Source organism: Paenibacillus vulneris (genome assembly GCF_039543185.1).
GTDB classification, from domain to species: domain Bacteria; phylum Bacillota; class Bacilli; order Paenibacillales; family NBRC-103111; genus Paenibacillus_S; species Paenibacillus_S vulneris.
Window position 1 is genome coordinate 1 of the sequence record NZ_BAABJG010000017.1, and the last position, 49,334, is coordinate 49,334.

At 51.8% G+C, this 49,334-nt stretch carries 44 protein-coding genes, 13 tRNA genes and 1 rRNA gene; 15 read left to right on the forward strand and 43 right to left on the reverse strand.

Annotation, left to right across the window (positions count from 1 at the left end):
• Window positions 1–193: 193 nt before the first annotated feature.
• The 5 genes from ABEA66_RS17405 to ABEA66_RS17425 all read left to right on the forward strand — a co-directional run bounded on the left by ABEA66_RS17405 (window position 194) and on the right by ABEA66_RS17425 (window position 3,446).
• On the forward strand, window positions 194–871 hold the full coding sequence (locus ABEA66_RS17405) for a coiled-coil domain-containing protein (RefSeq protein ID WP_345589342.1): 678 nt from the start codon (window positions 194–196) through the stop codon (window positions 869–871).
• Window positions 872–1,129: 258 nt separating this feature from the next.
• Window positions 1,130–1,762, forward strand: a complete 633-nt coding sequence (gene yqeK / locus ABEA66_RS17410) for a bis(5'-nucleosyl)-tetraphosphatase (symmetrical) YqeK (protein WP_345589344.1) — start codon at window positions 1,130–1,132, stop codon at window positions 1,760–1,762.
• An 18-nt stretch (window positions 1,763–1,780) separates the two neighbouring features.
• Window positions 1,781–2,305, forward strand: coding sequence for a DNA topology modulation protein (locus ABEA66_RS17415; protein ID WP_345589346.1), 525 nt, complete (start codon window positions 1,781–1,783; stop codon window positions 2,303–2,305).
• A 49-nt stretch (window positions 2,306–2,354) separates the two neighbouring features.
• Window positions 2,355–3,029 carry an HAD family hydrolase gene (locus ABEA66_RS17420; RefSeq protein WP_345589348.1) on the forward strand — a complete coding sequence of 225 codons (675 nt, stop codon included), beginning with the start codon at window positions 2,355–2,357 and terminating at the stop codon, window positions 3,027–3,029.
• 33 nt (window positions 3,030–3,062) lie between these two features.
• The gene (locus tag ABEA66_RS17425) at window positions 3,063–3,446 is read left to right on the forward strand and encodes a hypothetical protein (protein WP_345589350.1); all 384 of its coding nucleotides are present in this window, start codon (window positions 3,063–3,065) and stop codon (window positions 3,444–3,446) included.
• A gap of 73 nt (window positions 3,447–3,519) precedes the next feature.
• Here the strand turns inward: ABEA66_RS17425 and ABEA66_RS17430 are convergent, their stop codons facing one another.
• The 3 genes from ABEA66_RS17430 to ABEA66_RS17440 form a co-directional block, all read right to left on the reverse strand.
• Window positions 3,520–4,989: a glycosyltransferase gene (locus ABEA66_RS17430; RefSeq protein ID WP_345589352.1), complete on the reverse strand. Its 1,470-nt coding sequence runs from the start codon at window positions 4,987–4,989 to the stop codon at window positions 3,520–3,522.
• Window positions 4,982–6,439, reverse strand: a complete 1,458-nt coding sequence (locus tag ABEA66_RS17435) for a glycosyltransferase (protein ID WP_345589355.1) — start codon at window positions 6,437–6,439, stop codon at window positions 4,982–4,984. The genes ABEA66_RS17430 and ABEA66_RS17435 overlap by 8 nt, the downstream gene beginning before the upstream one ends.
• A gap of 91 nt (window positions 6,440–6,530) precedes the next feature.
• Window positions 6,531–9,701 carry a hypothetical protein gene (locus ABEA66_RS17440; protein WP_345589357.1) on the reverse strand — a complete coding sequence of 1,057 codons (3,171 nt, stop codon included), beginning with the start codon at window positions 9,699–9,701 and terminating at the stop codon, window positions 6,531–6,533.
• 324 nt (window positions 9,702–10,025) lie between these two features.
• Here ABEA66_RS17440 and ABEA66_RS17445 point away from each other — a divergent pair, with 324 nt between their 5' ends.
• The 4 genes from ABEA66_RS17445 (at window position 10,026) to ABEA66_RS17460 (ending at window position 13,629) form a co-directional block, all read left to right on the forward strand.
• Window positions 10,026–10,988 (forward strand): carbohydrate ABC transporter permease, encoded by a 963-nt coding sequence (locus ABEA66_RS17445; protein WP_345589359.1) that lies wholly within the window; start codon window positions 10,026–10,028, stop codon window positions 10,986–10,988.
• Complete coding sequence (locus ABEA66_RS17450; RefSeq protein ID WP_079914577.1) at window positions 10,985–11,806, forward strand: carbohydrate ABC transporter permease; 822 nt, start codon at window positions 10,985–10,987, stop codon at window positions 11,804–11,806. The genes ABEA66_RS17445 and ABEA66_RS17450 overlap by 4 nt, the downstream gene beginning before the upstream one ends.
• Before the next feature lie 186 nt (window positions 11,807–11,992).
• Window positions 11,993–13,366: an ABC transporter substrate-binding protein gene (locus tag ABEA66_RS17455; protein ID WP_345589362.1), complete on the forward strand. Its 1,374-nt coding sequence runs from the start codon at window positions 11,993–11,995 to the stop codon at window positions 13,364–13,366.
• Between the two features lie 77 nt (window positions 13,367–13,443).
• Complete coding sequence (locus ABEA66_RS17460; protein WP_079914579.1) at window positions 13,444–13,629, forward strand: hypothetical protein; 186 nt, start codon at window positions 13,444–13,446, stop codon at window positions 13,627–13,629.
• A gap of 75 nt (window positions 13,630–13,704) precedes the next feature.
• Here the strand turns inward: ABEA66_RS17460 and ABEA66_RS17465 are convergent, their stop codons facing one another.
• The 6 genes from ABEA66_RS17465 to ABEA66_RS17490 all read right to left on the reverse strand — a co-directional run bounded on the left by ABEA66_RS17465 (window position 13,705) and on the right by ABEA66_RS17490 (window position 21,305).
• Window positions 13,705–14,541, reverse strand: a complete 837-nt coding sequence (locus tag ABEA66_RS17465; protein ID WP_345589420.1) for an MBL fold metallo-hydrolase — start codon at window positions 14,539–14,541, stop codon at window positions 13,705–13,707.
• Window positions 14,542–14,727: 186 nt separating this feature from the next.
• The gene (locus ABEA66_RS17470; protein ID WP_345589365.1) at window positions 14,728–15,963 is read right to left on the reverse strand and encodes a Ger(x)C family spore germination protein; all 1,236 of its coding nucleotides are present in this window, start codon (window positions 15,961–15,963) and stop codon (window positions 14,728–14,730) included.
• Complete coding sequence (locus tag ABEA66_RS17475) at window positions 15,956–17,062, reverse strand: GerAB/ArcD/ProY family transporter (protein ID WP_345589367.1); 1,107 nt, start codon at window positions 17,060–17,062, stop codon at window positions 15,956–15,958. Before ABEA66_RS17475 ends, ABEA66_RS17470 begins: the two co-directional genes overlap by 8 nt.
• 17 nt (window positions 17,063–17,079) lie before the next feature.
• Window positions 17,080–18,570, reverse strand: a complete 1,491-nt coding sequence (locus tag ABEA66_RS17480) for a spore germination protein (protein ID WP_079914583.1) — start codon at window positions 18,568–18,570, stop codon at window positions 17,080–17,082.
• A gap of 187 nt (window positions 18,571–18,757) precedes the next feature.
• Window positions 18,758–20,542, reverse strand: coding sequence for a methyl-accepting chemotaxis protein (locus ABEA66_RS17485; protein ID WP_079914584.1), 1,785 nt, complete (start codon window positions 20,540–20,542; stop codon window positions 18,758–18,760).
• Between the two features lie 313 nt (window positions 20,543–20,855).
• Complete coding sequence (locus ABEA66_RS17490; protein ID WP_345589371.1) at window positions 20,856–21,305, reverse strand: GreA/GreB family elongation factor; 450 nt, start codon at window positions 21,303–21,305, stop codon at window positions 20,856–20,858.
• Window positions 21,306–21,560: 255 nt separating this feature from the next.
• Here ABEA66_RS17490 and hprK point away from each other — a divergent pair, with 255 nt between their 5' ends.
• Window positions 21,561–22,472, forward strand: coding sequence for an HPr(Ser) kinase/phosphatase (hprK, locus tag ABEA66_RS17495; RefSeq protein ID WP_079914616.1), 912 nt, complete (start codon window positions 21,561–21,563; stop codon window positions 22,470–22,472).
• 21 nt (window positions 22,473–22,493) lie between these two features.
• On the opposite strand, the gene ABEA66_RS17500 is transcribed toward hprK, so the two are convergent.
• The 8 genes from ABEA66_RS17500 to ABEA66_RS17535 all read right to left on the reverse strand — a co-directional run bounded on the left by ABEA66_RS17500 (window position 22,494) and on the right by ABEA66_RS17535 (window position 32,160).
• Window positions 22,494–23,378 carry an alpha/beta fold hydrolase gene (locus ABEA66_RS17500; protein WP_345589373.1) on the reverse strand — a complete coding sequence of 295 codons (885 nt, stop codon included), beginning with the start codon at window positions 23,376–23,378 and terminating at the stop codon, window positions 22,494–22,496.
• 119 nt (window positions 23,379–23,497) lie between these two features.
• Window positions 23,498–23,986, reverse strand: a complete 489-nt coding sequence (locus ABEA66_RS17505; protein ID WP_079914587.1) for an LURP-one-related family protein — start codon at window positions 23,984–23,986, stop codon at window positions 23,498–23,500.
• Window positions 23,987–24,189: 203 nt separating this feature from the next.
• Window positions 24,190–25,185, reverse strand: a complete 996-nt coding sequence (locus ABEA66_RS17510; RefSeq protein ID WP_345589422.1) for an acrylyl-CoA reductase family protein — start codon at window positions 25,183–25,185, stop codon at window positions 24,190–24,192.
• 97 nt (window positions 25,186–25,282) lie between these two features.
• Window positions 25,283–25,762, reverse strand: coding sequence for a NanQ anomerase/TabA/YiaL family protein (locus ABEA66_RS17515; protein WP_345589377.1), 480 nt, complete (start codon window positions 25,760–25,762; stop codon window positions 25,283–25,285).
• A 142-nt stretch (window positions 25,763–25,904) separates the two neighbouring features.
• Window positions 25,905–26,885, reverse strand: a complete 981-nt coding sequence (locus ABEA66_RS17520) for a hypothetical protein (RefSeq protein ID WP_345589379.1) — start codon at window positions 26,883–26,885, stop codon at window positions 25,905–25,907.
• Window positions 26,864–27,457 (reverse strand): sigma-70 family RNA polymerase sigma factor, encoded by a 594-nt coding sequence (locus tag ABEA66_RS17525; protein WP_345589381.1) that lies wholly within the window; start codon window positions 27,455–27,457, stop codon window positions 26,864–26,866. Before ABEA66_RS17525 ends, ABEA66_RS17520 begins: the two co-directional genes overlap by 22 nt.
• A 419-nt stretch (window positions 27,458–27,876) precedes the next feature.
• Window positions 27,877–30,024, reverse strand: coding sequence for a stalk domain-containing protein (locus tag ABEA66_RS17530; RefSeq protein WP_345589383.1), 2,148 nt, complete (start codon window positions 30,022–30,024; stop codon window positions 27,877–27,879).
• Window positions 30,025–30,201: 177 nt separating this feature from the next.
• A complete protein-coding gene (locus tag ABEA66_RS17535) occupies window positions 30,202–32,160 on the reverse strand; it encodes a glycoside hydrolase family 127 protein (protein WP_345589385.1) in 1,959 nt (652 codons plus the stop codon).
• Between the two features lie 135 nt (window positions 32,161–32,295).
• Between ABEA66_RS17535 and ABEA66_RS17540 the strand changes: the two genes are divergently transcribed.
• Both ABEA66_RS17540 and ABEA66_RS17545 read left to right on the forward strand, forming a co-directional pair.
• Complete coding sequence (locus tag ABEA66_RS17540; protein WP_345589388.1) at window positions 32,296–33,216, forward strand: helix-turn-helix transcriptional regulator; 921 nt, start codon at window positions 32,296–32,298, stop codon at window positions 33,214–33,216.
• Window positions 33,217–33,383: 167 nt separating this feature from the next.
• On the forward strand, window positions 33,384–33,806 hold the full coding sequence (locus tag ABEA66_RS17545; protein ID WP_345589390.1) for a universal stress protein: 423 nt from the start codon (window positions 33,384–33,386) through the stop codon (window positions 33,804–33,806).
• A 56-nt stretch (window positions 33,807–33,862) separates the two neighbouring features.
• Here the strand turns inward: ABEA66_RS17545 and ABEA66_RS17550 are convergent, their stop codons facing one another.
• Genes ABEA66_RS17550 through ABEA66_RS17570 form a run of 5 tightly spaced genes read right to left on the reverse strand, consistent with a single transcriptional unit; the run spans window position 33,863 to window position 38,865 of the window.
• Window positions 33,863–34,468, reverse strand: a complete 606-nt coding sequence (locus ABEA66_RS17550) for an ABC transporter ATP-binding protein (RefSeq protein WP_345589392.1) — start codon at window positions 34,466–34,468, stop codon at window positions 33,863–33,865.
• Complete coding sequence (locus ABEA66_RS17555) at window positions 34,458–35,381, reverse strand: ABC transporter ATP-binding protein (RefSeq protein WP_345589394.1); 924 nt, start codon at window positions 35,379–35,381, stop codon at window positions 34,458–34,460. Before ABEA66_RS17555 ends, ABEA66_RS17550 begins: the two co-directional genes overlap by 11 nt.
• A gap of 45 nt (window positions 35,382–35,426) precedes the next feature.
• Window positions 35,427–36,257, reverse strand: a complete 831-nt coding sequence (locus ABEA66_RS17560) for an ABC transporter permease (protein ID WP_345589396.1) — start codon at window positions 36,255–36,257, stop codon at window positions 35,427–35,429.
• Window positions 36,254–37,246 (reverse strand): ABC transporter permease, encoded by a 993-nt coding sequence (locus ABEA66_RS17565; RefSeq protein ID WP_345589398.1) that lies wholly within the window; start codon window positions 37,244–37,246, stop codon window positions 36,254–36,256. Before ABEA66_RS17565 ends, ABEA66_RS17560 begins: the two co-directional genes overlap by 4 nt.
• 20 nt (window positions 37,247–37,266) lie before the next feature.
• Window positions 37,267–38,865 (reverse strand): ABC transporter substrate-binding protein, encoded by a 1,599-nt coding sequence (locus ABEA66_RS17570; protein WP_345589400.1) that lies wholly within the window; start codon window positions 38,863–38,865, stop codon window positions 37,267–37,269.
• A gap of 301 nt (window positions 38,866–39,166) precedes the next feature.
• On the opposite strand from ABEA66_RS17570, the gene ABEA66_RS17575 reads away from it, so the two are divergent.
• On the forward strand, window positions 39,167–39,586 hold the full coding sequence (locus tag ABEA66_RS17575) for a universal stress protein (RefSeq protein WP_345589402.1): 420 nt from the start codon (window positions 39,167–39,169) through the stop codon (window positions 39,584–39,586).
• Between the two features lie 88 nt (window positions 39,587–39,674).
• Here the strand turns inward: ABEA66_RS17575 and ABEA66_RS17580 are convergent, their stop codons facing one another.
• Window positions 39,675–40,601 (reverse strand): LysR family transcriptional regulator, encoded by a 927-nt coding sequence (locus tag ABEA66_RS17580; protein ID WP_345589404.1) that lies wholly within the window; start codon window positions 40,599–40,601, stop codon window positions 39,675–39,677.
• A gap of 160 nt (window positions 40,602–40,761) precedes the next feature.
• On the opposite strand from ABEA66_RS17580, the gene dapA reads away from it, so the two are divergent.
• Window positions 40,762–41,634: a 4-hydroxy-tetrahydrodipicolinate synthase gene (gene dapA / locus ABEA66_RS17585; RefSeq protein ID WP_345589424.1), complete on the forward strand. Its 873-nt coding sequence runs from the start codon at window positions 40,762–40,764 to the stop codon at window positions 41,632–41,634.
• Between the two features lies 1 nt (window position 41,635).
• Here the strand turns inward: dapA and ABEA66_RS17590 are convergent, their stop codons facing one another.
• The 5 genes from ABEA66_RS17590 to ABEA66_RS17610 all read right to left on the reverse strand — a co-directional run bounded on the left by ABEA66_RS17590 (window position 41,636) and on the right by ABEA66_RS17610 (window position 45,504).
• Window positions 41,636–42,463 (reverse strand): ABC transporter ATP-binding protein, encoded by an 828-nt coding sequence (locus tag ABEA66_RS17590; protein ID WP_345589406.1) that lies wholly within the window; start codon window positions 42,461–42,463, stop codon window positions 41,636–41,638.
• A gap of 135 nt (window positions 42,464–42,598) precedes the next feature.
• Window positions 42,599–42,862 carry a hypothetical protein gene (locus ABEA66_RS17595; RefSeq protein ID WP_345589408.1) on the reverse strand — a complete coding sequence of 88 codons (264 nt, stop codon included), beginning with the start codon at window positions 42,860–42,862 and terminating at the stop codon, window positions 42,599–42,601.
• Window positions 42,863–43,059: 197 nt separating this feature from the next.
• Window positions 43,060–43,455 (reverse strand): VOC family protein, encoded by a 396-nt coding sequence (locus tag ABEA66_RS17600; protein ID WP_345589410.1) that lies wholly within the window; start codon window positions 43,453–43,455, stop codon window positions 43,060–43,062.
• A 117-nt stretch (window positions 43,456–43,572) separates the two neighbouring features.
• A complete protein-coding gene (locus tag ABEA66_RS17605; protein ID WP_345589412.1) occupies window positions 43,573–44,538 on the reverse strand; it encodes a helix-turn-helix transcriptional regulator in 966 nt (321 codons plus the stop codon).
• A 51-nt stretch (window positions 44,539–44,589) separates the two neighbouring features.
• On the reverse strand, window positions 44,590–45,504 hold the full coding sequence (locus tag ABEA66_RS17610) for a LysR family transcriptional regulator (protein ID WP_345589414.1): 915 nt from the start codon (window positions 45,502–45,504) through the stop codon (window positions 44,590–44,592).
• 164 nt (window positions 45,505–45,668) lie between these two features.
• On the opposite strand from ABEA66_RS17610, the gene ABEA66_RS17615 reads away from it, so the two are divergent.
• The gene (locus ABEA66_RS17615) at window positions 45,669–47,027 is read left to right on the forward strand and encodes an MFS transporter (RefSeq protein WP_345589416.1); all 1,359 of its coding nucleotides are present in this window, start codon (window positions 45,669–45,671) and stop codon (window positions 47,025–47,027) included.
• Window positions 47,028–47,146: 119 nt separating this feature from the next.
• Here ABEA66_RS17615 and ABEA66_RS17620 read toward each other — a convergent pair whose 3' ends face one another.
• From ABEA66_RS17620 to rrf, 15 genes are all read right to left on the reverse strand, one after another.
• Entirely contained in the window at window positions 47,147–47,569 is a 423-nt protein-coding gene (locus ABEA66_RS17620) for an SRPBCC family protein (RefSeq protein WP_345589418.1), read from the reverse strand.
• A gap of 110 nt (window positions 47,570–47,679) precedes the next feature.
• A tRNA-Gly gene (locus ABEA66_RS17625) sits at window positions 47,680–47,750 on the reverse strand.
• Window positions 47,751–47,759: 9 nt separating this feature from the next.
• Window positions 47,760–47,836 (reverse strand) — tRNA-Pro (locus ABEA66_RS17630).
• Between the two features lie 7 nt (window positions 47,837–47,843).
• Window positions 47,844–47,926 (reverse strand) — tRNA-Leu (locus ABEA66_RS17635).
• Between the two features lie 8 nt (window positions 47,927–47,934).
• Window positions 47,935–48,008: transfer RNA gene (locus tag ABEA66_RS17640), tRNA-Arg, on the reverse strand.
• Between the two features lie 14 nt (window positions 48,009–48,022).
• Window positions 48,023–48,097: transfer RNA gene (locus ABEA66_RS17645), tRNA-Gly, on the reverse strand.
• 7 nt (window positions 48,098–48,104) lie between these two features.
• Window positions 48,105–48,189: transfer RNA gene (locus ABEA66_RS17650), tRNA-Leu, on the reverse strand.
• Between the two features lie 7 nt (window positions 48,190–48,196).
• A tRNA-Lys gene (locus ABEA66_RS17655) sits at window positions 48,197–48,269 on the reverse strand.
• A gap of 6 nt (window positions 48,270–48,275) precedes the next feature.
• A tRNA-Phe gene (locus tag ABEA66_RS17660) sits at window positions 48,276–48,348 on the reverse strand.
• A gap of 26 nt (window positions 48,349–48,374) precedes the next feature.
• Window positions 48,375–48,451, reverse strand: a tRNA-Asp gene (locus ABEA66_RS17665).
• Window positions 48,452–48,544: 93 nt separating this feature from the next.
• Window positions 48,545–48,620, reverse strand: a tRNA-Val gene (locus tag ABEA66_RS17670).
• A 58-nt stretch (window positions 48,621–48,678) separates the two neighbouring features.
• Window positions 48,679–48,750: transfer RNA gene (locus ABEA66_RS17675), tRNA-Glu, on the reverse strand.
• A 9-nt stretch (window positions 48,751–48,759) separates the two neighbouring features.
• A tRNA-Asn gene (locus tag ABEA66_RS17680) sits at window positions 48,760–48,835 on the reverse strand.
• A gap of 4 nt (window positions 48,836–48,839) precedes the next feature.
• A tRNA-Ile gene (locus ABEA66_RS17685) sits at window positions 48,840–48,916 on the reverse strand.
• A 36-nt stretch (window positions 48,917–48,952) separates the two neighbouring features.
• Window positions 48,953–49,069 (reverse strand): 5S ribosomal RNA (rrf, locus tag ABEA66_RS17690).
• Window positions 49,070–49,334 lie beyond the last annotated feature (265 nt).

Here is a 49,334-nt window from a genome sequence, read left to right on the forward strand (position 1 = left end):
ATACACCCCTTAGAATTCATCGGATTAACCAGGGGGGTTTTCCAATGTCTATTCTAAGGGGTGCACACTAGGCGGCAAGGGGGATTTTTTTTATAGTATAGAGGACGAGGCATCACAATTGTTTTCCATTTTACCCATACCATCTCCCGGCACGGCCACTACACTATAAACAGACTATAAGGAGGTGTCGTTCATGGCAATAAGATCAACCCGCAGACTGCTTCGCGATTCGCTGCAGCAGCAAAGAAGTCAGACGCGAACCGGCCGGCGCCTGCTGAGGCAGCAGGAAGCAACCACCAAAGCCATTACTGGCACGAGAACGGAGCTGGTCAGCGGACTCACTCAGCTCCGAGAGCAAGTGCAGCTGAATCAGCAGCAGCTTCCACAGGCCTTCGAGGAAATCGCCCAAACGAGGTCGGTATTGGCCAACGGAATCGAGCAGATACGTGCTCAAATCCAGGTGAACCGGCAGGAAGCTCCTCCCGCCCTATCCCGTTTGGAGCAAATGCAATCCGGGCTGGTGCAAGAAACTTCCCGGATCGGCGCTCGCGTCCAGGAGAACCATGTCCAAACCGCACAAAGGCTCGAGCGGCTGGCCCAAGATCAAGGAGCTTTGGGAACGACGGCAGAGCGAATCCAGGTTCAGTTGGAGTCTAATCAGCAGCAAACGCAGCAAATTCTGACCGATTTGAATCAATCGCAGAAAGCTCTGGTTCTTGCCGCCGAATCCATCAAGCAGCAGATGCAGGTCAATCAACAGCAGTTGGAGCAGCACTTCGGTCAGATTTCGCAGCTCATGCAGCAGCAGCTCACGGTTCTTGTCCAAATCGTACAAAACACAGCTTCCCAAAACCAGGAAGGGGACGTCTGATCTCCTCCCCCCGCATCGTGCTTCTCTGCAGAACACAGCCGAGGCACGGTGCGGGCGGACAGCGGTCCCCGCTCCTGCATCTTCGCTTCCTTTAAGCTGAAGGCCCCGAAAACAACCCAGGTCTCTGATGAACAAATCAGGTAAAAAGCTAAAGGTTTCATTCACGTTCATCCTGCCTCGCTATTTTCTATTCGGATATGGGCATCTCACCCATAATATGGTACGATGGGGATAGTTCTCCATAAGGAGGGAACTGTCATGTCCGTTCATCCTCTGCTCGGTGCCATTCAACAATCCATGACATTCTCGGGCCGTCTCGAAGCCGACGTGAGCCGCCTGCTGCATATGCACCACTGTCCCAAAACCGCTGAGCACAGCGTGCGGGTGGGCCGTGAAGCCGAACGACTAGCCGCAGCATTCGGCGCCCTTCCCGAAGCAGCCAGGAAAGCGGGACTACTGCACGATATTAGCGCAATCTTTCCTAACAGTGAAAGAATCCGTACAGCCGAAGCGCTCGGAATCGATATTTTGCCCGAGGAAGCGGCCTTCCCCATGATCATCCACCAGAAAATCTCCCGCGTCATTGCCCAAGATCTTTTTCAAATTCACGATGTAACGATATTGGATGCTATAGAATGTCATACAACTTTGAAAGCGAATCCAACCCAAATGGACTTGATTGTGTTTGTAGCGGACAAAATCGAATGGGATCAGCCGGGAACGCCTCCCTATTTGGACAAGCTGCTGTCGGCGCTCGATACCTCCCTGGAACACGGCGCCTTCGTTTATATCGAGCACTTATGGAATCAGCGGGATCGATTGAAGGTTATTCATCCCTGGCTTCTCGATGCATATAAGGATTTGGAACCGATTTGTATGAAAAATCCATAGAAACGGAGAACCCTGACGATGAATAAAGTGGTTGTTATAGGCTCCGGCGGTTCGGGTAAATCAACATTTTCGAGACAATTAAGCGATCGGACCGGGCTTCCCGTCTATCATCTGGACGCGCTGAACTGGCGCCCCGGCTGGGTTGCTACTCCCAAGGAGGAATGGGACGCGCTTATGAGGCAGCTGGTCGGTAAGGACACGTGGATCATTGACGGCAACTACGGCAGGACGATGGATATGCGTTTAGCGGCGGCCGATACGATTATATTTCTCGACATGCCGCGGCATCTTTGCGTCTATCGGATTATCAAACGAAGAATGATGTATCGCGGCAAAACGCGGCCCGATTTAGCCGAAGGCTGCCCCGAACGGCTCGATTTGAAATTCGTCAAATGGGTATGGAGCTACAGACAGACAAGCCGCCCTGCCCTGTTGAACAAGCTAAGCGCATTAACCGGTCACAAAACGATCTATATTCTGCGAACTCCCCGGGAAGTCCGGCAGTTTCTGGAGCAGCTCCCCGAGGCCATATCCAGCGTCTGAACGATTCCATCCGCAACACCATTTTACAAAAAGAGGGAGAGCTGCAGCCATGAAAGCGGTTATGTTCGATTTGTTCGAAACCTTGATTACCGAGTTTGCCGACGGGGCACGCAAAGTGCCGCGTATTAACGAGCTGGATGAGCAGTGGGGCTTAAGCAGGCGGGAGTACGATGAGGAATGGCGCGTACGTCAGGAACGGAGAATGAACGGCACCTTCCCCGACTACCCTTCGGTTCTCCGCGATATGTGGCAGGGTAAAGGCAAGTCCCTGGATGAAGCCCATATCCAAAAGCTCTATTCTTCAAGGCTGTATGCCAAATCCATACCCTTTCAGGATATTTCCCCTCATATTATTTACATGTTAAAAAGATTAAAAGCCAACGACCTTCGTCTGGGACTTATCAGCAATTGTACGGAAGAGGAGGTTCGCGCATGGGAAAGCAGCGGGCTGGCTTCGTACTTTGATGAAGTGATCTTTTCTTATCAGACGGGATATGCCAAACCGGATGCCCGAATATATGGATTGGCCTGTACCCGCTTGCAGGTGCGGCCCGAGGAATCGGTGTTCGTCGGTGACGGCGGCTCCCAGGAGCTGGAAGGCGCGGCGGAGGCAGGTATGAAGCCCTACCGGGCAGCATGGTTCGCACCCCGTAACGAAAAATTCAAGGAATTCGAGCAGCTTCAGGAGCCCGAGGAGCTGTTAGCACGCCTCGGCCTGGACTGAGATCTATTCCAAACGGTAAAAGAGGTGATCCTATTGGCAACGGTTGTCAGACATAAGGAAAGCGGCAAGACCTACGTTCTGGTCGGTACCGGATATGGAGCCTATAAAGCTATGCTGCCAAGCGTCCTTGGCGGGAGCTTATTTCCCCATGAAGAGTCCGCGGAAATTCCATTGGCCGCCGTAAGCGACCGCTACGGGAACATAATCTGGATGCTTACCGAGGAGCTGCAGGTGATAGAAATTGATGGACAGCCCGTTCAAAGCTTTTTTCCGGACGAACCCGCTCTGCAGTATCAGCATACGGCCGAAGTCTTGGATGAGGCTTGTCCGGCATGCGGTTTCCGGGTTACCTCCATCACGAAATCATGCCCCTCCTGCGGTCTTACCTTACTCCCGGACGAACATGAGGAAGCATAAATCCGCCTGATGCTGTCATAGTAATCAGGATTTGAACCCCTTCTTATCCAACGCTTCCTGTTATGGAACGGCTCTATTCACTTCTACTCGATAGGGCCGCTTTGTCGCCTATCAAGCGGTTGATTTTCCCTTCCAAATGCTGAAGCTCCGTCCGTAAGGGCCCGACTTCAGGAAATCGTTGCGCATAATACCTCAGGAGCTTCCTGGCCTCAGCTAATTTGCCGCTGCGCACGGCCAACTCGGCCATTAGAAGCCCTGCCCTCCAAGCCTTTACCTCCGGATCCGGGGGCTCTGTTCCACGATAGGCGGCTATCGATTCGTGATAAGCCGCCATGTCCTTTTGGGCTTGCCGAACGAGCTCCCTCGCCTGACCTGCCTGCGCCTGCGCTAAATAATAATGCGCGTCAGGATAGTCCGGGGCTTGCCGCAATAGCCCTTTGCATAGCCTCGATGCCTCCCCCCATTCCTGACGCAATAAATGGATTTTGGCCCTATACAGCTGCACCATCCCTATGGCAGTAAAGCCGGGGGCCGCCGGCGCCAGCCGTTCCGCCTCCTGCAAGCAGTCCATGGCAAGGTCGTAATCCCCGTTGTTAAAGCATTCTCTGCCGTAGAAGAACCAGCCCGACGGATTCAAGGGCTCCTCCTCAACCATGAGCTGCAGGAGCTTCATGGAACGCTCGCTTTTGAGCCGGCCTTGCCATATAACTGGATCATAGCCGTCGTGAATCAAGCGGATTCTTGCTTTGCGGCTGATCGTCTTCACCCGCTCCTCCAGCCCGCCCTGCGGCGCAAGCTGCTCATGAATTCGGCCGAAATACCGAAGGCCGTGGCGAAGGGAAAACATCCGCGACTGCGAAAAATCCTGCTGGTAATGGGCCCCATATTGATTCACCATCCATACCTGCAGGATGACCGGGAGCTCGGAGTCGTCGAATAGGCCGGCGATTTCACGCACATGCCGCGCATCGTCCCGATGCAGGACTTCATCCGCGTCCACCCAGAGCACCCAATCGCTGGTCAGCAGCGAAAGCATCTCGTTGCGCACCTGCGAGAAGCTGTCCCTCCATTCCGTCTCATACAGCTTCACCTCCGGAAACTGTCTCACAATGTCCAAGGTACGATCCGTCGATCCGGTGTCCATCACCACAATCTCATCCACGGCTCCAATCAGGCTGTGGAGGCACCTCTCTATGCATCGTTCTTCATTTCGGACCATAATGGCCGCCGTTACCGTCACCCGCTTGACCTTCAACAGCTCGAGCATATCTTGTCTTACCGGGCCAGGCTGGGACCGCCCTAGAGCGGCATACGCCGCTTGAACCCAATTCGCCTCCGGATCGAGAAGCCACGCTCGCTGAAAAGCCATCTGTGCCATAGCCCCCTGCTGCCGCTCCAGCAAGGTTTGGCCGAGGAGGGCCCAGCCTTGCGCCGCTTCGGGACAAGCTTGGACATAACGGACCGACAGACGTTCAGCCCTATCGAGGTCCTGGTTGTTCATGCATTGTACGATCTGTTCAGCCCAATGAACAGCTTCATCCATTCCTAGTCCCCCTTGGCTCCATGTTCTCCAGCGCGTCCTTTTCCAGCTGTATCGCTTCGCGCCTTCGCTTAAGCTCCTCCCATTCAGGAAATACTTTCAGCAGCTTCCGGTATTCATCATCCGCAGCCGCCAGCTCCCCTCCATCCAGCGCGAGCTCGGCCATCATATAACGCCGCCGCCAGTCCGCGATATCGTGATCGGCCGGATCCGGCCCCCGATAGGTAGCGAAGCCCTGCATCGCAAGATTCAAGCTCCGCTCGGCTTCCCGAAATCGTTCTTCCGCCATTCGCATATGAATTTGGCTGAGGTAATAGGAGAAGTCGGGGTAGTCCGGAAATGAAACCAGAGCAATCATAACGGCCCGTTCTGCCTCCTCCCAGCGTTTCAACTCCGCCAGAAGGCGCACCTCAAGGACGGCTAGCTCAAGCCGCTCCGGGAAATCATTCAAGGTCTTACCTATTCTGTCTGCTTCCTTTGCATAATACAGAGCTTCTTCCCAGCGGCCCTGCACTGCAAGCTCCTGGCCGCAGCGCAATAGCCACACAGGATCATCCGGCTGCTCCTGCAGCATCCCCTGCAAAAGCTCCAGGCGGATTCCCGCCTTCTCTCCCTCATGCCCGGGACTAGATATGGATTGTAATCTGACTCTAATCTTTCGTCTAAGTAGGGGAAGCTGAGTGTCATCCGTTGCTCTATGCTTCAAAACCTCGAAGACCTTGCCTTCGTAGGAAAGTCCCCTCCCTAGAGGGTACATCCGCGATCTGGCGAAGGTCTGAAGCAAGGCTCCGTTTTTTCTCTGAAACAGAACCAAATCGAGAGCCACAGGCATATTGATCCGCTGGAACAAGCACGCCGCATCCCGAATAGGTCGGGCATCGTCCGGATGCAGCATCTCGTCCGCTTCCAGCCACACTATCCAATCCCCTGTTGCATGAGCATGCGCTTCGTTGCGAACCTGTGCATAACTCCCGTGCCAATCCGCCTGCACGAGCTTCACTCGAGGAAGCTTCCTTACGATATCCAAAGTCCGGTCCGTCGAGCCGTAATCGATCACAATGATCTCGTCCACGGCATTCGATACGCTTCGGATACATTTCTCTATGGTCTCTTCTTCATTGCGAGTAATAACCGCAGCGCTAAGCCTAACCGGCTTCGTTAGCAGCAGCAGCTCAATATCGTAGCGCTCCGTTCCTGCCCCCCGCTTGCCGAGCTCAGACTGGACGCTCCGCATCCATCCGGCCTCGGGGTCTAGCAGCCATGCGCGGTCGAAGACCCTACGGGCGGCCTCGCCATACCCGCGATGCAGTAACGCCTCGCCTAAGGATGCCCATACCTGCGCATCCCACGGGTCTTCTTCCAGCTGTGCCTTGGCTAATCGCTCAGCCAGCCGATAATCTTGCTGCTGCAGCGCTTCCTTGATCGCTTGATGGCTATTCCGGTTCTCCTCCATGCCGGCTCGGACCTCCTTTTGGACAAAGCTTCTTTAACAAGCTGAATAGAAAAAGGCCAACCTTAAGTTGACCTCATCTATCCCGCGATGACTATACGCTTAGAATGACAGGAAAGACGTCCAAGGTGAGCGTATGATCCACCTTGTTCACATAATGCAGGTTGATAATCGCCGGGTAGGTTAATGAGCTACCGTTCATGATTACATAATTGTTATTAGGATTGTAAAAGGCATCATAGGTTAAATTCGGATTCGGATTGTTCAAATCTACCAAATAAATGGCTTTTGCCTTATCGTCTGTCACAGGCGGAAGTATCGAATCCGGGTACAATACTGTCATCACTTGGTTATAATTTACGTGATGGACATTGTAGTCGCCTAACGGTGACGGCTTAACCGACAGCGTTTTGCTGATGACATGTCCTGCCTTATCCTGGGCCGTAACCTTCACATTTGCCCCCGTATCGATGCTGGAGCCGCTTAGGGCCAAGTAATGGTCGGAAGTAATACTGCCACTCAGAGATCCCGTCGCTTCTGCGGAGGTATAGCTTAACTTGTCGCTGTCTCCTTGGGTCGAATCCGTCTTTACATCGGCATCATAGAAAAGACTCAGCAGATCCAAATCAATGAGGTTCGTCTGTCCGCCTTGATCATCGAGATAAATCGTATCGATTCCATTGGGATCCACTATCGGAGCGGCATTCGGCTTAACGGTGATCGGAATTTCCATAAGCGCCGACCGGTTGAAGCTGTCCGTAGCTCTTACCTTCACGTAGAAGGTAACGGTTTCCGTGTTGCCTAATGGCGCTTGAATGTCTACAAAAAGGTCCTGTCCGTCCATTGAAGCGGAAGCATGATAGTTCGTATGCAGCTCATCTTTATTCTCAAGCTGTATTTGTAACCTGCTGCCGCTAAAGTAGGAACCCAAATGCAGGAACTCAAACCGCTTACTCAAAAGCCCATCCGTATAAGAGTTCGGTCCTGGCACCCCGATCACCGTTGGTGCAGGTGCCGCCTTTATCATCACGGGCACTTCTAGAACGGCGCTTTTCCCGTATCGGTTCGTCCCTTTTACTTTGACCACAGCAGATGTGTCCACATTCTCAGGATAGTTCGCTCCATAAAACTCAATAGACGGGCCTTCCCCGCCATATATCCATGTATAGACTTCACCCGCTGTACTGGCGTCCTCCTCTACCGTATAGCTTAACAAACCGCTGTCGTCACTAAAGTACTTATTTAAATAAACCCGCTGCCCTTCTCCTTCCATCATGCCGTTGGTAACGCTTATTTTGTCGCCGTCATAGCTCTTGACCGTCGGCGCAGCATAATCCGTAACGAAACGAATGTTAATCTCCTTGGACGTGCCGTTGGCCGGGTTTCTGCCAATGACCGTAAACTGCGCATCCCCTATCGTCTCACCAAAGACGAGCTGCGCTTGATCCGTTTGGTTCCCTTCGATGCCGACCGTCATATGGCTGCCCTCCGGCAGCGAAGTCAACTCGAAATCCGTTGCGCCTGTACCATCAAAGATCGACGATAGCTGCACGGCATAAGGATTCGGATAATTTTGCGGGTCATCCTTTTTCCAATGAAGTGTATAGGAGGACAGTACGTCCACCTTGATATTTAACAACGCACTTTTACCAAATTTGTTCGTGGCCTTCACCTGAATCATTTCGGAGCCATCCGTCACTGCCTGCATTCCTTGAATCACCAGCTTGCCGGAGCCCTTATTGATGGAGGCCGTGATAGAGGGCGACATGCTTTCAATGCTGTAGGTTAAGCTTGGAACCTCTCCCGTCGTATCCCAGAAATACTCAGATACATTCACCGTTTTAAATTCAGTTACACCCATAAACCACTGTATAGGGTCCGGGCTGCCCATAACCTTCGGAGCCGGGTATTCTATCACAACCGGGAGGTTAATCGTTGCACTGTTTTTATATGTATTCGTCGCCGTTATCTGGAGGATTGGCGGGTTAGGCAGGAACGATGCCGGATTCACGTTATAAATCATTAATGTCCCGTCATTTTCATCAATGGCAGCATCCATGTAATCCGGTTTTTTTAATGTGAATTTTAATGGCGAGCCTGGCTCCGTTGCGAAGTAGGCGGCCATGGACACGGATTGGGGTTCCGACCATCCTATCTTCCATTGGATAGGGTCCGGCAGGCCGATGATGACAGGCACCGGATTATGGTTAACTTGAACTTGGACTTGAACGGTCACATCCTTGGAAACTCCCGTAGCCATGTTGGTCCCCTTCAGCTTGAGCACGGTATCGGCGGCCTTACCGCTGAATACGATACTGGCATTCGTACTTTCATTATCAGCTATCGTCGCTATAAGACCGTTGCCGGGTGCTTGCATGATCTCAAAATGATTTGCCGCTATGTCCGCAAACATGGGAGACAGCTGAACGGTAAACGGCATGGTGATATTATCGGGAACCTCGATAGTATACGTCGTTTCAACGGACTGAATCATGACAGGCACGTTCAATGTCGCGCTGTTTCCGTATTGGTTGGTCGCCGTTACCTGAATCTCTGCCGTGGTCCCTGCATATTGGCCCAGTGCACTAGTCCCCGTAAGCGTCAAAACGCCGGCCGGATCGATGGCCGCCTCAATATAGCTATAGGAGCTCTTGACTGCGAAGCTCAGGCTCTCCTCTGCCGTCTTCGTAAAATAGGAAGCCACAGGCAGCATCTGCGACTGTACCTGCCCCGCTATCAGAACAACGGCGTTCGGCTTGCCGTTCACGCCCGGCGTCGGTTTTACCGTAGAGCCGGTTTTATATAGAGGCTCAATCCCGTTCAACAGCGTTCTGACATCGGCAGCCTGCGTCACTTCGGAAGCATGCGCCGCAATATACTTCGTGACATCTCCGATATCGATCCGCTTATCCGCTCCGGCGTCCAATACATGAACCTTGAATTCCTCGAGCTTGCCGGAGTCGTCGGATATCGTCACCATAGAGGAGCCTACCTGGTCTCCCCGCAGACTCAACGGATTTTGGCCCGAATAGGAATAAGTAGCATAGACAACGCCGCTGACGGATTGTGAAGTGACCTTGTATGAGCTGAGATTGCTTAAATAGTCGTTCAAATAAATCGTTGTTTCCGTTCCTTGTGCAATCGTCATATCTTGAATTGGATGCAGCACAACAGCCGGAGCAGCCATTACGGCGGAAGGCACAGCAATAACGGACATCACAGCCGCTGCAGATGCCGCTTTTGTAACCAGGCTTTTGGATACCATGGAATCCACCTCAAAGTTCCAATTTAATGTAATTAACTATTATTCTATCATACGGTCTAGTAAAAAACAGCAGCTTTGCCGCGTGAACCCAAGGAATATGCTCTATTCCCCCAGCTTTCTTCCGCCCTTTGACGTTCCCGATGGGGATCGGCCCTTTTTCCCGCCAAATATTAAGGATATATGAAGAGCTGCCCTTCTCTCCATAAAACCTTTAAATCCCGCTGACGCTGTCTTTACAACAGGGACTTATACTGAACAAGGCAGTTGAGAATGCAGAAATACGATGAACTCACTGTGATAATGGTTAGGGGTGAAATGAAAGCTATGAGTCTTATGCCAAAAGATATCAGGATGCCCTCCTCCGCCGCTTCCACCAGGCCCGTCCGCAGAGCGCGTATCCGTAGCCTGAGCCCTCTGCGCTGGAGAGAGCATCTGCTTGCTTACTTGTTCCTGGCTCCATCACTGCTGCTGTTCGGCATCTTCCTTTTTTATCCCTTGCTGAAATCGGTTTATTTGAGCCTCCACCTGACTGACCCGCGCGGACGGATTGCGGCCTTCGCCGGATTGGAAAACTTCCAGGAGCTGCTAACTTCCGAGAAATTTTATCAAAGCTTGAAGGTGACTTTCTCCTTCACCTTGCTTACCGTACCTACCGGACTTGTCGCCGCACTTCTTCTCGCCGCCCTCTCTCATAACAAGCTGCGGGGAATGCGCGTATTCCAATTCGTCTTCTCGCTGCCGATTGCCATTTCCGTCGGAACCGGCTCGGTTATCTGGATGATGCTGTATCATCCGAGCGTCGGGATTTTGAATTATGTACTGGGCCTCTTCGGCACCCAGCCGGTAGGCTGGCTGACTGACCCTGCTGTGGCCCTTCTGTCCGTATCGGTCATGACGGTATGGATGAATCTCGGCTTCAATTATATTGTTCTGTTGAGCGGGCTGCAGGGCGTTCCGGAAGAAATTTACGACAGCGCCAAGATTGACGGGTCCGGGCCGATCCGAACCTTTGTGCAGCTGACCTTGCCGCTCATTTCTCCGACGATCTTTTTCACGGCCATCGTGTCCGTTATCGGGGCATTCCAGTCGTTCGGGCAGATGCACATTCTAACCAAAGGCGGCCCCATGAATACGACGGATGTTGTGGTCTACAACATTTATCAGGATGCGTTCGTCAACTTCCGCTTCGGGATCGGCAGCGCGCAGGCGCTCCTGCTGTTCGCATTCATTCTTATTTTGACGATTATTCAGTTCAAATTTTTTGAAAAGAAGGTGCATTACCAATGAGATCCCGCCTGCAGCAAACGATTCTCTATATTCTGCTGTGTATTGCTGCGGCACTGGTGCTGTATCCCGTGTTCTTTACCTTATCCGCAGCCTTCATGACTCCGGCCGAATCCTCGGCCTATCCGCCCAAATTCATCCCTGGCGGGCTGTACTGGGATAATTTCCTTAAAGTGATTCAGACCGTGCCTATTTTCACCTTCATTGCCAACAGCTTGCTCGTGTCGACTGCCATCATGATAGGGCAGCTTCTTACGGCGAGCCTGGCCGCCTACGCCTTTGCTTATTTAAGATTCGCCGGTAAAAGCGTCCTGTTCGCTCTCTTCCTCTCGACGATGATGATTCCGTGGGAAGTGACGATGATTCCGAATTATTTGACCGTCAAAAGCTGGGGCTGGCTGGATACGTATGAAGGCTTGATCGTGCCATTCCTCGCCACTGCGTTCGGTACGTTCCTGCTTCGCCAGTTTTTCCTGCAGCTTCCGGCCGGCCTGTTCGAAGCCGCCCGTATCGACGGCTGCGGCCATCTCCGCTGCTTCTTCATGCTAGTGCTGCCGTTATCCCGGCCTGCGCTGGCAACACTGGGGGTGTACTCGTTCCTGACGCATTGGAACATGTACCTGTGGCCGCTCTTGATTACGAACGGGGAAAAGATGCGCACTGTCCAAATCGGGATCAGCATGCTGCAATTTGAAGAGATGACCTCGTGGAATCTCGTGCTGGCCGGTGTCACCATCGTACTGCTCCCGTCGCTCCTGCTTCTCGTCTTGGGCATCAAGCAGCTGGTAGGCGGCTTAACGGCAGGCGCTTTGAAGGGCTAGCCCCTTGCATCGGACTCACTTGCGGGAATGATAACGCCATGCGGCTCGCAGCAAGGAACACGGCCTTGTTTTGAACCTAGCTTGTCCTCATCCATCCTCGGGACATCTATTCATTCATAAAAGAAAAAGATCGTATTTCCGCTTTTGCATGAAATCTATACATCCAAAAAAAGGGAGAGAACTGTAATGAAGTTTATGAAAAAAAGCCTGATCCCGCTTTGCATGGCATCCGTTATGGCCTTATCCGCATGCGGCAGCAATGCGACCCAACAAGGAGCCGAAGGAGGAAGTAATTCCCAGCCTACAACTGCACCTGTTAAGAGCCAGGAGCCGGTCAAGGTCGTCTGGTGGCATTCCATGAGCGGTGAGCTTGGCAAAGCAGTAGACAAGCTCGTATCCGACTTCAACGCATCCCAGAAAAACGTGGTGGTAGAAGCCGTATTCCAAGGCACTTATGATGAAAGCTTGAACAAAATGAAGGCTTCCATGGACTCCAAGAGCGGTCCCGCACTCATCCAGGTATACGAAGTAGGCAGCCGCTTCATGATTGACTCCAAAGCCATCACTCCTATGCAAAAGTTCATTGATCAGGATAAATATGATCTGTCGCAGCTCGAAGAGAACATTCTGAATTACTATAAAATCGACGGCAAGCTGAATTCCATGCCGTTCAACACGTCCAATCCGATCCTTTATTACAATAAGGATATGTTTAAAGCTGCAGGTCTCAACCCGGAGAAGCCTCCTGTAACTTACGATGACATTGCCAAAGCGGCCAAGGCATTGACCAAGGACGGCAAAACCGGCGCTTCTTTCGCGATTTATGGCTGGTTCATGGAGCAATTTTTCGCTAATCAAGGCGCTGATCTGCTGAACAACGGCAACGGCCGTAACGGGGTGGCCACCGAATCTTTGGTTAACGGCGAAGCCGGCGTGAAAACCTTGAGCTGGTGGAAGCAGCTGGTCGACGACAAGGTCGCCCTCAATCTCGGACGCAAAACCGATGACACGAAAAAAGCGTTCCTCGCCGGCCAAATCGGCATGACCCTCGACTCTACCGGCTCTCTTCGCGGCATTGTAGACGGAGCCCAAGGCAAATTCGAGGTCGGAACGGCCTTCCTGCCTAAGCCTGCCGATGCCAAGGACGGAGGAGTTATCGTTGGAGGAGCAAGCTTGTACATCCTGAACAACCGCAGCGAAGCCGAGCAGAAGGGCGCATGGGAGTTCATCAAGTTCCTGGCCGAGCCGAAGCAGCAAGCTTACTGGCATGTGAACACCGGTTACTTTCCAATCACGAAGAAAGCTTATGATGAGCAAACAGTTAAAGATAACTTAACGAAATATCCGCAGTTGAAGACAGCCGTGGACCAGCTTCACGCGACCAAAGCAAATACGGCGACCCAAGGCGCTGTTATGGGCGTATTCCCGGAAGCCCGCCAGCTGACGGAAACGGCCATTGAGGAAGCATTGAACGGCAAGAAGCAGCCGAAGGAAGCTCTGGACGCCGCAGCCAAGGAAATTACCGGCAAGCTCGCTGCATACAACAAAACGGTGAAGTAGCAGCCAGAATGCATATTTTCCCAACGCTCCGATCATACTAACGAAGTATTGGACTATGGAGCAGGAGGGATAACGGAATGCCTAGCAGCAGAGGACATCAGGGAGCTACCGGGATCGGACAGGCGGAGGAGCAGCTGAACGCCCAAGCCGAGGCTGCAGCCCGAATTCAAGGCGAAAGCGAGCTCGATCAAGCGGTAGCGGCGCAAGCGAATCAGCAGGAAACCGAGCTGGATGAAGTAATCCCATCCGATCAGGAAGCTTAAGCATCAAACAAAAGACGACTCCAATTCCGCAAATCCCGGAATGAGAGTCGTCTTTTTTGAATCATATCAGAGCACTTATTGAACATAGTTGCCGTAATCGGGAACGGCTAACTGATCGAAATGGTCGGCCAACGCCTTCAAGCCGTTCGTCAAAGCCTCTCCCCGCATGGGTTCCCCATGTCCGGTCACGGCGGCAGTCGGCTGCAATTGCTGTAAGGTCAGCACGGATTCCTTGGCTGCCTTCCAATCCGTTGTCAGGTACCTTGGAGGGCCATGAACCTCCGGTTCCTGCATGAGTACTTTGTACAAAGAGTCCTGCCTGACGGTCACAAAGGCGTCCCCCGCAATTAATGTTCGGTCACTCTCTCTAAACAGGGAAACATGTCCCGGCGCATGCCCGGGCGTATGAATCCAGCGAAACTCCGGCAGATGAGGAACTGCCCCGTCAGCCGGCAGCGACCTTACATGTTCCCCTAAATCAATCGGAGTATTCGGAAATAGGAACGACATCTTCGCCACAAGCCCGCCCTCCACCGTCAGATCCGGCGCCGGATAGCTCTGTTGACCCGTTAAGAAAGGCAGCTCCAGCTCATGCGCGTAAATAGGGATTCCTTTCCAATGCTCCGCTAGCTCTATAATCGCGCCCACATGGTCAAAGTGCCCATGAGTTAGCACGATGGCTTCGGGACGATGGTTCGTACCGAAGCGATTCTCGACAGCGGCAATAATAGCCTCGGCCGAGCCGGGCATTCCCGCGTCTATCAGCACGAAGCGCTTCCGTTCCGGGCTTCCTATCATAACGATATTCACAATCTGGATCGTATGACACCATACATCCGGCGCTGCCTCGACGCCCGAGCCGCTTCCTATCGAAGTCATGGGAATGTATTTGTAATCCGTTCCGTAAGTCATTTCTTGATCCGTGTTCACTGGTTTTTCCCTCTTTTCCTGTAAGGTGTAAGGTCTTTATTATGCAGTCAAGATTTTTTCCAGGGCGGGTCTCCGTGCTTATGAATGATATCCGAAATCTTATAGAAAACCAGCGGGATAGCTATGGTCAATATCGTGCACCCGATCACCATCCCCGACGGCAGCCGCTTAATGAAGATCTCCCACAGATCGACCTCTCCTTTCCGATTTCAAAATGCTCCCGCTTCTCTGAACCTCAGATTCGACGGTCACTTCCACTTTAGCTTTAGTGAACAGCTTCCGGCCCTCCTCCCAATCCTTCTGAATGCTCTTCCACACTTCATAATGGTCCCTGTACAAAAAGAGTTCCAGATCAACAACATCTCTGCCATATTTTTTCTGAAGCTTATTCATGGCGTTATCTGCAATGCTTTTGATCTTCTGCGATAGGGCGGCCTCCAGCTTCATTATCGCTTCTTCCTTTGTCATATCCATTTGTTTGAAGCTCTGGTCGACAATTCCTTTGGTACGAATATCAATGTGGAAAACCGGGCGCTCCGGGTCACTGACCTCGACCCACAGTCTTCGTCTCTCCCAATTGATTTCGTATCCGACCAGCCCCCCTTCTATCTCGGCATTAATGACTCCGCCACTCACGCTACCTCTTAACAAATTGATGCCCGCCGTGTCTCTCCCCCCGATAAAATCAATCAAATTATTGGTTCTTCCGTCGAATAAGGCGCTGCCTATGATGGAAATATCTCCTCGGTCCTTCGATACGGAAACCAGCTGAATTAAGAAGCTTTCCCGCTTCAGCAATTTTTCGTGAACCTCGCCTAATCTGGATTCTTCCAGCATGCGGGAGCTTTTCCTTGTGTTCTCTGCCGCCGAGGAAATGAACCTTGCCGGCAATTTCTCATTGGGAGGCTTTACCTCCAGTACTTGCTTGGCTTCTCCCTTGACAACCATGATCTTAAGCGATCTCCGCATTTCGCTGTCCCTTAGAAAATAATCAATCGTATCGGCAAACGCCCCTTCCTTTCTCGCTACCTCATCCGAAATAAGCACGACCTGAAGATGCTCGAAAAAGGGGGCACGGCTTGTTTTGGAGGCCAGCTTGGCCGCAAGCGAGGTCAACGTATCGCCATCAAGCGTAATGTTGAAATAGGCTCGGTTTGCTCCGCCCCCCGAATCCGTGCTGCCGCTTTGCTTGATACCTGATGGAACAACCAGTTGATAGGTGACCATAAACTCCCCCTTTTGCCCCTTTGCTGCCTTGCCTTCCTTACCGTTTGAATCCTTCATGGTATCGATGGCAATGCCAATGACAAAACCGCGTTCATCAATCTCTACACGGTCCCAGCAGCCGGTGGTAAAGAGCAAAATAAGGATAGCGGCTAACATCCCTGCTACTTTATCAACCACAGTCCGTCACCCCTCGAAGCTTGGCCAGGATCAGGAGCATGAGAGGCAGGACACCTGCAAACAAAATTCCCAAATAGCTTATCAGGTCGCCCAACATAGTAAACTCCGCCTGATCCTTCGGCAGCATTCCAAGCAAATACACGATGGGACTTAGGATCAGAATGCAAGTGCGCTTGGACATTTTTTTGAAGAGAGAAGTGTAGCAAATCACCGATACGTCCATAGCCATGCTGGTTGTATTGAAGATCGTCATCATCCAGATGACGAAGAATAACGATTCGAACCTTTCAAAAAACTCACCCGGTATTTTGACTTCCTTAGCAATCTCAATGGCGGGATACATAATGTTCATGGCTCCTGCATGCGAAAAGATGCCGATTCCAAAAATAAAAATAATTAAGTAGAAGATGACCGGAATGGCTATGCCATAGACCATCGCTTTGGCCGTCTCCTTCGGACGTCTCATTAAGCTTCCATAGAAGAGAACAATTTCAAAGCCCAGCATCGAATACATGGCCTGCTGCGATCCTTTTAAGATTTCTTTAGGGCTGGAGATAAAAAAGGGCTTCAGGTTGTTCAAATCAAAAATTCCGATACTAAGTGCCATCATCAGTAGAGCTATCGAAAGAACGATCGGCAGGAACAGCACGTTTAATCGGATTAAGCCTACCCTGGAGCCTGAAACCGCATAAATGACCACAAGCAGAAACGTCATAGCGATAAACTCAATTGGTGTCCTTACGAATAAATATTGTTTGGAAATACTTGCAATAGCCCGCATCTCATAGGCACAGAACAGAAAGAAGTAAATGCCCTGCAGAAATATAAGCACACAGGCTATAGGCTTCGTTACAATAAGGCAGGCATATTCGAAAAATGTTTTGTGGTGATAACGGTTCACCAGCATGGATACGACGATGCCGAACACTACGGTTATCGTACCTGCCAGAAGAATGGACATCCACCCGTCCGACGACTTCGTGGAGGAAGCCACCAGCCTCGGTAAGGTGAGGACTCCGACCCCTATCAGCATGGAGGACACGGTCATGATCATTTCCTTTTGCCCGACTTCCTCATCCGCATATTTGAAAATTCCCATGAGCCCCCTCCTTACCGTTAAGTTTTTGTACGCTTCTTATCCTGAGGCTTCACCATCTCAGGACGGCTATCCAGCAGTTCAACAGGCGCCCTCATCAGCAGCTCCTTCCAATCCTTCACGAACATCGGCGCTATAGGAGTCGAGTAAGGAACCCCGAAGCTCTGTAAATTAACTAGATGAATATTAATCATGATATAAGCCAGCACAATCCCGTATATCCCGAATAACCCGGCCGCAAGCATGATGGCAAACCTAAGCATTCTTAGCGAGATGGCAAAGCTGTAAGCTGGCAGGGTAAAGGAGGCAATGGCAGTAATAGCTACAATGATAACCATAATCGGGCTCACGATGCCTGCCGTTACTGCCGCCTCCCCTATAACAAGACCGCCGACAATGCCGATCGTTTGACCGATCGGCTTGGGCAGCCGTATGCCCGCTTCCCGCAGCAGCTCGAGCGTCCCCTCCATCATGAAGGCTTCGACAACGGCCGGGAACGGAACCCCTTCTCTGGCTCCGGCGATGGAGAAGGCCAGCTTGGATGGCAGCATGCCATGGTGGAATTCCGTTAAAGCAATATAGAGCCCCGGCAAAAAAGTAGCAATAAATGCCGCTGTCAATCGAAGCAGCCGGATGACGCTCGATATCATCCAGTTCTGGTACATATCCTCAGGCGAATGAAATGAGGCGACCAGGGTAATCGGCAAAATCAGCTGGAAAGGCGTTCCGTCCACCAGGATGGCCACACGGCCCTCCAATAATGCTGCAGCTACTTTGTCCGGCCTCTCCGTATTTAATACTTGCGGAAACGGAGACATCACGTTATCCATGATCCATTGCTCGATAAACCCGGAGCCTTCCATATCATCCCGGTTGATCGTGCCCAGCCTTCGTTTAACCTCATCGACCAGCTTGGGATTGACAATATCCTCAATATAAGCAACGATAACCTCCTTTGGGATACGCTTTCCGATTTTATAGGCGTCAAACCGGAGATTGGGATCCGGCAGTCTTCTTCGAATCAATGAGGTCGTCGTGCAAATATCCTCCGTAAAGCCCTCTCGCGGGCCTCGAATGAGTGCTTCCGTCTCTGGTTCATCCACTCCCCGGCTTTTCCAGCCCTTCGTTCCGATAACCAGCGCCTTGCTGCTGCCATGGATGAGAAGTGCCGTATCTCCGGAAAGAATGGCGTTTAGAACGTCGCCCATCCCACTTACTTCCATAATGGAATGTAAGGGAAGCAGCTCCAGACGCATAAAAGAGATAAACGCATCCCCTTCGGCCGGAACAATTCTATTGGAATCCTCCAAGCTGATCAGCAGGCTTTTCAAAATTTGACCGTTGATAAGATCTCTATTGACGAGTCCGTCGATGCACAGGATAGCACATGAGTGGATGCTGCCGAGCTTAAATTCCTTCACCACAAGGTCGCTCGGAAAACCCAGCTTATGCCCAATATGATCCAAATTGACCTGAATATCTACAGACAGCAGGTTCCCCGGGTTCGTCATGTCTGCACACCGCCTTAAAGGTTTACGATACCAGTTATTACTATTACCTGATCCAGCTGCGATTATCCAAATCGAGCCATTAGGCCAAGGTAACCCTGTAGTGGAACCCCGAGAACCTGTTGCTAAAAAAAACAGCTCGGCTTGCTGCATTCCTGCAGCAAGCCGAGCTGTGTTCTTATAGCGGTGCTTATGCGGTTTTAAACTGCGATAAAAGCTGCTGAAGCTCTTCGGCCATATTGGACAACGATTGAGCCGAGGTTTGCAGCTCCTCCGTCGTCTGAAGCTGGCCTGTAGCAGAGGCGGAAACGTTCTGCGTTGAGGAAGCTGTTTCCTTCGCGATGTAAGCCACTTGCTGAACGGCAGCCGTTATTTGCTGAGCCCCTGCCGATATTTCCTCGGAGGTCGCAGCCATTTCCTGAATTTGCGAAGCGATTTGCGAGGTCGATACTAGAATATGATTGAAGTTTTGCTCGGTTTCCTTAACGAGCTCAATCCCCATCTGCACCTCGTCCTTCACTTTCCCCATCGCTTCACCGGACTCCTGAATGCTGGACTGAATTTCATGAAGCAGCTTGGCGATTTCATCAGAAGAGCTTCCGGATTGCTCCGCAAGCTTGCGCACTTCAGCTGCCACTACCGCGAATCCGCGACCCTGCTCGCCGGCGCGCGCTGCTTCAATTGCGGCATTGAGCGCCAGCAGATTGGTTTGAGCGGCAATTTCCTGAATAGCCTGCAAGATGCTGCCGATCTGATGCGACTTGACCTCCAGCATTTCAATAACCTGATCCGTATGATGAACGGACGAGTGGATGGACTGCATTTGATTTACGGTGTTTTGGACAAAGGCTTCCCCGCTCTCCGCCTGCTGCTTCGTCCATTCTACAGATTCGGCAATCGAGGACGCGCTTTCGGCCATTCTGCTGATTCCTTGCCCCACTTCTTCCATGGATCGCGATGTTTCTTCCATCGTAAGCGTCTGTTGATCAGCGCCTGTTGCCACTTCCTTGACGGTTGAGGCAATCTCGACGGATGCGTGCTGCATTTCGCCTGAGCTGGATTTCAGCTGCTCTGCAGACACGGTTACGAGCTGTGCATGCTCATTAATCGTTTCAATCATGGTTCTCATGTTATCCGTCATCTGTACGAAAGCGGCGCTGAGCTCTCCGATTTCATCGCTCCGGTTCAATGCAACGCTTTTCTCCGACAGATCGCCTTCAGAGATCCGCTTGGCTGCTCTGCTCATTTCCTTCAAAGGCTTGGATACATGCTGGGCCATCACGAAAGAGATCGCGAGTCCGGCAAGAATAGCGAGTACACTAAGCACAATAACCCAGGTAACCCCGGTACGGTTAGAGTCCTCCAGCTCCCCTGACCATTCATCGGCATGAGCCTGGATGTTGCGGGTAAGCACATCGATTATCATACTGCATCCGCTTATGAACTCGTCCGCCTGCTGAATCAGTCTCATGCCGTCAGGACTGTGCTGTTGAGCGGCGCTTAAAATTGCCGGGAACAAATTCTCATAGGACTCCCATTGCTTGCTGAACAGCTTCAGCAGCGTAACATCCTTTTCCGTAATGGCAAGCTGCTCCAGCGTTTTCGTCTTGGACTTGATTTCCGAGAACAGCGCCTTTGCTTTATCCGGCTGGGTCAACACTTCATCGGTTATGTCCATGCTGGACATGTCGCCCGAGCTTTTCTCCGGCATATTCAGCTGAATGCGAAGAATCAAGTCATCCAATTCCTTAATGTCGTGGTTCAAGTTGCCCAGCATAACCACACTGGGTAGGCCTTTTTGTGTCATTTGCTTTGATTTCTGGCCCATCGTATTCATTTGAATCAGTGCTGTTACACTTAGAACGGACAACAGCAGCAGGACGACCAAGAAGCTGACGAGCAGCTTTTTGTGGAGCGACAGCTGTGACAGCTTTCCGATAACGTCCCGTATCCATTCTTTCGCTTTCCCTTTCATTCTTTTTCCTCCGATTCTGTCTGTTTTGTTGGGTTTTTCTATTTTTTGAAAGCGCTATTTCCTTTCATTTACAATTCATCCCTTTGTATATTTCGACACTTTAGGCAGAATAGTTTAGAGACTTTTGTCGATTTTTATCATTTTCCCGAAAAAAGTTGCTGTTTTTTGAACAAAATAGGTATTTCGACCCATATCGATAGGAAAAAGATGCTTCGGGTGATTTGCCGGCTGCCTCGAAATGAATAATTCAACGTTAAAAAAAGCCCTTGCAGCCGAAAATGGTTCAGCTGAGGGCTTTCTTGCTTTTATAAGTCTATAATCTGGGCTTATCGTAGGGCTCTCCCATGTTGACATATTTCACTTGACGCACCTGCACGTTCGACGAGCCTATCGGGGTCTCGATGGTTCTGCTCTCATCCTGGGATGCCAGCAGGAGCTGAAATCCGAATGGAGCCAAAAAAGAAATTTGATTGCGGTCAGGATCGGCCTGATGCGGGAATACAATAGTGTATGAATCCTCGAAGCCTTCGTCCAGCGTCTCGACCCGGCTGCCTATAAGCGCAACGGAATGGAGCGACTCCTCCTCAAAATTGGCGATAATATTCTCCAAGGTCCGGGTGTAGTCCTCGACGAACTGCTCTCCAATTTTCTTGGTGCGCTCATTGGCAAAATAGTTATCCAAAATGTGAAACCGTTCTTCGTCAAAATAAACGAGCTGATGAATCAGCTGCATTCTTGCGGAATCGAGCGGACTATGGCTCATAGTAAGGATCACCTCCGCTGCGAACAATTTCTCCTTCCGTAAAATAGCCGTATAACGCTTTCATTTATGGAATGACCTCCTTTGAAAAAATAAGACCTCTCCGACAAGAGGTCCTTAGCGATATATTACCAGATTCATGCTTGTATGCCCAACCTTAACCGGCGAATTCGCAAGAAAAGCATAATCGGCAAAGGGAAACAGGCCGTGCGTGTAGAATGGTTACAAGCAAGAGAAATGAAACAGGAGGAGAACAACATGACGAAATCGGTAACCGTACAGGACCTGGTAAAGCGCTTCTCCTTGGAAGTGCTTGCGGGGCAAAAAGAACTGCATCGAACGATCGTAAAGCCTAAAACCCACCGTCCCGGACTGGAGTTTGTCGGGTATTTTGATTTTTTTCAGCAAGCGAGGGTGCAGGTACTGGGGAAGAAAGAAATTACCTATTTGCATACGCTGACCGAGGAAGAGCGAAACGAACGCATCGGCAACATTGTCAAATACCATCCTCCCTGCTTCGTAGTGACGCGCAATCAGGAAGGGCTTAAATATTTAATGAAATATTGCGAGGAAGAAGGCATCCCTCTGCTCAGAACTCATGAGGCGACCCCGAAATTTCTGGAGCTTATGGACGGCTATTTGACCAAAGCGCTGGCACCGGAGATTACGATACATGGCGTCATCGTCAACGTGTCGGGAATCGGCATCCTGCTGCGCGGCAAATCCGGCGTCGGAAAAAGCGAAACGGCCCACACGCTCATTCGGCGGGGCCATCGGTTAGTTGCGGATGATATTGTCGTGCTCAAAAAAATCAGCCCGGAGACGCTGATCGGTACTCACAACGGAAAAAGCAAGGAGTTCCTCGCTCTGCGCAGCATCGGTCTGATTAATGTATCGCGTCTATATGGAAGAAGAGCGTTTCAGGACGAGACGCGCATCGTGCTGGATATCGAGCTGACCCAATGGAAGGATAACGCCTTGAATAACGAATTGGAGCTGGAGCCGACCTTCACCGACTATATGGACGTCCGGATTCCCCATATCGAAATTCAGCTCCAACCCGGCAGAGATGTAGCAGGCCTGGTTGAAGCCGCTGCGAACAATTGGTACCTGCGCCAGCAGGGCTACAGCGCCGTTGAGGAATTCATGAAACGGCTGGAGGAAGGTTAGCCGTATAACGCTGCCTGCCCGTTAAGGCTGACGATGGATGGTCTCGCTATCCATGGGTAAATCCCCCATTGGCCAATGTAGAGGAAGGGCTGCTTCGGCCGCCTCCTCCTTCTCTGCCTTAGGCTCTGCTTGCGGGGTCAGGGCAGGATCATCCATCCATAAGCGGATCAGGTCGTTCATTTCGCGGTGGTTTTTGGTTGGAATTTGATGCCGGGCCCCCGGAATCAGATGATACGTGCAATGCGGGACTCGCCGTTGAATCAATTGGGCGTACCGGTGGAAGGATCTATCCTTCTCCCCATAAATCAGAAGCAGCGGTTTGTGGATCCGATGCAGCTTGCTCGTACAGTTATAGCCGAGGCTGCAGCCAAAATACTGCCGCATGTTGCGGACCTGTCCCTGCATCGCCCCGGCGTACAGCTGCTTGAATGTCGATGGCAAGTCGGCATTGCCGATAGATATTGCAGCAGATAGCAGCGTTTTGCCGGACAGCTTGCAGATCTGCCTCGCCGTCCAAATCAGGCTTTTGTTGAACCAGTCGCTGACCTCGGACATGGCGCTGACCAGAATGCCTCCCAGAAATCGCTGCGGATAAGCAATCATCGCCTCCAAAACGGCGGAGCCTCCGGTCGAGTACCCGCATAGCACCGCTTGGGGCAGCTTCAAAGCGTCCATAAGCTTGCAAATATCTTCCGCTATAAGTTCATAAGTAACCTTCTCTTCCGAGTAGCCGCTTTTGCCGTGCCCGCGTATGTCGAATGTAATGACCTCAAAACGGTCTGACAGCTGCTGCTGGTAAAAGAACACCTCTCCCGTCAATAGCGGCGGATGAATAAACAGGATCGGCACACCTTGGCCGATCCTTTCGTAATGCAGCTTAACCCCGTTAACTTCCACCATCGGCATAATGTTCACCTCTATCGGTTTTTCCATGATTATCCGATAGTGTCTCCGCAATTGCCTATTCCATGCATAGGCTGCATGAGACTAATGCCGGCTTACATTGCCTTATGCCCGAAGCTTTTCTAGGTGGCGGCCGCGCTGTTCTGTCTTTTTTGGATCGCATGCACGCCCATCACGACCAATATAAGCTCTTCGGTCGGCAGCTCCGAATGATTGGATAGTTCGAAAGCTCCGGCTCCGAAGAAGCTATCCGTTCTTCTAAATTGTGCAACCGTCCTGCCTTCCGGCTTATGTACCGTATACTCTCTGGAAAAAGCAGGAGATTCGATCTCATATTCCCCTCGAGAGCCTTCGTACCAATACTTTTTAGAAAAAAAGGACATCCTGGCCTTCAGAACGCCGATCTCCTCGCCGTAACGGTCGGAAATCATCCAAGCATTGGAGAAAAAACGGAATTTCCCGCTATAGGCTATTTCTCCGCGCTCATCCAGAACATGAATTCCGGAAGTGAACATGCTTTGCAGATCGAGCTCTCCCATTTTTTCATTGTTCTCATTAACGATGTCGGTATAGCCGGTTGAAAAGAATCGATCCGAGAAGTAGACCTTCATGACTCGGGCCTCCTTTGTCCTTCCATAAAGTTTCCAGGCTTACTTCTTATTACGAAAGCTGATTAAGAAATGTTTCGCATTGATGTCCTGGTCGTACGCAGGGGTTTATTGGTTTTATAACAAATTTATTACAAAACCTAGAAAAAGCCGCATCCCCATCAGACGGGAACTAAGCGGCTCTTTCCTTGCTTCCGATAAGCAGGCTACAATTCTACAATGACTCTTCCTTTGATACGCCCTTGCAAAATTTCCTCCGCATAATGCGGTACTTCATCGAGACGAATACGGCGTGCAATCCGGCTCAAGTGGCCTGTCGGCAGCAAATCTTCGGCGGTCCGCTTCCACAGCTCGTAACGCCGCTCCGCCGGGTACTGCACCGAATCAATGCCGAGCAGGTTAACGCCGCGAAGGATAAATGGATGCACCCTCGTCGGAATCGCCCCGCCGCCGGTAAGTCCGCTTACCGCTACCGATCCTCCGTAGCGGATGGAAGCGAGCAGATACGCAAGGGACTTCCCGCCGACGGGATCGACGGCGGCCGCCCACCGCTGCTTCTCGAGCGGCTTGATGCTCTCCGGGCTCAACTCGCTGCGGTCAATGATCTCCTGCGCTCCGAGCGAGCGCAGGTAGTCATGCTCCGCGGCTTTGCCGGTGCTGGCCGCGACATGATAGCCGCGGGCGGCGAGCAGCGCCACGGCAAAGCTGCCGACGCCGCCCGTGGCGCCCGTCACCAGCACGGGGCCCTGCCCCGGCTGCAGGCCGTTATGCTCCAGGCGGTCGATGGACATCGCCGCCGTCAAGCCGGCCGTGCCGATGGCCATGGCATCGTGCGGCTCGAGGCCCGGCGGCAGCGGCACGACCCAGTCGGCGGGGACTCTCGCCATTTGGCTCAAGCCGCCAAAATGCGAGACCCCAAGCTCGAAGCCTGTAACCAGCACGGCTTGTCCCGCTTGAAAGCGGGGATCGGTGGAAGCAACCACCGTTCCAGCCAGGTCGATGCCCGGAACATGAGGGTAAGTGCGTACGATGCTGCTGTTAGGAAGGCAGGCTAGCCCATCCTTATAATTGACACCCGAAAAGCTTACGCGAATCAGCACCTCTCCTTCCGGCAAGTCCTCTACCGTCAGCTCCTTCACACCGATCTCAAAGCGCTCCCCCTGCTTATCAATGACCAAAGCCTGAAACGTTTCCGTATCCATTGCCATCTTCGCTTGCCCCTTCCTTCCGTTAATCTGCCTTGCTTCCGCTTCTTAGCATTTTGAAACCCGTTAAGCCCATGCCACTCATATTGAATGATTATTCCAGTCCCAATAAGCTTTTATGTATTTTGACAACAACCTTTCGGATCGGCTGATCCTTGGTTACACTGCAGCACGGACGATGAATATCTCCCGGATAAAATACGGCAAAGGAACCTGGACGAAGCACCAGGGAGCTTTCCTCTCCGACCTTTTCATAGAATGCAATGTCCCTGGTCTCGAAGGACTGTTCCGAAATTACCGCTTCCTCCGATAACGGAACGACGCGAATCACTTCTTCTCCCGACAGGAGGAATTGTATATCGGTATAAGTTCGATGGGATTCAGGGCGTTGCTGCTGCCAATCCTTCGTGGCAGGTTCTTGCAGCAAAGCAAACATCAGATCGCCTTCAATCTCATATTTGCCCGCTGGCAGAGAACTGAAATCGGTGCTGCGGATATACTCTATCCCCTTATTTACCGCTTCGGGGAATAAGGCCTTTTCTTTTTCCCAATTCGTCAAATCGCTAAAAATCATCTGCTGCACAACCTTTCCAGATAAGTAGAATGAACGGATGAACTATGGACTCTCTTCTTTCCAGTATACTCCTTCGTGAAAAAAAAGAAAAAGCCCGCCATCCAACCTGGATGACGAACTTCTTGCAGCTATTTTCGTGTCTTTATCTCAAGCTGTTGGCTAGAGCCAGCAGCTCCTCCTTCGTCACGTTCGGAGACGACGTCATAACGTGGTACAGCAGAGTTCTTCCCTCCGATGGTTCCATCCAGCTCACCTCCCGCGATTCGCCGCCGTCCGTCCACAGAGACTGGGGATTTATGGTATAGTACCCTTCCCGGCCGGTCACGGCAACCTTCTCTCCCGTAGTCTGATCTCCGGTAACCAGCTTCAGGTCGATCTGCTCATCGCCGGCGGACAGAACCTGATAGCGAATTTCGATCTCGTCGTTATGGGCATTAGCATAAATGAGCCCCGGACTAACCAATCCATCGGCTCCGAACGAAGGAACAGCCGCTTTTTGCCACGTGATCGTCTGCTTCGCTTCTTTGGCCTGCTGCTTTAATTTCTTCGCATAGTCTGTATAGCTTTGAGCATCCATCAATCCGATTCGAGGCTGAACCTCTCCTCTAACAAAGGAAAACCCTTCCGGCACTACGGCAGGAGCCTTGGCCTGTAAGCCCGCTTGCTCTACCTCCCGCTTCCACTGCTCCATGCTAGTGTAGGCGACAGGATGAATCAGCAGGGTCACGGCCGGCAGCTTGAGCTGCTCCAGGGGCTGCACATAGACTACAGCTGCTTCTCCTGGTGCCAACTGGCTTCTGACATCACCGTACGCTCCCCGAATTTGTTCGCTTAAAGCATCGGGCAGTTGTACAGCCGAACTCTTCGTCACTTCCAGCTGAACCTTATTCGTTTGCATCGTATAAAGCAGATTCGAAGCATACGCGACACCCGAGAACAGAAAAATGCACGCCGCCACTAGAGCGATCCGCGCTTTGCCGCTGAGCCTTCCGCCTGACCTCCTCCGCTTCCCTGCGGCATAGGTTTCAAACAATCGTTCCGCTTGAGCATCCAGCTCTTGAGGGACCGTCAGCTGCCCGGCGTATTGCCGGAGCTCGGCTTTTAGTTGGTTTTGGATGGACATGTGGTGCAGCCTCCTTTATCATCCGTTATGGGATTGACAGATAAATGACGCAATCTGTTAAGCGCCGTATGATGCCGTGATTTCACCGTACCTATCGGAATATTCAGCAGCTCGGCTATTTCCTCGAACGAGTACTCGTGGTAATAGCGTAATACAATAACGCTTCGGTGCTTATAGCTCAGTCCTTGAACCAGCCGGATCAGCTCGCTGCGATGCTCGCTAAGCAAATACAGCGACTCGGTATCCGCAACCGGTACATGAACCTCCATACGGGCATTGCGCTCGTGAATTCGAAACCTGCGCCACAATTTACGATTCCAATTATGAACCTGGCGAATAGTTAATCCTGTTAACCATGCACGAAACGGCCGGTCGAACTGGTACTTGGAAATCGATTTGAGCATCTCCGCATACACTTCATTCACGACATCGTTCACGTCCTGCTTGTTATTCACCAGCAGGCTTACGGTTCTGTACACCTCCTCTTTGCTGTGCTCATACATGACTCGAAAGGCTTCCTTACTTCCCGCTGCCATTTGGCGCAGGGATTCATGCAGTAATGGCTCTGTCATAGGCGGCCGGCCCCCTAATCTTTACTTCACTCTATATTGGTCCTGTGCCCGAAAAAGGTTCATTCTTCGAGTCTGTTGATAAGCCTGTAAGGCTTGAACTATTGTCAACATACTCCGGTGGGGCATCCCCTCCGGCCGCTGTTGAAACCCGTGAATTAGATTATATTTAGCGGTATTTTCACGGATTTCAAAGGCGGACGTAAACTCCTTCGAGGCATACCCCACCTCCATATGTAGCTTAGTTCTCGCAAAAATATAGTTTTTTCAACAACCTAATTCTTCTCTTCTTTAAAATAACCCGCTAGATGGAGCCTTGGCTTCAAAGCCGATTTGAGGTACTGTGCGGAAAAAAAGCCGAACCGGCATCGGGAAATTCCCTCATCGGCTCGACTTTTACTAGCTTGTGCTATCTTCTGTTTTTAAAAATGCTCTATCGGCCAGAAGCGCTCCTTGGAGATTTGGGCAAGCTCCTTCTCATTCAATACGGTGACAAAGGCCTGCTGATCCACATAAACAACGACGAACTGGTACCCGCTGCCCGCTATCTTGGTATTGATTTTTTTCAAAATCCCTACATCCATAAAGTCATTCATGTACTGAGGGTATAAGGTCACTTTCTCCCCGTTCAAATTCAATTGCACTTTTATAGGGCCTTCTTCGGTATTCCATGTTTCTACGATATCGCTTGGGTTAAAGGCGCCTCTTGAAATTCGCGCCCAGTCCTGCAGCGCTTTGACATAAACTTGATTTCCTTTGCCGACATCGGCTTCGGTATCCGCCATCCATACTCTGCTTTTATCCAGCTGCAAAATAAAGTGATCTGCATACCGCTGATAAAGAGTATGGTCCTGGTACGGATCAAAGTCTTTATCTGCCGCGAAATCGTTCGGGTAGTTGTCAATAAAGTTCTTCTCAACCTCGTTTACGTCCATGGACTGGAAGAAGCCCATTTCCTTATAATAAGCAAAAATCTCATGGATTCTTTCCGCCGCGCTCTTTCCCTTGTACTTCTCGGCTATCTTTTCTTCGGGAGTAGGAATCTCCTGGAAGGTTCGGGCTATGTCCAGTAATTCTGTAGAGGATTCGTCGAAGTCGGTTTCACGAACAAACAACAAAAATTTATATAAGCTATTCTTGCCTTGAATGACCATCATCCGTGCTTTGAATTGATTGGCACCATTGTTAAAAATAAATGATCCATAGGCCGAATCAAGCCCGTTGATAGAAAGATGCTCCGGCTTGGAGGCGGGCTCATAATGGGTTCTGGATATTTCAGAGGCCAAATAATCCGTTAAACTAGGAACAGGTTTAGATACAGACTCATCTTCCCAGAAGAGGAATCCCTCTCCTTGTAACGAAATGGCGCTTACATCAGCGGTTCCTGAATTCGCCGCATCCGCTGTTTGCCACTTATGGCCCGCCCTAAAGCTCCATCTATTATCTAAAGACTTAAACTCTCGCAAATCTTTATAGATATTGATCGTCTTGTCAGTCTCTTTCCACACCATATCGTAATGCATGACTTCGCTGATAAAACGAACAGGTACGAACAGGTTCCCATTCTTTACTTTAGGGGCTGACGGGAGCTGCTGCTGTATGCCGTTCACGGTTGCTGTCAGGTCGTTCACTTTAAGGGTGATTTGAAGCCCCTGCTTCTTGCCTGAGACGATCTGATTGCGTTCGTCCCATTCGATTTGAAGTCCCAGCGCCTCAAATAATGGACGAAGCTGTACCAAGGTGATGCCGTTCTCAACAAATGGCGCTTCATCAAAGCTGATTTGTTTCCAGTCCAGTTTTACTATGATTTCATTGGGATCGGATCTCATAGACGGCATTTGGTTGATAGTAACTCCCTGTCTCCTAAGCTCGTCTAGGATATTCTTTCCTTCGTCATGCAAAGGATTATTTTCGATATAAAGTGTTGTAAGCATTTTGATAGAGGCCAGCGGACGAATATCCTGAACTTGATTGTTATTGAGGAAAACGAGTTGCAAGGTGGGATGATCTTCTAGAGCTTGAACATCCTTAATTTGATTTCCCGATAGCGATAACCATTTTAAAGGCAAATGGGCTAATGCCGTTATATCTTCAATCTGGTTATTGCCAATCAATAAGTCCGTAAGGTGACTATTTTGAGCAAGACAATCAATCGAAGATATTTGATTATCCGATATGACCAATTGCTGCAGCTGATACAAGCTGGCCAGCGGACAAACATTCTCAATCTGATTATGTTCCAGGCCAAGCATTTTAATTTCCGTTAATTGCTTAAGCGGAGACAAATCTTTAATTTCCTGGTTAGGCGCATACAGCGATTTAAGATTTAGGGCGTGCTCCAGTCCCTTTAAGCTCTGCACCTTGCCCTCCTCTTGCGGATATAAGGAAGTCAGCTCAAGCAGAGCTTCTTCCGTCAGCTCTTCGCTCTCATCTAGGTTCAATTGTTTCTTTATAGCCTGCTCCAGCACCGGATCTTCGATCAGCTTGCCTTCGGCGTGAGCTTCACTTAGCGGAATTACCAAGAGAAGCATTAGACCTGCCAGCAGTGCCGGCCATGCCCATCTTTTCATATTTGCGACTTCCCCTTCGTCATTGTTATTTCAGAGTCCCCCATGTTTGCCCAATTGGAAGCGGCTCGCTTGACTTATTCCACAAGGAAGCGCAATTTCCTTTTTTCGACAATATTTCGCAAAAAAAAGCCAACCCCTCGCCTTATGAAGGCTCGAAGTCAGCTTATCTGTCCTTGTTTAATGCTCCCTAATCCATACGGTCATTTCGCCCTGCTTCCGGTTCCCCCATAAGAAGTATGGAATGGCTTGCAATTGGTGGGGTACTGCCTGCCGGGTCACAGGACGATATAATTCCTCCTCGCCCCATTCTCTCTCATCATCGCGTGAAGCCTCCGCTTCTACGACGACTATGCCTCCGAATAGATGATCGTCGAACCTCTCGGTCAGCTCCGACTTGCTATCCAGTACAATGGCGGTCAAGAGCCCGCCGTTATCCTCTTCCTCCAAGCAGTAAACCAGAGGCCCCCGTTGAATAGCGGCTTTGCCCGCATTCGCCCGCAGCCTTGGATTCGAACGGACCCGCTGCGCTGTCATGGGCAGCTCCAGCTCCACGACATCTCCCGCCTGCCACAGCCGTTTGATATAGGCGTATCCGTCTACGATAAGCGGTTCCACCTCTATAGGTTCTCCGTTGACTTGAAGCCGGGCGTCGCGGCACCATCCGGGGATGCGGAGGGCTAAGGCGAACTGCGCTGCCTCGTCCGGAGTGATCTCCAGCTGTATTCGGCCTTCCCACGGATAACGGGAAATCTGCTTTAGCTGCAGTCGTGTGCCCGCCGTCTCCACTTGCGCCTTGCTTCCAATATACAGGTGCGTGTACACGGTATCGTCTGTGCTTGAATAAATATAGCCGCCAAGAGAAGCCAGTAGCCTCGCCACGTTAGGCGGGCAGCACGAGCACCCGAACCAAGGCTGTCTGACCGCCTTAACATGCTTGCAGGACGGATTGTGTTTGCTGGCCTCCGGCCATACTTCCAATGGATTCACGTAAAAATAATGCTTTCCGTCCAGTGCCATGCTGCCTGCTACGTTATTATAGAGAGCCCGCTCCAGCACATCGGCATAGGATCCTTTGGCTTCCAGCCGGAGCATCCGCTCTGCAAAAAAGATCAATCCGATCGATGCGCAGGTTTCCGCATACACCGTATCATTGGGCAGATCATAGTCAAAGGTGAATGCTTCTCCGTGCGCCGTCGAGCCGATACCGCCGGTAATATACATTTGCTTGGATACGATGTTGCTCCAAAGCGTGCGGCAGGCCTCAAGCAGCGGCGCATCCCCGGTATGGCCCGCCAAATCCGCCATTCCCGTGTACATATAGACCGCACGCACCGAATGCCCTACCGCTTCCTTTTGCTCTCTAACCGGCATATGGCTTTGGTGATAAGCTAAATTTGGAGGAGATGCTTTCCCAGGTCTCCAATGGGTTGTCCCTCCTCGCTTTTCCCACTCCTGCGTGAAAAAATGAGGCTCCCGGCCCCGCTCATCAATGAAATATTGGCTGAGCTTCAAATAGCTCTCGTTCCCTGTCACCCGGTACAGCTTGACAAGGGCAAGCTCGATTTCCTGATGGCCGTCGTAGCCGCGAATTTGTCCCGGTTCCCTGCCGAAAACCGTACCGATATAATCGGCAAAGCGGCACATCGCCTCCAGAAAGCGGCGCTTTCCTGTCGCTTCGTAATAGGCCACGGCAGCCTCGATCAAATGGCCGGCAACGTACAGCTCATGACAATCCGTTAAGTTTGTCCAACGATTGCCGGGTTCTTTTATCGTAAAATAAGTATTAAAATAGCCGTCCGCATGCTGCGCTTCTTCAATCAGACCTATGACCTGATCCGCTGTTGCCTCCAGCTCCGCATCCGGGTGATTTGCCAGAGAGTAAGCTACAGCCTCCAGCCATTTGGCTATATCGCTATCCTGAAATACGAACCCTCCGAACTCCCCTGTCTTCTTGCCGGCGGCAATCAGCAGATTGTTCATGGCATGACTCGGCTCGGCACCGGGAATCCGATCATTCAGAGCCTCCCATTGGTACGGAATGACAACCTCACGAACCAGCCTGGTGTAAGGAGACCAGAACGGATCCTCAATCTGAACCTTGCTGAGCGGCACCTGTCTGCTTGTAAACAGCGACATCCCTTCACATCCTTAAGTATGTTATATAGATACAATTTAAACCTTTCATTTTCCCATCATATCTTATAAAATGATTGAAAAATACGAATAGAATCACCCTGTATTTATACTATTTGAACCTTGGAGTGAAGAAGCGTGGAGCCTCTCTACCTGCATTTTCAGGCAGCCCCGCTGCCTTATTTCATGGAATGCGGCAGGACCGTCTATCAGACAGGACAGCAGCATCCGAACCGGGCCAATCTGGGGGTATTCGATCTATTGCTCGTCAGCCGGGGAACGCTCTACATGGGAGAGGAAAACAAACAATGGGCCCTGACCGCAGGAGAAATGCTGATTCTCCTTCCTGACCGTTATCACTATGCGGCAGCCCCTTGCGAGGAAGAAACGACGTTTTATTGGCTGCATTTTCAAATACCGGGAACATGGAGGGAATCAGCTGCGGCCTTCTCCGAGTCTGCGGCTAAAGATAACACGGCAGGCCATCTGCAGCTTCATCCGGTTCAGCAGCATAGCATGGCGATCCCCAAGCATTGGGCTATGCCTGTGCCTCAGATGGGCTATGATCTGTTCGCCAAGCTGCTAGGCTGGTCTGCGGAGCTGCGATCCAGCGGCTTCTGGGAACAGCAGCAGCTGTTTCTGGAGCTTCTGCGCTCGGCCGTTGAGGGTCAGCACATCTTCAATACTCATCCGTCTAGGGTTGTCGCCGAACAGGCGGAGGCCTTCTTGAAGCGCCATTACCGGAGCGATGTGACCAATGCGATGCTGGCGGACGCCCTTCACTTTCACCCGAATTATATTACCCGATGCATGAAGGAAGTGTATCAATGCACACCGCTCGAATATTTGCTGCGATATCGTCTGGAGCAGGCGAAGCTGCTTCTGGTTAAGACCGACCTGCCAGTCTCGGAAATTGCCGATAACGTGGGCTTTCATTATCCCGCTTATTTCTCCCGCTGCTTTAAGCAGAGCATTGGGCTGACTCCCCGGCAGTACCGCAAGCAGTTTCAACCTGCCTCCCTGCCGGACACGGTGGCCTCAAGGCCCAAGGAAGCTTAGGGTTAACCCGATTTTCTGTAAAAAAGGAAGCGCTTAAAAAGCCGCCCAAGCGCTGCTTGCCGTTCCTTTAATTGACACAATTAGTCAGATTTTTACGACAATTTCTGCCCCGGTCATGGTATAATGAAAGTGTAGTAACAAACGAAATAATCACGGAGGTGGTTATCATGCTATTCACTAAAATTCTCGTAGCATACGACGGTTCGAACTTGTCCAAGAAAGCGCTCGCCAAAGCGATTGAAATTGTGCAGCAGGAAACCGCACAGGACGCTAAAACGCCGGAGCTCCACGTCATTCACGGAGTGCAGGACGTATCCTATGCTATGGGTACTACCATTACCATAGATCCGAAAATCAGCGAAGGGGTTCTTCAGGAAGCAAGAGATCTCGTCCCTTCTTCGATAGACGCCAGCTACATTATCCAGAACGGCTCTCCCGCCAATTCCATTCTGGATTATGCCCATGATAACGGAATTGATCTCATCATTATGGGCAGCCGGGGACTCGGAGCTATTCGCGAGTTCTTCTTAGGAAGTGTCAGCCATAACGTGGTACAGAACTCCAAAGTGCCTGTCCTTATAGTGAAATAATATGAAAAACGAGCAACAGCACTACACCATCTGTCCGGTGTAGTGCTGTTCTTTTTTTACCGCCATGCTGCGGTATCTACCACTCTTTCGCAAATGCGGTCAATTAGCTTATGCTCATGACTGATAACCAGAATGCCGATGTCCCGCTTGCCAGCCTCGGCCAGAACAGCATGCCAGATTTGCGCTTGGGTAATCGCATCGAGCATCGCCGTCATTTCATCCGCTATGAGAAAGCGGGTTCCCGCTCCAAGCGCACGCGCAACACAGAAGCGCTGCAGCTCGCCGCCCGACAGCTCATTCGGCCATCGGCCGAGCCAATCCGCTTCAATGCCCAGCGCGGCCAGCAGTTCCGGGTCGGGCTCTCCCCCTTCCCGCAGCATTCGCCCCATCGACCAGCGCGGATTCACTGCTTTCTCCGGATGCTGGAACACCAATTGCACGGGATGAAAGCCTGTTGCAGGCAGCGGTCCTCCGTCTAACATAACCGCTCCCTCCCGCGGCTTTTCGAAGCCCGCCAGTATGCGGCCAAAGGAAGTTTTGCCATAGCCGCTGGGGCCAACCAGCCCTACAACCTCACCGGACCTTATAGTCAGATCGACACCGCGGAACAGCCATGGCTCTTTATCATAATGAAATCCGATCTTGCGTGCCTCAAGAAGCATGAATGCATCTCACCCTTCCTTCGCGCAGCTCCCTCTCTGCCGGCAGCGCATCGCTGCATTCCGCAGTGGCCATTGCACACCTCGGCGCAAAGAGGCAGCCCGGCGGCAGCGCAGACGGATGGGGCTGAAAGCCGGGGATAGGCGCAAAATCATTTTGCGGCAGCGCCCGCCACAATGCCTTCGTATAAGGATGGCGAAGAGCCTCGCCCGTTCCATGGAAATCCTCCCTGCGTGCGACTTCAACCGTAGTGCCTGCATAGAAGACGGCAACCCGATCGGCAATCGTCAACGCAGCTTCTATATCATGCGTAATCAGCATGACGCTGGCACCGCTATCCGCAAGCTCCCTGAATCGGCTAAGCGCTTCTTGAACGGCCGAGGGATCTAGGCCGGGAGTCGGTTCATCGGCGATAATCAGCTTCGCACCGCTGATCGTCGCGGTAGATACGAGTACTCGCCGGGCCATACCCCCGGACAATTGAAACGGATATTTCCGGTCCGTACCGGATGCAAGCCGGTATCGTTCGAATACTTCCTTCATACGGGCGTCGGCATCCCCTTCACGTACGGAAGCCTTCACCTGTTCACCTACCCGCATAAGCGGATCAAGAAAAGTAACCGATTGGGGGACAAGCGCGATCTCCCTGCCTCTTAAGGAAGCAGCCCGGTCGGCATTCAGCTCCAGCCCCTCATATAGAAGAGTGCCGCTCATCCTCGCATTCGACGGCAAAATACCGAGAACAGCATGGGCCAGCAAGCTTTTGCCCGATCCGCTGGAGCCGACAACCGCTACAATTTCACCGGGATGAATCGTCAGATGCAGGTCATGGATCACTTGAATCGAACGCTGCTTAAGGCCGCGTGTATATTGGGTAAACGATAGGGAAAGGTTTTGTACCTGCAAAATCGCCATGGTTCCTGTCAGCTCCTTTGCTCTCTAATGCTGCATGGCTAGCAGCTATTCATGTGACTGATGCGGGTCGAAGAGCCGGCGCATATTGTCCCCAAGCACATCGAACGCTCTTACGATAAGCAGAAGACATAAGCCCGGGAAAAAAGCCAGCCACCACATCCCGGTTGATAAATACCGCATGGATTCGGACAAAATAACACCAATCGCAGGCTGATGAGGGGATAACCCCATCCCGATAAAGGTTATAGCCGCTTCGTGCAGAATAGCATGCGGAAACAGCAGCACCACGCCGACCACGAATTGAGGAGCCAGATGCGGCAGCAAATGTCTTGTTGCAATCCACCAGCGCGATTTGCCCAAATGCCCGGAGATTTGCACGAATTCGGCCGACCGGAGCTGCATGACTTCCGCCCGAATGACGCGGGACAAGCTCGGCCAATGAGTAAAGGCAATACCGATAATGATCCCTTTGGCCCCTCCCCCCATGACGAAGGCCAGAAGAATGAGCGTCACCAAATGGGGGACACTAAGAAACAAATCTATAAGCCAGCTGATGATACGATCCGCCGTTCTGCCCATGGTGGCGGCAGCTAACCCTAGTGCCATAGCAATGATGACACTGGCCGCAGCCGCGGTTAAACCGACTCCAATGCTGAGGACAAGACCTTTCATCGTTCTGGTGAACATATCCCTTCCCAGCCAATCCGTACCAAACAGATGGCTCCAGGAGGGCGCCATATTGCGAATTTCCAGATGCGTCTGGATCCTGTCGCTGCTTAAGAGAAGGCCTTCCAGCACTACAAAAGCCAGCAATAGAGCAGACAGCACTATCATAGTAACCGTTCGCTGCCTGCGGTTCATTCTTCCTATGCTCATCTTTTCGCCCGCCCCTCTCTAAGCCTGGGATCGACAAAGCGATAGATCAGATCCGCCAACAGGTTACCGGAGAATACGAATACAGCGCTGAACAGCACCAGCCCCATCAACAGCGGCACATCTCCCCGAAGTCCGGCTTCTACCGTAGCCTGACCGAGACCCGGATAAGAAAATACCTGCTCCGCCAGGACAGCCCCCCCGAACAGCTCGCTGAAGGACGCAAACTGCAAGGTTACCGCAGGAAGCGCAATATTGCGCAAACCATGCCTCCAAAAAAGCCGAAAGCCCCGCTCGCCCCGTGCCTTTGCGAACAAAATATAGTCGCTCGACAGTACGCTGACCAGCTTCTCTCTGGTATGCAGGGCGATCGTCGCGATACCGATAACGCTCAGTGTCATAGCCGGTAGAATCATATGTACCAGCCGATCGGTCCAGGTTACCTCCTGCGAGAGCACTCCGGCAGGGACGCCCATCCCGACAGGAAACCATCGAAGCCATACGGCGAAAACAATCAGAAGTACCAGTCCCATCCAAAAGGTTGGCGTGGAAGCCAACGTATAGCAGTACCATTTGATCGCCTTATCGATCCAACGGTCCTTGTTCATTGCCGCAATAATCCCGGCCGCAAACCCGATAACCCCTGAAAGCAGCCATGCCGTGCTCATTAGCGCGATGGAGCTCTTGAATCGTTCGCCGATGACCTCGGTAACCGGACGGCGAAAGATCATGGATGTCCCCATATCCCCTTGCAGCACGGAGGCCGACCATTTCATATAGCGCTCCATAGGGGGGCGGTCGAGCCCCCAGTGGGCCGCAATCCGTTCACGCTGCTCCGGCGAGACCTTCATCATATCCGAGCCGACATAAGCCTGAACCGGATCGATCGGCGATTGGCTGATTAGCAGGAACGATACGGCACTGATCGCTATCAGCAGAAGGCACAGCCTTAGTACCTTCAGTCCAAGAAACCTCACTAAGCTTCCGCTCATGCTGCCAACACCCGCTTCCCTTAGTTCAGCCATTTCCACTCTTCAATATTATCCGTAACCGGCCAGCCGTGGCCGTGCGGATGAATCCGCTGCTTGCCGATATCGAGGTTTTCTTTGACCAAGTACAAATGGTCGATGTTGACGAGCCAGGCCCAAGGAGCATCGCCTTTGGCGCTCAATCCTGTAGCTCCGTCCCACTGTGCCTTTTTCCAAAATTCCATAGCATCCTTCGTATTCGTTGCCCGAAGCGCCTTGTTCATATAATCATCCACCTTCGGGTTACTGTAAAAGCCCGGGTTGTAATATTCCACACCGCCGAATTTGCTGCTGTACACATTGAACATTTCCATCGGATCGTTGCTGCCCCATCCGAGCAGCAGTGCGCTGGAGTGCATCAGCTTTTTAATTTCGTCCCAGCTTTTGCCGTCAACCTTCATGTTAATGCCAATGGATTTCATCTTATCTGCAACCGTAATCGCCAACGATTGGCGAGTCACGTCATCGGACGGATACAGCAAGGGAAACTCCGCCTTCAGCGATCCCTTATCCAGGATGCCGTCGCCATTCGTATCCTTCCATCCTGCATCGGACAAAAGCTTTTTTGCCGCTTCCAGATCGCCGTCAGGCACGACAGAGTCGGCATTATACCAAGGCAGGCCGTCATTGACCGTAAAGGCAGGGGTACCATGTCCCTCCAGCACTCCTTGGACGAGAGCCTTGCGGTCTATCGCCGTATTGATGGCTTTTCGAATCGCGATATCGGCCGTTACGTCATTCCCGATCGGATATCCTTCCTTCGTCTGACCGCCGGCTTTGACGTAAGGGAACACGATCCCCCGGTTATCCACCGTATGAACGGTCTCCAGACGCATCCCGGGAACCTGCTGCTTGCTGAATGCAGCCGGAATATAGGACACATCGACCTTTCCAGCCTTGGCGGCGGCAAAGGCGGCATCCTCGCTCAAGAACAGGAAGGTCAGCTTTTTAAAATACGGCTTCGCTCCGTAATAATCCGGGTTCGCCTCAACAATCAGCTGCTGGCCTTTGTCCCACTGAATGAACTTATAGGGGCCGCTGCCTATCGGTTTTTGCGAATAGTCCTTCCCATGAGCATGCTTCGGAACGATTCCTGTCGCCAGCATCATTTGAATAAAGGTCGATTGCGGTTCCTTCAACGTAAATTGGACTGTCGAATCGTTGGGAGCCTCCACACTTTTCAAGTTGCTCAAATCGATAGCCGAGCTGCTCTTGGCGGCAGTTTCGTATGTATATTGAATATCTCCAGCGGTCAGCGGCTGCCCGTCCGTAAATTTTGCATCCTTACGAATGATGACCGTCCATACCGTTCCGTCGCCGCTCAGCTCATAGCCCGTTGCGAGATCATTTACGATGCTCATATTGGCATCATACTTGAACAAAGTACTCTGAAACAGCGGCGAGCCATAGCGTCCCCAACCGGTAGTCGGGTCAAATCCGGCCTCCGGCTCGGAACCGACAGCCACGACCAATTCATCCTTTGCTTTCCCTGCATTCCCCTTCGGAGTCTGAGTGCAGCCCGCCAGAAATACTGAAAGAAGAAGTACAATCAGTATGGCTAATCGAATCGTTTGTCCCTTCAACACATCTCTCTCCTCTTTCTCTCCCATGGTATATATGTATTTCAGTAACACGAATTGTTCAAATTGTAGCACACAATACCGATATCGTCACCCCTTTCCTCCCAAATTTTGTCGAAAAACAAATGATATGCATCGATTTTACCTGCTGCATGCAGCTTCTCGCCCTTCATTGGGTAATAAAAAGCAATCCCGGAATAAAGCTGCCGGAAAAAGGAGAGGTTATACCGAAAACAGGTGCAATTTGACGGAAAAACAGGGACGCTGCCTATCAGCCTAATTCCCAGCAAACGAGGTGCTAACGATGTACTCCAAAATTCTTGTCGCCTACGACGGCTCCGAGCTGTCCAGAAAAGCGCTGGAGCATGCCAAACGACTCGCTGCGGCCGCTGCCGAAATCGAAGTACTGCACGTCTATTATGTGCCCGCGCTCATCATCGGAGAGGCCGTATTGACAACCCCTCAAATGCAAAAAAACTACTATGAGCATGAGCTCGCGGTAGATGAAGAGATCAAGCGTCTGATCTCCGACCTGCCGTCGGCTAAATCCATTATCAAGCAGGGCCAGCCGGCCAAGACGATCGTGGAGCATGCCCGGGACAACGGGAACGATCTGATCGTCATCGGCAGCAGAGGCTTATCCGCTCTGGATGAGCTGTTCCTCGGAAGCACGAGCCATAATGTCGTCCAGCATGCCGGTATCCCGGTGCTTGTTGTGAAATAGCGGTTTGACCGCCATACGCTGCTCAGCGGCTCACAATCAAAAAGTCCTGCAACGGGTATCCTCAATCGGGTACCCTGCAGGACTTTTATTAATCATTCAGCTGCTCAGACGTTATCGCAGTGAGATAACGTTCCGCTGCCGCCTCGTCTCCAGTCAGTAAGCCTATTAATGACATGAGCGTCTGAGACATCCATTTCTTCGGATGGAGGAGCACCTGCAGCTGGAAGCGAAGATCCGGATGACGGAACGGAATCACGGCCAGCTTGCCCCTCTGGAGCTCATCCTCTACCGCAATCCGGGGCAGCAGCGCGATGCCGAGCCCGTTCATGACGCAATGCTTGATCGCCTCCAGACTTCCAAGCTCGAACCCGATCCGGTACGCCACTCCGTTATCCCGCAGCACCTTCTCAAAGGTGCTGCGGTAGATGCAGCTTCCTTCGGACACGATCAGCTCGCAGCCCTCCAGATCACGGAGGGCTGCTTCAGCCGCTGCTGTGAGTGCATGTCCCGGAGGCGCGATGAGAACAAGCGGCTCCTCGCGCACCGTAATGCAGCGGAGCGAAGCATCCGCAGGATGACGGTCAAGAAGCAGGGCGACGTCGTATTCGCCCTCCTTGACCTTAGCTACCAGCTCCGCCTCGCTATCGGGCAGGAGCTGAATCCCCAGCCCCGGATGCAGCTGCCTCAGCTGCTGCAAATACGGCGGCAAATAATAGGCTGCCAACGAATCGATGGTGCCTATTGTGACCGCGGCGTTAACCTGATTCGCAATCGATTCCTTCGATTGATCGTACAGGTCCAGCATCTGCACCGCCAGCTTAAGCAGCGCTTCTCCCGGCGGAGTCAGCCGCAGCTGCTTGCCGTATCGTTCAAACAAAGAGACCCCGTATTCTCTCTCCAGCTTCTGAATTTGCATGGTCACGCTCGACTGCGCATAACCGAGCTCCTCCCCGGCCCGAGTAAAGCTCGCTCTTCGAGCCACCTCGCGAAACGTACGAAAGTAGGTCAAATCCATCGTCTGCCGCCCCTATCATCAAAAATTTTGATGCACCTTATCATTTATTATAGCTAACACTGATAATGAGTTCCATGCTAAAGTGATTGTAATCCAATCACAGCAAGTCTTCCGAGATAACAGTTCGACACTTTCTATAAAGCATGAGGAGGAATTCATGATGTTAACCGAACAGCAGCTCAAAGGGATCTATCTCCCGATCATAACCCCTTTTCACCCGAACGGAGAAGTCGACGAGGAGTCCTTCCGCAATCTGGTATCCCGTTACGTCGGGGATGGCATTCACGGACTGGTCGTGAATGGAACGACCGGCGAATCTCCTACAATGAAGCAAACCGAGTGGGAGGCGCTGACACGGATAGCGAAGGAAACGATCGGCTCGCGTATCCCGATAGTGCTGGGAACCGGCACGAACGATACGGCATCCACCGTTCAGAGAACGGAGCAGGCCGGTCTTCTCGGAGCGGACGCCGCACTTATCGTCGTTCCTTATTATAATAGGCCGTCGCAGCAAGGGATTATTGAACATTTTCGGAGGGTAGCCGAGGTAGGGGTTCCGGTGATTTTGTACGAGATTCCAAGCCGAACCGGAATTACTCTAGAGGTAGATACCGTCCGTACCATTCTGGATATAGACGGCGTTATTGGAATGAAGGATAGCTCAGGGGGCATCGGGCTCGTTTCCGAGCTGTCACGCCATGGGTCGAAGCCGGTGCTGTGCGGAGAGGACGCTAATTTCTACGCCTCCTTATGCTGCGGAGCCAAAGGGGGCATGCTGGCTTCCGCACACCTGCATACCGAGCGGTTCGTTCATATCTATAACCGCTTTCTCTCCGGCCACGTGAGCGAAGCCAAGCTGGAGTTCGACGAACTGCTGCCGCTCATCCGGCTGCTGTTCGCCGAGCCGAACCCCGCTCCGCTCAAATGGATTCTCGCGGAGCAGGGCCGTATCGCCAGCGGCGCGCTGCGCCTGCCGCTGACGCCCATCAGCGCGAAGCTGCAAGAGCAGCTTCAGCCTTATCTCTCCTCATGACTTACTCCCTCGTCATGAGGGCCTCTTGCGCCGCCGGATCGCGGCGCTGCTGCTTCGGGAGGACCCAGCACCGGTCCTCTCGTCTCAACACCTCCACGGGCGACTCGAAGAAGCTCGACAAATGCTGCTCGGTCAGCACCTCGCTCACCTGTCCGGAGGCGAAGACCTCGCCCCGGCGCAGCAGCAGAGCATGACGGAACATCGGCAAAATCTCCTCCGTATGGTGGGTCACATATAATAATGTCGGCGCATCAGGCGATTTCGCCAGCTGGTCGATCACCTCAAGAAGCGCCTCCCGTGAAAACAAATCCAGCCCATTGCACGGCTCATCCAAAATCAAAAGCTTCGGCGAGCTCATCAATGCGCGGGCGATTAATATTTTTTGCTTCTCCCCTTGGGAGCAGGTTTGATACTGGCGTCCTTTCAAATGGATACACCGCATTTGCTCCATCAAGGCGTTCGCGCGTTCCCAATCCTCTTCTCCCGGCTTTTCGTATAATCCGATGGTCGCATATTTGCCGCTGACGACAATTTGCTCTACCTTATCGGTTGCATACAGCTTTTCCTGCAAAGACAAGCTTACCCAGCCGATAGACATGCGAAGCTCTCTTAAATCAACAGTACCGTAAGGATGACCCAGCACGGACACCTTGCCCGAGGTTGGCCATATATAACCGTTAACGATGTTAAGCATCGTCGTCTTGCCGGAACCGTTCAATCCGAGAATAGCCCAGTGCTCTCCCGGGCGCACCTGCCAGTTAATATCGGTGAGCAGCTCGTTTTTTTCTCTGCGGTAAGTGATGTTTTGCAAATCAATGACATAATCCATTCGGTTCCTCTCCCCTCTTAATATCCGATCATCTGATGTTTAATAGCATACCATAAAAACTCCTTTTTCGGCTAGCCTTAAAACAAAAACGCCCCACCGCTAAAGGCAGAACGCACAAATAAAACACATAGTCCATCAGAACGCCCGGATGGCCCAGCTGGCGGAGCTTCGCGGTGATACGTACCGTGGTTGACGACATGTTATAATGTCCAAATGGCTGGCGCGAAGTGTGCCATACTGGGGATGAGGATACTCCCTCACTGCGTCCTGATCCTGCTCCACAAGGAAGGCCCGATATTTCTCTGCCAGCTGATGATACAGCTCCTGCATCGTATCCAAGCTGACTCCCTTTGCCTGCTTAATGGCTTCCATCATAGCGTCGAAGCTTTTGCCGGACACGGCGCCAAACCACGTCGTATCTACATGGTATATGAGCGAGCGCATCCGCTATAGAAGGAAAAACACTTTGCACTGCGGCACCATAAAGCTCCTCCGGCAGCTCCTTTAGATGGTTCAATATTTTCTCATTTGCTCATACGTGAAGTCATAAGCTGAATCCCAGCAGATTTCATCGTGATGTAAATGATAAGAGACGATCAGCTAAGCATACGGTATATCTCGATCAGATTACCGTCCGGGTCGCAAAAATGGGCAATACGCGCGTTCCACTGCATCCGGTCATGCGGTTCGGTCCTACAGGCGGCCCCCTTTGCCTTCAGCCGGTCTGCAGCCGCATCGACATCGTCAACCTCGAATTGCAGCAGAAATGGGGCCGGTCCTGCTTCTCCCCCGCGGGATTCCCCCGACATGCCTCCGAGCACATCGGCCATCATAGCTTTGGAAACAACCTCAATACGAGTCTCGCCGTTGTTGAACAGCGCGTACTCCATCTCTTCCATATACCAGCCTACCGGGAGTTCAAGCACATCCCTATAAAATGCGGCGCTAGTCTTGAAATCGTCCGCCAACAGACGGATTTGCAGCAGCTTCATTTCCATTCCTCCTAATTAGGGCAGCAGTCCCCGTTCATATCCATCCATTTATTTCGTTGGATTCACCTTGCTGACCCTATTCTATAGGAGGTTGACTGACAATTACGGTCAGTGATGTTACATGGACCGGTAATAATCGGCCAGCTGCGAAGCCAGCTCGACCAGCTTGTCCCTGAGAATCGCCGGCTCCTTAACCTGAATCGACCTGCCATAGGATAGCAGCAGATGGGGAAAATAGGTGGCTACCGCTCTCTCTTCCAAGCGGAAGTGCGCTTCGGTCGCCGACCTTTCCTCCAACACATGACCAAGATACCAGTGTGCGCATAAATCATTAATCGCTGATTCCCTGCCCGCAATGCGAATGGAAATCCGATTTTCCTCGTTATCCTTATCAGGCAAAAGCGTGCCTAAGAAAAAGTCTTTGGCGGAAAATGCATGCGGCCGCTCGAAACGGTCCGACGTCGGGGATACCTCCTGGATGCGATCTACGCGGAAGCTGCGAACATCCCGGCGCAAATGGCAAAATCCGACGATATACCATTTTCCCTTCCAATAAACAAGTCCGTACGGGTCTATTTGCCGCTGAAGCGGCAGCTGAGCAGTTCCCTTCAAATAGCTCATCTCGACGGTGCAGCCTCGCGCCACAGAAACCTCCAGCTCTTGAAGTAAGGCTTCATGGGAATCGTCCGCAGGGGCATGAATGACATCGAAGCCGACCAAATGCCGGTTGATCTCGTTTAGCTGCTCTTCATTCGTATACATTTTAAGCTTGCCGACCGCTCTCTGCAGCGCTTCGCCATAGGGATATCCGGCTTCCTGTGCGAAAACGGCCGCATGAATGAGAGCCTTCTGCTCCGTCATGTCAAAAAACAAAGGAGCCTCATTAAACTGGCTCAGCAGGCTGTATCCTCCGTTATGCCCCGAATCCGCAATAATCGGAACACCGCTGGCACACAGCGCGTCAATATACCGATACACTGTGCGGACATGAATTTCCAGCTCGTCTGCCAGCTGCTTGGCCGTTACCCGTTTACGATCCTTCAAGAGCCATAGGATTGCCAGCATATTATCTGCTTTGGACATCGTGTGCGACTGCCCCTTTCCTCGCGATTGCTTATAAGTGCTGGTTTCATTTTATTTCCACTTGGAAGCAGATTCAATCTCTTCCTGCTGCAGCCGCGCAAAGAAGCTTTGCACGAACTCCCGGAAGCTCCGGGCCGCCATCGAATGATAACGGTCCTTCTTCCAGGCTAAGCCTATCGGCCTGCGGCAGTCAGGTTCTTCAATTCTAAGCGGTACTACAGAGGTATGATCCCAGAATCTTAAGTTCAGCATAGTGCTGAATGAAATGCCAAGTCCCGCCTTTACCAGACTGCGAACGGACGCCGGCTCATCGATTTCGTAGGCGATATCCGGACGAATTCCCGCCTGTTGGAAATAAGCGTCGGTCAGATCGCGCAGGTTGTTGCCGCTCTTCAGGTTGATGAACGTTTCACCGGCCAGCTCGTCCAGTCTGACCGAGGCTCTCTCCGCTAGCGGATGCTCATGCGGCACCATTAGGATGATCTCGTCGTTCATCAGCGACAACCATTCGATGCCCGAATATTCAATAGGCATGGAAGCTATACACAGATCAAGCTCCCCGCTGTGCAGCTGCTCGATCATGGTCTGCAGCGAATGCTGGTGAACGCGGAATTTGACATGCGGATGCTCGGCGCCGAACGCCTTGAGCAAGTCACCTAATACTTGTGTTGACATGACCCCTAAGGAAATGTAGCCATGCTCCATCCCGCCAAGATCCCTAACCTCTCGCAGTCCATCGTGAATATTGGCCAGCGCCTGATCAATATGACGGAGAAAGACGCGTCCGAATGGATTTAACCTAATCTGGCGCCCTTGCCGGTCGAACAACGGAACCCCTACCTCACTTTCCAGACGGGCGATCGTTTGGCTTAAAGCGGGCTGAGCGATGGCAAGCTCTTTGGCTGCCCTGGTCATATGCTCATGCTTCGCCACCGCCTGAAAATATTTCAATTGAAGCAGCTCCACCCTAACCCTCCTCCTACCGCCTGAGATAGTGATAAACCGACCGAAATCAATTAATAAGTTCAAACTTATGAATTAATATGAAAATTAATATTTTTTTATATGAGCATTCAAGAGTAGTATAAACCATAGTGTCAAAAAAATCATGTCAGGCGGTCATAAAACGTATGAACGATAAAGTTACAATCCCAGTGTGGGCGCTCGGCAACTTTCTCGTCGTTATGAACACGACAATGTTCAACGTATCCCTTCCGGATATTATCGGGCAGCTCCATATTACGGCGGGGCAGGGCTCCTGGATCGTATCGGGCTATTCTATCGTCTTTGCCCTGTCGACTATCATTTTCAGCCGGTTATCGGATTTCATCCCCATTCGTAAGCTTTGGACGATCGGGATTTCGCTTCTCGTCATAGCTTCTGTCATCGGCCTGTTCGCCGATAGCTTCGGGCTTGTCTTGCTTGCCCGGCTGTTTCAGGCCAGCGGAGCCGGAGCAACGCCTGGGCTCGGCATGGTGCTTGCCAGCCGCTATGTGCCCTACGAACGTCGGGGAAGGGCCATCTCGATGATCGCTTCGGGAAGTGCACTGGCGTTCGGTCTGGGGCCGGTTATCGGAGGTGCTATTACGCAATATTTCGGTTGGCACGAGCTGTTTGCCGTCACCTGCCTGGTTATTCTGCTGGTCCCTATCTTATGGAGACTTATCCCCAAAGAAACGCTGGAAAGGGTTCGGTTCGATTACACCGGGGCGGCCTTGATCGTTATTACTTCGTCGGCTTTCTTAATTGCCGTCACTCAGCTGTCCGGCATCGTCCTTATCCTTAGCATCATTGCCCTAGGCTTAACGGTTTGGCATCTGCGAAGAGCGGAGAAGCCCTTCATTCCGCCGGTTTTATTCCAAAACGCGGCCTACCGCAAGCTGTTATGCATCGCATTCTTCGTCTTTGTTATGAACTTGTCGATGCTGTTTCTGATGCCGCTAATTTATTCCAAGGTATTCAGCATGGGGGCGGCATCGATCGGACTGATGATTTTCCCCGGCGCCTTCCTATCTGCATGCCTGTTGAAGCTGGTCGGCCGATGGATAGACCGGTACGGCAACTATAGGTTCATGATGGCAGGGCATGTGCTGCTCGGAATTTCCATCTTGATGATCTCGTTATGGGTGCATGCATCTGCGTTTGTGACCTTGGCAGCCTATCTTATTTTCTCACCGTCCCTATCCTCCGTTACCTCCGCTCTATCGAATGAAGTGTCACGGATCCTGCCGAAGCATCTGATAGGGTCGGGGATGGGACTAACCCAGCTGTCCCAATACCTGGGCGGGTCGTTCGCCGTCGCTGGTTGCGGAATATTTCTCGTATGGCAGAACAATACCACTCCCGCTGAAGCTTATCAGCATTTATATTTTATCTTGTTTATCATTCTCCTGATATCCCTAGGGATGCTGGTACTATACAAGAAATCGGGCAAAGCGGCCAAGCAAGCGGCTGCTGTCGCAAATGACAAGCAAGCCGTTCAAGGCTAAACGAAACAAATCGCATTGAGCGGAAAATGGCAAAAAACCGCACTACGGCATGGAGTAGAGACTATCGTCTCGCTTTTCCTTGCTATAGTACGGTTTTCTTTTTTCGAAGCAGCCTATATTTAGCCGCTCATCCGCTCGGCATATTCCGCGAAATGGGTTAATACGTTCTCCCACCGCAGCTTCATTTCTTCTCTCACCGCCAGGTCCGCTAATTTCTCCTGGTGAAAGCTGACCGTCGTCCTTCCGCCGCTTGCAGGCAATAAACGAATCTGAAGCGTAGACGGCTTCTCCCAGCCTCTCCTCTGCCAGGTCATTCGCAGCTGCTCATAAGGCTTAACGACTCTCATCTCTCCGAGCGTTCCGTCGTTGGCTGCATAACGCTGTCCGGGCTCCAGATTCAGCTTCTCCAAGTCACCCAGCCAAAGCTTCAACCCGGATGATGAGAGCAAATACTGCCAGGCTTGCTCCCGGGTCATCTTTAACGTTCTTCTGATGCCAATTTGAACACCTGCCGCCGCTGTCACTCCTACCGGCTTCGTCATTGTTCAGCCCTCCCGCTATCCATGTACTTCCTATTATAACCGAAAATAGTAGAAAGGTAATCTGCCGATAAAAACAAAAAAACCTTGATTTCTCAAGGTTTGTACCTTTAAGCGGGTGATGGGAATCGAACCCACGCTACCAGCTTGGAAGGCTGGAGTTCTACCATTGAACTACACCCGCAAAAACATATGGTCGGGATGACACGATTCGAACATGCGACCCCCTGGTCCCAAACCAGGTGCTCTACCAAGCTGAGCTACATCCCGTTAATTATGGTGCCGGTAGAGGGACTTGAACCCCCACGGTTTCCCTCACGATTTTGAGTCGCGCGCGTCTGCCAATTCCGCCATACCGGCTTGATACACGTGCCCTGAGAGATTCGAACTCCCGACCTTTTGATTCGTAGTCAAACGCTCTATCCAGCTGAGCTAAGGGCACATAAGGTTGATTAATGGAGCGGAAGACGGGAATCGAACCCGCGACCCTCGCCTTGGCAAGGCGATGCTCTACCGCTGAGCCACTTCCGCAAAACGATGCGCTCGAGAGGACTCGAACCTCCACGGGGGGTTAGCCCACACGGACCTGAACCGTGCGCGTCTGCCAATTCCGCCACGAACGCATGAATCTGAGCCATGTAGGACTCGAACCTACGACACCCTGATTAAAAGTCAGGTGCTCTACCAACTGAGCTAATGGCTCACGCAATGGCTCGGGACGGAATCGAACCGCCGACACGAGGATTTTCAGTCCTCTGCTCTACCGACTGAGCTACCGAGCCTTAAGATGTTTGAAGTTAGGGTAAAATGGCGGAGCCGACGGGATTCGAACCCGCGGTCTCCTGCGTGACAGGCAGGCATGTTAGGCCTCTACACCACGGCTCCACACTTATTTTGCAGCACACAGCTATCTGCATCCTGCAAGTGACGAGTAGAACGACCTCCCGGTCTTCCACCCCACAATGTCACGAACATAAATGGTGGAGGCTGACGGGATCGAACCGCCGACCCTCTGCTTGTAAGGCAGATGCTCTCCCAGCTGAGCTAAGCCTCCGCTATGTATGAACATTATGGGATCTGCACAAAGTAATCAAGTACTTTGCTTAGAATAATGACCCGTAGGGGATTCGAACCCCTGTTACCTCCGTGAAAGGGAGGTGTCTTAACCCCTTGACCAACGGGCCTTGAAGAAATGGCTCCCCGAACAGGACTCGAACCTGTGACAACTCGATTAACAGTCGAGTGCTCTACCAACTGAGCTATCAGGGAACGCTGGTGGGCCTTAGTGGACTCGAACCACCGACCTCACCCTTATCAGGGGTGCGCTCTAACCAGCTGAGCTAAAGGCCCTTACCCAGAAGAAAAAACCCACATGAGTGGGAATTCGCTTGGCGACGTTCTACTCTCCCAGGACCCTTCGGTCCAAGTACCATCGACGCTGGAAGGCTTAACGTTCGTGTTCGGTATGGGTACGCGTGGTTCCCTTCCGCCATCATCACCAAACTGGATTTTTCGAAGTGTTACCTCTTCGAAATCGCTGCGAGAAAATATCCGTCCTTAGAAAGGACCTGCAGCTCAAGGCTTATTCCTTGAAAACTAGATACGAAATGCATGCGTATTGTTGAGCAATTTGTGTTTCGGGGCCTGCGACGCTTACGCATCGCAGCTCTCTGACCATACTTCGTATGGCAGATAATTGGTTAAGCCCTCGACCGATTAGTATTCGTCAGCTCCACACGTTGCCGTGCTTCCACCCCGAACCTATCTA

What these genes read in the sequence shown, in the direction of transcription:
- ABEA66_RS17480 (WP_079914583.1), bottom strand. Translation starts at nt 18,570, where the DNA reads ATGACGAACCCGGGGAACCTGCTGTCTGTAGATATTCAGGTCAATTTG.
- ABEA66_RS17485 (WP_079914584.1), bottom strand. Translation starts at nt 20,542, where the DNA reads ATGAAAGGGAAAGCGAAAGAATGGATACGGGACGTTATCGGAAAGCTG.
- ABEA66_RS17560 (WP_345589396.1), bottom strand. Translation starts at nt 36,257, where the DNA reads ATGAGCATAGGAAGAATGAACCGCAGGCAGCGAACGGTTACTATGATA.
- ABEA66_RS17620 (WP_345589418.1), bottom strand. Translation starts at nt 47,569, where the DNA reads ATGACGAAGCCGGTAGGAGTGACAGCGGCGGCAGGTGTTCAAATTGGC.
- ABEA66_RS17550 (WP_345589392.1), bottom strand. Translation starts at nt 34,468, where the DNA reads ATGCTTCTTGAGGCACGCAAGATCGGATTTCATTATGATAAAGAGCCA.
- ABEA66_RS17450 (WP_079914577.1), top strand. Translation starts at nt 10,985, where the DNA reads ATGAGATCCCGCCTGCAGCAAACGATTCTCTATATTCTGCTGTGTATT.
- ABEA66_RS17510 (WP_345589422.1), bottom strand. Translation starts at nt 25,185, where the DNA reads ATGGATACGGAAACGTTTCAGGCTTTGGTCATTGATAAGCAGGGGGAG.
- ABEA66_RS17440 (WP_345589357.1), bottom strand. Translation starts at nt 9,701, where the DNA reads ATGGTATCCAAAAGCCTGGTTACAAAAGCGGCATCTGCAGCGGCTGTG.
- ABEA66_RS17405 (WP_345589342.1), top strand. Translation starts at nt 194, where the DNA reads ATGGCAATAAGATCAACCCGCAGACTGCTTCGCGATTCGCTGCAGCAG.
- ABEA66_RS17615 (WP_345589416.1), top strand. Translation starts at nt 45,669, where the DNA reads ATGAACGATAAAGTTACAATCCCAGTGTGGGCGCTCGGCAACTTTCTC.
- ABEA66_RS17475 (WP_345589367.1), bottom strand. Translation starts at nt 17,062, where the DNA reads ATGGGAATTTTCAAATATGCGGATGAGGAAGTCGGGCAAAAGGAAATG.
- ABEA66_RS17515 (WP_345589377.1), bottom strand. Translation starts at nt 25,762, where the DNA reads ATGATTTTTAGCGATTTGACGAATTGGGAAAAAGAAAAGGCCTTATTC.
- ABEA66_RS17520 (WP_345589379.1), bottom strand. Translation starts at nt 26,885, where the DNA reads ATGTCCATCCAAAACCAACTAAAAGCCGAGCTCCGGCAATACGCCGGG.
- hprK (WP_079914616.1), top strand. Translation starts at nt 21,561, where the DNA reads ATGACGAAATCGGTAACCGTACAGGACCTGGTAAAGCGCTTCTCCTTG.
- ABEA66_RS17535 (WP_345589385.1), bottom strand. Translation starts at nt 32,160, where the DNA reads ATGTCGCTGTTTACAAGCAGACAGGTGCCGCTCAGCAAGGTTCAGATT.
- ABEA66_RS17565 (WP_345589398.1), bottom strand. Translation starts at nt 37,246, where the DNA reads ATGAGCGGAAGCTTAGTGAGGTTTCTTGGACTGAAGGTACTAAGGCTG.
- ABEA66_RS17465 (WP_345589420.1), bottom strand. Translation starts at nt 14,541, where the DNA reads ATGACTTACGGAACGGATTACAAATACATTCCCATGACTTCGATAGGA.
- dapA (WP_345589424.1), top strand. Translation starts at nt 40,762, where the DNA reads ATGTTAACCGAACAGCAGCTCAAAGGGATCTATCTCCCGATCATAACC.
- ABEA66_RS17415 (WP_345589346.1), top strand. Translation starts at nt 1,781, where the DNA reads ATGAATAAAGTGGTTGTTATAGGCTCCGGCGGTTCGGGTAAATCAACA.
- ABEA66_RS17460 (WP_079914579.1), top strand. Translation starts at nt 13,444, where the DNA reads ATGCCTAGCAGCAGAGGACATCAGGGAGCTACCGGGATCGGACAGGCG.
- ABEA66_RS17500 (WP_345589373.1), bottom strand. Translation starts at nt 23,378, where the DNA reads ATGCCGATGGTGGAAGTTAACGGGGTTAAGCTGCATTACGAAAGGATC.
- ABEA66_RS17455 (WP_345589362.1), top strand. Translation starts at nt 11,993, where the DNA reads ATGAAGTTTATGAAAAAAAGCCTGATCCCGCTTTGCATGGCATCCGTT.
- ABEA66_RS17435 (WP_345589355.1), bottom strand. Translation starts at nt 6,439, where the DNA reads ATGGAGGAGAACCGGAATAGCCATCAAGCGATCAAGGAAGCGCTGCAG.
- ABEA66_RS17445 (WP_345589359.1), top strand. Translation starts at nt 10,026, where the DNA reads ATGAGTCTTATGCCAAAAGATATCAGGATGCCCTCCTCCGCCGCTTCC.
- ABEA66_RS17580 (WP_345589404.1), bottom strand. Translation starts at nt 40,601, where the DNA reads ATGGATTTGACCTACTTTCGTACGTTTCGCGAGGTGGCTCGAAGAGCG.
- ABEA66_RS17605 (WP_345589412.1), bottom strand. Translation starts at nt 44,538, where the DNA reads ATGTCCAAAGCAGATAATATGCTGGCAATCCTATGGCTCTTGAAGGAT.
- ABEA66_RS17420 (WP_345589348.1), top strand. Translation starts at nt 2,355, where the DNA reads ATGAAAGCGGTTATGTTCGATTTGTTCGAAACCTTGATTACCGAGTTT.
- ABEA66_RS17530 (WP_345589383.1), bottom strand. Translation starts at nt 30,024, where the DNA reads ATGAAAAGATGGGCATGGCCGGCACTGCTGGCAGGTCTAATGCTTCTC.
- ABEA66_RS17430 (WP_345589352.1), bottom strand. Translation starts at nt 4,989, where the DNA reads ATGGATGAAGCTGTTCATTGGGCTGAACAGATCGTACAATGCATGAAC.
- ABEA66_RS17575 (WP_345589402.1), top strand. Translation starts at nt 39,167, where the DNA reads ATGTACTCCAAAATTCTTGTCGCCTACGACGGCTCCGAGCTGTCCAGA.
- ABEA66_RS17590 (WP_345589406.1), bottom strand. Translation starts at nt 42,463, where the DNA reads ATGGATTATGTCATTGATTTGCAAAACATCACTTACCGCAGAGAAAAA.
- yqeK (WP_345589344.1), top strand. Translation starts at nt 1,130, where the DNA reads ATGTCCGTTCATCCTCTGCTCGGTGCCATTCAACAATCCATGACATTC.
- ABEA66_RS17525 (WP_345589381.1), bottom strand. Translation starts at nt 27,457, where the DNA reads ATGACAGAGCCATTACTGCATGAATCCCTGCGCCAAATGGCAGCGGGA.
- ABEA66_RS17545 (WP_345589390.1), top strand. Translation starts at nt 33,384, where the DNA reads ATGCTATTCACTAAAATTCTCGTAGCATACGACGGTTCGAACTTGTCC.
- ABEA66_RS17490 (WP_345589371.1), bottom strand. Translation starts at nt 21,305, where the DNA reads ATGAGCCATAGTCCGCTCGATTCCGCAAGAATGCAGCTGATTCATCAG.
- ABEA66_RS17555 (WP_345589394.1), bottom strand. Translation starts at nt 35,381, where the DNA reads ATGGCGATTTTGCAGGTACAAAACCTTTCCCTATCGTTTACCCAATAT.
- ABEA66_RS17505 (WP_079914587.1), bottom strand. Translation starts at nt 23,986, where the DNA reads ATGAAGGTCTACTTCTCGGATCGATTCTTTTCAACCGGCTATACCGAC.
- ABEA66_RS17600 (WP_345589410.1), bottom strand. Translation starts at nt 43,455, where the DNA reads ATGAAGCTGCTGCAAATCCGTCTGTTGGCGGACGATTTCAAGACTAGC.